Here is a 57,671-nt window from a genome sequence, read left to right as displayed (position 1 = left end):
GCGATGAACAAATCAATATTGCTATTGAAAAAGCGTATGTCAGCGATTTTATTGATGAGTTACCCGACGGCTTAAATACGATTATTGGTGATAGTGCTGCTCGCCTTTCCGTTGGCCAAGCTCAGCGTATTGCTGTTGCTCGTGCTTTGTTGTCACCTTGTCAATTTTTGTTATTAGATGAACCAGCAGCAAGCCTTGATTCTCATAGTGAACAACGCGTGATGTATGCGCTTAATAACGCCTCATTAAATCAAACAACTTTGCTTATTACTCATCTACTCGAAGAGACTTTGGATTACGACCAAATTTGGGTGATGGAAAAAGGTCAAATTATTGAAACGGGCACTTATGCATCATTAAGCCAACAGAATGGCACTTTTGCTCGTCTTCTTGCTCATCGTAAAGAGGAACTTTAATTTATGAAAGTATTGCTTCCTTTTCTCGCACTCTATCGTCGCCACTGGTTTATGTTATTGCTTGGTATTGTTCTTGCTATCTTAACTTTACTGGCGAGCATTGGTCTCTTAACACTGTCAGGTTGGTTTTTAGCAGGAACATCTCTTGCAGGCTTTGCAGGGATTTATAGTTTTAACTATATGCTACCCGCCGCAGGTGTGCGAGGTGCTGCAATTTTTCGTACTGCGGGCCGTTATTTTGAAAGACTTGTTAGCCATGATGCAACGTTTCGCGTATTGTCACACCTGCGTGTATTCACCTTTAAAAAGATCCTCCCTCTTTCACCAGGTGGAATTGCACGTTTTCGTCAAGGTGAGTTACTGAACCGCTTAGTTGCTGATGTTGAAACGCTAGATCACCTTTATATTCGCGTTATTTCCCCTATTATTGCCGCTTTTGTCGTCATTATGACAATTATGTTTGGCCTTGGGTTAATCGATGCACGCCTAGCCAATACGCTAGGTGGTATTATGCTTACCTTGCTGATTGTTTTGCCTTTCATATTCTATTATGCAGGTAAACCAATTGGACGTGATCTCACCGATTTACGGGGCCAATATCGCGCAGTATTAACCAGCATGTTGCAAGGACAAGCTGAATTAACTGTTTTTGGTGCATTACCTCGTTTTAGACAAAATTTGGCACAACTTGAATCTAAATGGCTACGTAGACAAGCACAACAGGCAAACTTAACTGGCTTATCACAAGCACTAATGATCCTTGCATCAGGCCTAACAGCAACATTAATTCTATGGTTGGCGGCAGGGGGTATCGACAATAATTTTATGCCAGAAGCGTTAATTGCCTTATTTACATTCTGTGCATTAGCAGCATTTGAATCTTTAGCCCCTGTTACTGTCGCTTTCCAGCATTTAGGACAAGTAATGACGTCAGCAACACGTATTTCTCATTTAATTGAGCAAAAACCTGATGTCACTTTTCCTGAAAAAGGAGGAGAAACAGACGATCGCGCTACACTGAAAATGCGCAATATTTGCTTTACTTATCCCACCCAACCAATGCAAGTTATCAATCACGTTGATTTAACGATTGAAGCAGGACAACACATTGCATTGTTAGGAAAAACAGGTTGTGGTAAATCAACACTATTGCAATTAATCAACCGCGCTTTTGATCCGACTCACGGTACTATCAGCTTAAATAACTTACCTATTGCTGAGTATGACGAAGCGACATTACGTTCAATGATGTCAGTTGTCCCTCAACGCGTTCATGTCTTTAGTCACACATTAAGAGAAAATCTATTGATGGCAAAAGAACAGGCAACAGATGAAGAGCTTAAAGATGTTCTTCAGCAAGTTGGTCTTGGGCAACTACTTGAAAATGATGAAGGCTTAAACGCATGGATGGGTGATGGCGGTAGACAGCTCTCTGGCGGCGAACAGCGGCGTTTAGGACTTGCAAGAGCGCTACTCCACAATGCACCTCTTGTATTGCTTGATGAGCCAACAGAAGGCCTTGATGCCGATACAGAACAGCAGATCCTCACACTCTTGCATCAGCATTGCCAAGGTAAAGCCGTATTAATGATCACTCACAGACTTCACGGTTTAGATAAAATGGATAAAATCTGCGTTATGGATGGCGGAAAAATCGTTGAAACAGGCACCCATGCTTCGTTGTTACAGCAACAGGGGCATTATGCTAAATTTCATCAAAGACAAGCACTATTAACTCCGACTCACGAGGCATAATATGCCGTTGTTTCAATTAGATGATAGTGATTTGGATTTTCCAGAGCCTCATTTAGCATTAAAAGAGCCTAATGGATTATTAGCGATAGGGGGAGAAATCTCCCCTTCTCGATTACGTGTTGCATATCAATCAGGGATCTTCCCTTGGTATTTTCCCTACGAAGAGCCATTATGGTGGTCACCTGATCCCAGGGCTGTTTTACCAGCAGGTGATTTGCATATTGGGCGCAGTTTACGTAAATTTATTCGTCATCATCCGTATAGAATAACGCTAAATCATGCCTTTGCTTCAGTGATAGAGGCCTGTTCTATTCGTGATGAAGGTACATGGATAGGCCCTGATATTAAAGAAGGTTATGAAGCGTTGTATCATCAAGGTGAAGCACATTCTGTTGAAGTATGGGAAGGTGATAAACTCGTAGGTGGATTATACGGCGTCAATATCGGTGCGGTTTTTTGTGGTGAATCGATGTTTAGTCGCAGAGATAATGCTTCTAAATGTGCCTTTATTGCTTTTTATAACCATTTTCTTCGTTATGGGGGTCAACTATTTGATTGTCAGGTGCTAAACTCTCATACTGCCTCGTTAGGCGCCAGTGAGATCTCGCGTGACCATTATTTAGATGCATTATCGCGCTGGAAAAAAGTGATTATTGATAAAAAGTGTTGGTATCAGCAATCGTTGGAATTATAATCACTGCTTGTTTTTGTAAAGCCCTTCTTAATTTAAGACAGAATCGAGAAGATCATTCTGTTATTTATGCAAAAAGGTTTATACAAAAATTTTATCTTGCACACCCATTATGTGGTTAGGGTGTTGCTATTTTATTGCTACAAATACCACAAAACAAAGAATTACGACTTCTGTTATTACTTTTTATTTCACAAAGTAAAACGCAAGTTGCGGTAAGGATGTTAAGTGCAATAGCAAGGTGAACACCATTGCTATCCAATAACATTCCTTTACATAGGACAATATTTTCGGCATTATCTTGCCGTTTAAAAAATATGGTTATTAAAACTTAGAGGATTAGATGGCCAAAGAAGACAACATTGAAATGCAAGGCACTGTACTGGATACTCTGCCAAACACGATGTTCCGCGTAGAATTAGAAAACGGACACGTCGTTACCGCTCATATCTCAGGAAAAATGCGTAAAAACTATATTCGTATCCTGACAGGCGACAAGGTTACCGTTGAGCTGACCCCATATGACCTGAGCAAAGGCCGTATCATCTTCCGTAGCCGTTGATCCCAATCTGTTCTCTCCCGCTATTGTCATATAACGGGTGAAAAAAACACCACAGGCAAGGCATTTATTGATGCTCACCTGTGGTGTATGTTTTTATAGCTTAGTAAGATTAACCGCTATCGTTAGATAACGGTGTCTTCATTCTTGGCCAGTTTCTCTTGGCTAACAAACTCATAATTCAATTTGCCTGCCAACTTATCTAATGTCACAGAAACTGAACCACCATTGACAAGAGAGCCAAATAAAATCTCATTAGCTAATGGTTTTTTCAAGTTGTCTTGAATAACACGCGCCATTGGCCTTGCGCCCATCGCTTTATCATAGCCTTTATCGCACAACCATTGACGTGCTTCTTGACTAACTTCTAGCGATACCCCCTTATCATCTAGCTGCACTTGTAGCTCGACAATAAATTTATCCACTACCATAGAGATAATTTCTGGTGATAATGCATTAAACCAAATAATACTATCTAAACGGTTACGAAACTCTGGTGAGAACGCTTTTTTGATTTCGACCATCGCATCAGTGCTGTTATCTTGCTCTGTAAACCCAATCGATTTACGTTGCGTTTCACGCACACCAGCATTGGTTGTCATCACTAAAATGACATTACGAAAATCGGCTTTACGACCATTGTTATCCGTTAATGTACCGTTATCCATGACTTGTAACAGGATATTGAATACATCAGGATGTGCTTTTTCAATTTCATCAAGTAACACAACGGAATATGGATTTTTAATAACGGCGTCCGTTAATAATCCACCTTGATCAAAACCAACATAACCAGGAGGCGCACCAATTAAACGACTTACCGTATGTCTTTCCATATATTCTGACATATCAAAGCGTAGTAGTTTAACATTCAACGCTTTCGCTAATTGTACAGTAACTTCTGTTTTACCTACCCCAGTTGGGCCAGCAAATAAGAATGAACCTACTGGTTTGTTATCTTGACCTAAGCCCGCTCGACTCATTTTAATGGCTTCAGATAATGCATGAATTGCAGGATCTTGACCGAATACCAACATTTTTAATTGGTTATCAAGATTTTTCAGTATTGATTTATCACTACTAGAAACTGTTTTTTCAGGAATACGTGCAATTTTAGCAACGACTGATTCAATATCAGAAACATTGATCGTTTTTTTGCGTTTACTTGGTGCAATTAAACGTGTTTTTGCACCCGCTTCATCAATAACATCAATGGCTTTATCTGGTAGATGCCTATCAGTGATATATTTAACCGATAAGTCCACTGCGGCCTGAATCGCTTTATTAGTATAACGGACTTCATGGTGCGCTTCGTATTTCTGGCGCAATCCTTTGATGATCAAAACCGTCTCATCTGGAGATGGCTCAGTGACATCAATTTTTTGGAAACGACGCGCAAGCGCTCTGTCTTTTTCAAAAATATTACTAAATTCTTGATAAGTCGTAGAACCTATAACGCGAATCCGACCACCAGATAACAATGGCTTAATTAAGTTTGCCGCATCAACTTGTCCCCCCGATGCTGCTCCTGCACCAATAATAGTGTGGATCTCATCAATAAATAAGATGCTTTTTTCATCTTTTTCGAGGGTTTTCAGTAACGCTTTAAAGCGTTTTTCGAAATCACCACGATATTTGGTTCCCGCTAATAGCGAACCAATATCTAGTGAGTAAATAGTGTAGCCCTTCATAACGTCAGGAACATCATCTTGCTCAATACGCCATGCAAGCCCTTCTGCAATTGCCGTTTTACCGACGCCTGATTCGCCCACTAATAGCGGGTTATTTTTTCGACGACGACATAATACTTGAATAGTTCGTTCTAATTCAGCTTGACGCCCAATCAGAGGATCTATTTTACCTTGGCGCGCTAACTGATTAAGGTTAGTGGTAAAATTATCCATATGATCGTCACCTTGAGGCATCTCTTGCTGAGATTGTGCGTTCATATCATTCATGTCAGAAAGATCTTCGTTTTGTTGATCTTCTTTTGAAATACCATGAGAAATAAAATTCACGACATCAAGGCGACTAACGTCATGTTTACGTAATAAGTAAGCTGCGTGAGATTCTTGTTCACTAAAAATAGCCACCAGCACATTAGCGCCAGAAACTTCATTTTTACCTGATGATTGAACATGAAAAACAGCACGCTGTAATACACGCTGAAAACTCAGCGTTGGCTGTGTTTCTCTGTCTACATTTTCAGGCAAAATAGGGGTTGTTTTACGAATAAAGACTTCAAGTTCTTCGCGTAAGACTGCTAGATCGACTTTACAAGCTTCCAATGCTTCGCGTGCCGATTTATTACTTAATAGCGCCAACAACAGGTGCTCTACAGTCATAAATTCGTGTCTGTTATCACGGGCTTTCGCGAATGCAACATTAAGACTCAGCTCTAATTCGTGATTAAGCATAAGCACCTCCTCCTTAAAAAACTAACCGGATCATGCCTGTTCAAGAGTGCACAAAAGTGGGTATTCGTTTTCTCTCGCATACAGATTAACTTGAGCCACTTTTGTTTCGGCAATATCCGCACTATAAACCCCACAAACTCCTTTCCCTTTATGATGAACGTCCAACATAATTTGCGTTGCTTTTTCCTCGCTAAGGAAAAAATACATCGTAAGCACTTCTACAACAAAATCCATGGGGGTGTAATCATCATTATTCAAGATCACCTTATACATGGCTGGTGGCTCATTTTTCTGATGAACATCTTCCCCTAACGTGGTTTCTGTTAAAAAATCAAACTGACCCATTGTTTTGCATTACTCATAGTTTTGTTAAACGTCATTTTCAATTATGACATTTAGTTTACCATCTCACAGGAAAGTCTGCCTATCAACGCTTTTTTATTCCTTCTTTTTGCATTCAAAAAATTACAAAGCGTTAGCTACATCAAAATTTCGCCTTATCGAAACACTTTCTATCCCCTTCACCTCTTGACGACTGAAACAATAAAATAGAGTATGTTTTATGAACAGCTCAGTAAATATACTGAAAGTGATGTTAAACAAATAAATACAAGTATATGAGAGAAGCTAAGTATGGAGACAGGTACAGTAAAGTGGTTCAATAACGCTAAGGGCTTTGGTTTCATTACCCCTGAAAAAGGTGGCGAGGATATTTTTGCCCACTATTCAACAATTAGAATGGAAGGCTACCGCACACTTAAAGCGGGGCAGAAAGTTAATTATAGCACGATAAAAGGGCCTAAAGGTGACCATGCTGACCTTATCATTCCTATTGTCGAATAGAAGATAATTTACAGTATAGATAAACCCAATAAAAAATACCTTTTACTCATAATAGTTGGGTATTTTTAGTTAAACAGAATACCTAATTCATTCAAATAAAAGCCCTTTATATTTTAAGGGCTTTTATCTTATGGTTTGAATTATTCTCTCGCGAGGGCATCTATTGGATTCATTTTTGCTGCATTTCTTGCAGGTAAAAATCCAAAAATAATTCCAATAGCAGTCGAACAAATAAAAGCACTCACTAATGCAATGGGCTGAAAGACGAAATGCCAATCAGGCAACATAGCACTTGCAATCATGGCAATACCAAATGACAGGCCTATTCCCAGTAATCCGCCTACTAGACAAACCAATACAGATTCTATAAGGAATTGTTGCATCACATCACTAGCTCTGGCACCAACCGCCATTCTAATACCAATTTCTCGCGTTCTTTCAGTCACTGAAACCAGCATAATATTCATTACACCAATCCCCCCCACGACCAATGAAATAACGGCCACTAAAGTGAGAAACAGTTGCATTGTTTGAGTGGTACTTTCAGCAGCCTTAATAAAGCTATCAAGGTTATAAGTGAAAATATCTTTTTTACCATGCCTAATTGTTAATAAACGGAGAATTTGTTGTTCTGCAACGCTGGCATCATAACCTTCAATTGCCCTTACTGTAATACTATCAAGATAACTTCGATTCAAAATGCGACTATTTAGAGTACTGTAAGGTACCCAAACACGTAATGACTGCCCATTGCCAAAAGCCGATTTTTTCTCAGCAATGACACCAACAATCGTAGAGGGAATATTACGAATAATAATTTGCTCACCAATAACCTCTTTTTTATTAGGAAAGAATCGCTGACGGGTATTTTCATCAATAACAACAACTTGGGCTTGTCGCTGGATCATATCAGGTGTAAATGAGCGACCTTGTGAAAACGTCATCGCATACACAGTGAAATAATCATCACTAACTCCCGCAACAGATGCTGGCGAATCTTGGTTTCCACGACGTAATCGCGTACTAAATTGCACTTGTGGTGTAACCGCTTGCACATAAGATTGCTGTTTTAAAGCAAAAACATCTTGTAGCGTTAATGATTGCCTATCTTCTGGTGAGTCGCTCCCGAAATCTTTCCCGGGATAGATATCAATCGTATTAGAACCAATCGCTTTTATATCAGCCAGCACCATGCTTTTAGCTGCATCACCAATGACAATAATCGTGACGACAGAGGCTATGCCAATAATAATGCCGAGCATCGTTAGCAAAGTGCGTACTTTATTCACAACCATGGCACGCCAGGCCATATCTAATGCTTGTGTAAAACGCCCGAATATTTGCCCGAAATAAGGAGATGGTAAAACAGCTGTTGTCTCTTTTTTAACTTTATTTACTGTTATTTGATGGCAGTTATCATTAATGATTTCACCATCTTTTATTTCTATAATTCTTTCAGCTTGTGCCGCAATTAAAGGATCATGCGTTACGATAATAACTGTATGCCCTTGTTCATTTAATTGCTTCAAAATAGCCATTACTTCTTTACCAGAATGACTGTCTAATGCACCAGTAGGCTCATCAGCAAGAATGACCTCGCCACCATTCATCAACGCTCTCGCAATACTTACACGTTGTTGCTGGCCACCAGAAAGTTGATTAGGTCGATAATCAATACGTTCGCCTAATCCTAAACGAGTTAATAATTCACGTGCTCTTTCTTTACGTTGAGTGGCATTTTTATCTGCATAGATGGCTGGAATTTCAACATTCTGTTCTGCACTTAAATGAGACATTAAATGATAGCGCTGGAAGATAAAACCAAAATGCTCACGACGTAATGCAGCAAGTTGATCGCCATCCATTTTCGCAACACTTTGGCCAGCAACTTTATATTCACCGCTGTTGGGTTTATCTAAACAGCCTAAAATATTCATTAAAGTTGATTTACCAGAACCAGAAGCGCCAATAATCGCCACCATTTCGCCAGCATTAATCGTTAATGAGATTTTATTGAGAACAACGGTTTCTTCTTCACCATTGTTATATATGCGACTAACCTCATTGAGTTCTAATAATGCCGGCATTATGCTTCTCCTGAAGTTTCACCCAGAATAACCTCATCGTTTTCTTTTAATCCGCTGAGAACTTCGGCATAAACATCAGTACGCATACCTATTTTTACTGTGCGTTTTTCTGGCTGACCATTAACCAATACATCAACATAATATTCATTAATGCCTACATTATCACCTAACACAGAAAGCGGAACGAGAAGCACATTTTTCTTATTTTCGATAAGAATTTTAACTTGAGCAGTCATTTGCAACCGTAATAAATGCTGTTCATTAGGTACTTCAAAACGAGCATAGTAGAAAATAGCATCATTAATTTTTTCAGGGGTCGGCAAAATATCTTTCAACTTACCACTGAAGGCTTTATCTGGTGCGCCTAGAACTGTAAAAGAGGCACTAAGGTCGGGTTTTAAATAGATAACATCCGCTTCAGAGACTTCCGCTTTTACCAGCATCGTATCTAAATCGGCTAAAGTTAAAATCGTTGGAGCCTCTTGTGCAGCAATGACGGTTTGGCCTTCAAGCGTTTTAATAAACGTCACTATGCCATCCATAGGCGCAGTGATACGTGTATATTGCAGATTCGTTTTTGCTGTATCTAACGTAGCTTGGTTCTTTTTAATTTGTGCTTGATAAGTGATGATACGTGCTTTTTTTACTTCAACATCGGTTTTAGTGCGATCAAGTTCATCTTGCGCAATAGCATGAGTACCAATCAGCTTTAATTGACGTTGATATGTAAGTTGCGCTAAACGTAATTCGGCCTGTGCCTGCTGAAGGTTTGCTCTAAGCTCATTGTTGGTTTCCTGCGATTCAGTGACGTCATTTTGCGCTTTCTTAGGATCAATAATCGCTAACAAGTCCCCCTTTTTAACCGCATCGCCTTCTTTCACAAACAAAGTTTGTAATTGACCACTGACTTGCGCACCCACATCAACTTTACGCACAGCATCAAGCTTCCCTGTTGCGGTCACTTCTTTTGACAAATCACCTCGTGTGATCTGTTGCGTTTGATATATCGGTGCCTTCTCTTTTGGCCAAAAAAAGTATGTCGCAATTGCTGCAAAAATTAAAATAAGGGTGAGTGTTCTCCCTCGCTTTTTTAAAGATAAAAAAGCCATGTTTTTTCCTTTTTAAACATAAAAATCTAATAAATAAAACAACGCGTTAGCTATGAACTTTTATTCTCATAGCTAAATAAAATAAGTGTAGATCTCGTGAATTTATCTTACTGACACAAGTGTAATGAATTCGAACTAATTCGCCTTACCTCTTGCAAGCCATGCAACACGAGAAAACATACTTTTCAATATGGAAGGGATGGAATCTATTCCACGTTGAGCTGCATTGTTAGCTACCGTTAGTGCAAGATCTGGCTTTGATGAACGTTGAATAGCTTTAATAATCACTCGACGAGTCGGCCATTTTTCATTATCTGGCACACCGGCTACATTATGATATACATTACGAAAGCCTTCTTTGTATAAAAAGTGTTCCATATCTAATGCCGGGAGCTTCGTTAATCTATCACGCTCTGCGTCATTGCTTTTTAACGCAAAATCCTTAACGGTAGCGGCATATTTCTTACCCGCTTCATCACCATCCACTAAGGTATGCCATTCTATACCCATATAGGTTGCGTACTTTAATAATGGCTTAAGTCCACATTGAGCAAATTCAATGACTTTTATTCCTTCCGCTTCAAAGAAATAATTACATTGCCTTGCTAATTCGTTCATTAACCAAATCTCTGTTTCGCCTTCAACCAATAACCAACAACGCGCAAATAACGCAGAGGGTCGGTTATAACGAATATGAAAGGAGATACGTCGCTCTTCATCAGAATGTAGTTGCTGCTCCCCAACACGATAAGCAGCAACTTTATCGGTATCACGCACTAAACGACACACGCTCTCTAATGGTGCAAGTGACAATAATTCACCTGAATTTGTGGTCGTGATCCGTTGTAATGAGAAAAGATTGAGTAATCCCCAAGCCACCGAAAGCATAATAGGATGTAAACGCGTTTCTGGATTTTCAACAATCACAATAGGCCTTGCATAAGGATCTAACGCAGCACTACCACGAGATTGTAAGATAGAAGAGAACATCCCCAAGATAATTAATCGAATACTTCTTTGATTGGGTTTTGCCAGCACTTTATTAATATTTTCTAAAGCGTGCCAACCACGTACATGAGGCTCGTTAACCTTGCGATGGCGAGGGCGAGATTTAAACAACAACGAACCGTGATCTGCAAAATAGTGCCCTAACAGTTGTTGCATTGCATCGAGTCCTTCACGTAAATCATCATCTGACAACTCATCAGGATTTTTGACTAACGCTTTGGTTAACTCACTCATTTTATTATTAAACGCTTCTCGGTGAGGATTATTATGAGGATCGATAACGTCAGAGGCAAGATCACGAACAAAACGCGCATCTTGTAAGCGAAGAACAGGATAAAGCCTAACTATCTCTGCAATGATTTCTTGAGTTTGTCCATTAGGTAAGCGAATTTGCTTTCCTTCTTTATCCAGAAAATAGCGGAATGTTTTTACATTCTTTTGTTCATCTAATTCAGCGCTGATACGGTAATAGATATGTTTTAGTTCATCATCATTTGCAACCCATACAGGCGCTATTTTATGGAAACGATAAGAACGATGTCGTCCAGGGCGTGATTCAGTAAATGTCAGAATAATTTGTAGACTTTTTTTACTATTTTCTTCCGACTCATTCGGCAAACGATGGAAATCCTCGGGTGTAAATGCATATTGATAGGTTTCAATACCCAAGCTGAGTGTTAACGCATCAAGTAATGAGCTTTTACCCCACGCATTTTCACCCACTAAGACTGTATTCATATCAAGAGGTAATGAAAGACGATTAAGTCCACGGAATCCAACAATTTCCACTCTTTCTAAATACATAAATGCCCTCGTTAGTTACGACTAAGCTATGTTTTTTTATTCTTTCTATCTTAATTTTATGCTTAATCTGCCAATAATTTCACTTAATGAATATTTTCATTAAATCACAGTTAAAGAGTGTCGTAATAAAATTTACTCAACTATTCGATATATACCCAAATCGTTCGCTTTTCAAACAATTAAAGCCACTTATCGGTAAACATGTTAGGCTCATGGCTTCAATAAAAATTTTAGATTTATCTCAGCTTCTGTATCCACAACAACATAAGTAAATGTTATAATACAGACAGCGTTATTAATTTATTTTATAATTTGAGTGCACTCAGTAAGGAATAGAAATGTTATCAGGGTTATTGATTATCCTACTGCCACTTTTTGTAGGGTATTTGATTAAGTTAAACAATCGCCCATTACTTCATCTGGCAAATCGCCTACTCAGTGCGATGGTTTACGTTATCCTATTTCTAATGGGCGTCAGTTTAGCCATGTTAGATAATATTGGTGAAAATTTAGTCTCTATTCTTGCTTATGCCAGCGTTTTCTTTTTATGTACCTTTGGTGCAAATTTACTATTTTTATGGCTATTGGATAAAAAAGATCCTTGGCATGTCCCTGCACATAAGCAATCTAAGCCCCCATCACGCATAAAAATGGTACTTGAATCACTACAATTATGCGGTGTCGTTGTTGTCGGTTTTTTTGTTGGCTTAACAGGCTGGTCAATCTTTCATTATGCATCTCATGCTAGCCAAGGTGCGCTTATCTTCTTGCTGTGGTTAGTCGGATTACAATTACGTAATAGCGGAATGAGCCCAAAACAAATTTTAATTAACCGCCGAGGAACAACCGTTGCTGTTGTCATGGGGGTAAGTGCGCTTGCAGGTGGTGCTTTAGCTGCTTATTTACTAGGGTTGCCGATGAAAATGGGATTAGCCATTGCATCTGGATATGGTTGGTACTCTTTATCTGGGATTGTACTTACCGATGCATTTGGTCCTGTTATTGGTAGTACTGCGTTTTTCAATGATTTAATGCGTGAATTAGCGGCAATTATGCTTATTCCTATCATTGTTAATCGTTATAGAAACACGGCATTAGGGATTTGTGGTTCAACTTCCATGGACTTTACTTTACCTGTTTTACAAAGAAGCGGCGGTGTTGCCATCGTTCCTGCGGCTATTGTGCATGGATTTGTTTTAAGTTTAATCACACCAATCTTAATGGCGTTCTTTACTTCATAGAAAAATCAGTAACAATAGAACGATAACGTTCTCTTTTTACAATGGATTAACCATGAATCAACAGCGTGTATTAGTACTTGGTGCAAGTGGGCATATTGGTCAAAATCTTATTCCAGCTTTGATAGAGCAAGGTCATCAGGTCACTGCAGGTGCCCGTCGAGTAGACTGGATGATGTCTCAAGGTTGGGAAAATACACGCTGTATCTTTGTCGATTTATATGATCCTGAAACCTTAAACAAAGTCATGCATGATACTGATATTGTTTATTACCTTGTTCATAGCATGAGCGATGCACATAATTTAATTGAGCAAGAGCGTAAAGCGGCAATCAATGTTGTGGAAGCATTAGAAGGCAGTAATGTTAAACAAATTATCTTCTTAAGTGCGTTACAACATAAAGATCAACAATATTCACCTCATCTTATTGCCCGAAAACTAACGGGGGAAGTGTTAAGAACCAGCGCTATTCCCGTGACTGAAATTCGCACCTCAATGATTGTCGGACCAGGCTCTGCTGCCTTTGAGATTATGCGTGATATGGTTTACAACCTCCCTATTCTTACACCGCCACGTTGGGTTCGTTCTAAATCTTCCCCTATTGCGCTCAAAAATTTAATTCACTATTTAACTGAAATTATTCATCACCCCACTCATCAACACCGTATTTTTGATGCCGGAGGTCCTGAATATATTAGCTATCAAACCCTTTTTGAGCGCTTTATTAAAATCTCAGGTAAAAAACGCGTATTAATCCCACTACCGATGCCCGGTAGTCTTATTTCTGCCGGCTTTATCAGTATGATCACTTCTGTGCCAACCTCTATTGCCAAAGAGCTGATCCAAGGGCTTAAATACGATCTCCCAGCCAATGATGAACCATTACGTAAACTTATTCCTCAAACCCTAATTAAATTTGATGATGCAGTAAAAGAGACACTCGCTGATGAAGCAGCAGCTTTAGATAACAAAGATTGGGGTTACTCTCCTGCTGTTCGTAGTCGTTGGAAACCTGGCTATGGCTATTACCCTAAAAATGCAGGTTATACAGTATCCACACCAGCAAGCGCAGCATCGCTTTGGCATACAGTGCAACAAATCGGCGGAGAACAAGGCTATTTTTATGGTAATGCGTTATGGAAAATACGCGCCATTATGGATGATATCGCTGGAAATAAAGTCACTTACGGACGCCCTTCTAGAGAAACATTAGTGCTTGGCGATATGATTGATGGTTGGCGAGTGATCAAACTTGAGCCTGAAAAACAGCTCACACTATTATTTGGAATGAAAGCGCCCGGTTTAGGTAGACTTTCTTTCACAATCCACGACAGTGGTAATCTTCGTTCAATAGATGTTCGTGCTTGGTGGCACCCAGCAGGATTTAGTGGATTACTTTATTGGTTCGCGATGATGCCCGCGCACTTATTTATTTTCAAAGGTATGGCTAAAACAATAAGTATTAACGCTTATAAACTGGATAAAAATTCATCTAACGGTGAGAAAAAATAGCTAAACTACCCATTTTTATATAAAGAAACCACTTTATTATGCAGTTTTAGTTGCATAATTATTCTTACCGTTTTATTATTTGAAACAGTTGATGACTATTCAAAAAAAACGCATGAGTATTCAATTAAAAAACATAAATTGTTTCTACGGTTCGCACCAAGCGCTCTATGACATTAATCTAGAATGCTCTGCCGGTGAAACAATGGTTCTATTAGGACCAAGTGGTGCGGGTAAGAGCTCACTAATGAGAGTTCTCAATTTATTAGAAATGCCACGTTCAGGCGAATTAGAGATTGCTGGTCTGCATTTTGACTTTAGCCAACAGCCTAATGCAAAGGCAATTCGCTTATTACGCCAAAATGTGGGTATGGTATTTCAACAATACAATTTATGGCCACATTTAACGGTTCTTGATAATTTAATTGAAGCACCTTGTCGTGTATTAGGTTTATCAAAACCACAAGCCAAAGAAAAAGCAATGAAATTACTTGAGCGTTTGCGTTTAAGTGATTATGCAGGGCGTTTTCCTCTACATTTATCTGGAGGACAACAACAACGTGTTGCTATTGCAAGAGCATTAATGATGGAGCCTCAAGTTCTCTTATTTGATGAACCAACGGCAGCATTAGATCCTGAAATTACAGCTCAAGTTGTTGATATCATTAAAGAGCTTTCTGAAACGGGTATTACACAAGTTATTGTGACCCACGAAGTTGAAATTGCACGCAAAGCCGCGAGCAAAGTTGTATATATGGAAAACGGCCGTATTATAGAGCAAGGTGATAACTATCGTTTCACTGCTCCACAAACGGAAGCTTTTGCTAATTACTTGTCACACTAAATCAGGATCAGACAATGAAAAAAATATTATTTGCAGCACTTCTGACCAGTATTACACTTTCTGCAACTGCGGCTGAGAAAGAGACAATTCGTTTTGCAACTGAAGCAACGTATCCTCCATTTGAAATGATTGATGCGAATAATCAAATTGTGGGATTTGATGTTGATTTAGCCAATGCGATGTGTGCAAAAATTAATGCTGACTGTACCTTTACCAATCAGTCATTTGATAGTTTAATTCCGAGTCTGAAATTCCGTCGTTTTGAAGCGTTAATGGCGGGTATTGATATTACGCCAGAGCGTCAAAAACAAGTTGATTTCACTGATTCTTACTATGATAACTCGGCAGTATTTATCACAGTAACAGGTAAAATTTCTGATGTTGCGAGCTTAAAAGGCAAACAAATTGGTGTCCAGAATGGGACAACCCATCAGAAATTCATCAATGAACAACACAAAGAGATGAAAACTGTTCCTTATGACAGTTATCAAAATGCAGTATTAGATCTTAAAAATGGTCGTATCGAGGCTATCTTTGGTGATACTGCTGTTGTTAATGAATGGCTGAAAAAGAATCCTGAATTAGGTATTGTAGGCGACAAAGTTGCAGATCCTAACTACTTTGGTACAGGCCTTGCGATCGCAGTAAGAAAAGGTAATGCTGATTTACAAGATAAATTAAACAAAGCATTAGCTGAAGTAAAAGCTGATGGCACCTATGATGTCATTTATAAAAAATGGTTTGAATAACAATAATAGCTTAATAAATGAATGAAATAACAACTCTAGCAGGTGCGGCCGTCACAACGGTCACACTTGCTATTTCTGCTCTTATCATCGGGTTAGTTCTAGCCATGCTGTTTACAGCTTGGGAATCCGCGAGATGGAAAGCCTTTGCTTTCTTAGGAACATGTTGGGTAACACTAATTAGAGGACTACCAGAAATGCTGGTGGTTCTTTTTGTCTATTATGGCACCTTGCAAGGTGTCATGATGTTAATGGATGGAATTGATCTTGGTGCTTTCACCTTACAAATTGATTTTGGTGATACTGAATCATTGCCTTTCTATTGCGGTGTTATCGCCCTTTCACTTCTTTATGCGTCTTATGCCTCCCAAACTTTACGTGGTGCATTAAAAGCAGTACCTACAGGACAGTGGGAAGCTGGCCAAGCCTTAGGCATGGGCCGTATTACTATTTTCTTCCGATTTATCATGCCTCAAATGTGGCGTCACGCTTTACCGGGTTTGGGTAATCAGTGGTTAGTTCTATTAAAAGATACGGCTTTAGTCTCATTAATCAGCGTTAATGATTTAATGTTACAAACACAAAGTATCGCTAACCGAACTCAAGAGCCTTTTACTTGGTATAGCATTGTTGCATTAATTTATTTGGCAATTACGTTGGTCAGTCAATATATCCTGAAATGGTTAGAAATGAGAACGACCCGATTTGAACGGAGTGCCTCATAATGTGGGATTATATTGTTGATATTTTACCGGGATTACCAACTAGCCTTTCTTTAACATTTGTGGCTCTATTGGTTGCATTTACTCTCTCGGTTTTAATGACTTTTGTTTTGGCATTAAAAACACCGGTTATTAGCCAAATAGTAAAAGCCTATATTACCTTATTTACTGGTACGCCTTTATTAGTACAGTTCTTCTTAATCTATTATGGCCCTGGGCAATTTCCTGTGTTGAAAAACTTCCCAACAATGTGGGAGTTATTATCAACACCTTGGTTTTGTGCCATGGTCACATTAGCATTAAACAGTGCGGCTTATTCAACTTTACTTTTCTATGGTGCGGTAAGAGCAATTCCATCAGGACAGTGGCAATCCTGTCAAGCGTTAGGAATGTCACCCGTACAAACAGCAAGAGTGATATTACCTTACGCATTTAAGCGTGCGCTTTCATCCTATTCAAACGAAGTGGTCTTAATATTCAAAAGTACCTCACTTGCCAGTACTATCACCCTACTTGAATTAACTGGTTATAGCCGACAAGTTTTTGGTCAAAGTTATGATGTGATGGTTTTTGTTGCAGCAGGCATTATTTATCTGTGTATCAACGGAATACTGACACTCTTAATGAGATTGATTGAGAAGAAAGCCTTAGAGTTTGAGCATCGTAATTAAAAGCGCGTAAGCCGACTTGTCAATATAAAAACACCCCAGCAGTTTGAACTAACCCCAAAAGTTGGACACCAACTTTGGGGTGTTTTTTTTATGTCTGAATAAATAATGTATTAACACTGATCTGTTATTTTTTAATAACTATCTTAGCTATCTTTTAATACCAATAATGTAAGGACTTCATAGTGAGAAGTATGAGGAAACATATCAAACAATTGCACTCTATCTATCTGATAGTGTGTAAGTTGCTGAATATCTTTAGCCATGGTTTGAGCATTGCAGCTAGAGTACAAAATAAAGCGAGGTTTCATTGTATTTAAATAGCCACACAGTGCCTCTCCGATCCCTCGTCTTGGCGGATTAACAAGCACTAATTCAGGTACTGACTCTTTAGCTAATGCATATCCTGTTGAATCTAATGCTTGAAACTCAACATGCTCTAATCCTAATTCTTGAGCCGATAAACGTGCACATTCAATCGCTTCTGGACTAATTTCAATCCCTGTTAATTGAGTTGATTTATCTGCACAATGCAACCCAAACCCCCCTGTTCCACAAAACATATCCCACAAATGTGTGATATTTAATTCTCTCACCCAACGACCTGCCGTAGCATAAAGTGATGAAGCAACCTCTGGATTAGTTTGAAAAAAACCTCTAGGGCGAATATGTAATGGAATTTGATTAAAAGATTCATCCAAAAACGTTTTTTCAGTCAGAATAATTTCTTTTTCACCTTCAAGAATAGCCATATGAATAGGTTGAATATTCACAGAGATAACAGCTAATTGAGGCAATTGTGCTTGTAACCAAGGAAGTGCTTTGCGAAGCTGTTCTAGTTTTTTTTCTGAGCGCAAAACAAAGCGTAACATCATCGTGCCATTGCTTCTGCTTTCGGTTAATAAGATAAACTTAAGTTCGCCACGACGACGCTCAATATCGTAAGGTACTAATCCTGCTCTCGCTATAAATGTTTTTAAAATCGGAAAGATCGGTGCAAAAGAGTCAGGATAAAGAGGACATTCGCATAAATCGACAGCCACTCCCTCTCGTGTTTTTAGACCTAATACTGGTTTTTCAACACTGCCACTGACTACCATTTTTGCTTTATTACGAAACTGTGCTTGCTGGCTTTCAACAGGCGTTAATTTATCAAAAGCATAATCTTCAGGTAGCAATGATAATAAACTGTGCTGTTTTTTCTTGATTTGTTCAGAATAAGCAAGAGAAAGCCATTCACAAGAATGACAATCACCCGCACTAAATCGTGCGCATTGCATAAGATTTTGTGACCGTTATGGAGATTAATATTAATGTACAGTATAGGAGGAGTCAGTTGATGCGCTAGTTATCTCAACATCTTCTTCATCTTCGTTTTCACTTTCTTGCTTTTCACCATACAAGAAGCCGTTATTAAAAATTTCGCTGATAACTTCAGCAGATTGCTCTTCTGCTTTTTGTAAGAACAGGTCAAATTGATTAAGTGAGATACCTGCGGCAACCGGAAATGATTGGCAAAAAACTAATTTTGGTAAGTTCTCGTCACTAATTTCTAGAAATGTTTTAATAAATAAAGAACTTGCATTAATTTGGCTTAAATTTGCCATTAATGGCACTATTGCTGACGGTTTTAGCTCAGCGATAGCGGTAAATACAAGCACATCTTCAAGAATATCAATTTTGGCATCAAAAATACCACTGATATATTGAAGATGCGGTAAATGTAACGCCTGACAAGAGTCACATTCATAATAAGCAATCTGTAATTCATCAAGCCAAGACTTTAGCTGATCCAGATCGGTAGTCACAACAGCGTTCATTCAAATAACCTTTACGCGCAAAAAAAAGAGTGCCTTTTGGCATTGGCGCTATTTTGCCACTTTTTCTATCTTGAAGGCACTAATAAATAAAAAAACTAAGAAAATTAAGCCAATTTACACATTGTATTTTCTTAGTTTCAAATACATTTTGAGGAAAAACAGATAGCTACTTATTGTTATTCTCTTTTTTCTGTTTACTCTTTGTGGATTGATGGTCAATCCCTAAAAAAGTTAATCGATAAATAGCACGCCATACTATATGAATAGCTGGCGGGATCATGCAGATAACCCCTAAAACAACTAGCGTTAATTGTCCTGTATATGTTCCTAGCCACTGCGGAGAGGTCATATATTGATTGATATAAAGATAAGCAACCACCAATAAAATGATCCCTATTATTTCAATGATAATAATGGGTTTTGGCATATCTGACAGTGATTTCATATCTCGATTTGAAGGCTTTTCCATCATTTCTCCGCTAAATGCAGTGTTGCAGTCCTATCTCATTATTCAGCAAATTGGTATAATTTATCACACTAAAAGGCAATAACTGTTTTTGTTTAGCCTAATAAAAAGGCATAGTAACAACCAAGAGAAACTATTATGCCTGAATTTTATTTCCTCAATAAGGAGTGTCGTATGTTTGTTGTCATTTTTGGTCGCCCTGGTTGCCCATATTGTGTTCGTGCAAAACAACTGGCTGAAACTTTATCTGAAAAACGTGATGATTTCGATTTCCGTTATGTTGATATTCAAGCAGAAGGAATTACAAAAGCTGATTTATCTAAAACTGTCGGTAAACCAGTTGAAACTGTGCCACAAATTTTTATTGATGAGAAACACATTGGTGGTTGCACAGATTTTGAAGCTTATGCTAAAGAAAATTTAGGCATCTATAATTAATTCAAAAGCGCTAAAACAGATTATTTATCAATATGTTTTAGCGCTTTCTTTTTTTGCATCACCCCATTTTTTCATTATCTTCCCACTCTTTCTAAAAAAAAATTCTATTTTTTTTCATTAGCCAGCGAACTTTCTTTCTAACTCGTAGTCTGAATTAGTGCCACTGCTTTTCTTTGATGTCCCCAAATATTGAGGAGCCCGATAGTTTCAACCCTTTTGGTGAAATAACTGTCGGGTTTTTTATTGCTTGATATTTAGTGACGCTCGCCTTGCAATGTCACAATAATGCGACGATCCCCTCCGTGATTACGATGTTCACCAAGATAAACCCCCTGCCAAGTTCCTAAATTCAACTCACCTTGACTAATAGGGATCGTGACACTTTGCCCAAGTAAGCTACTTTTTATATGAGCTGGCATATCATCACTACCTTCATAAGTGTGAAGATAGTAATCTTCATTCTCTTTCACACTTTGATTAAAGAAGCTTTCAAAGTCACTTCGTACTGTCGGGTCGGCATTTTCATTAATCGTTAATGAAGCCGATGTATGTTGAATAAAAAAATGAGCTATTCCAATTTTATATTGTCTTAGTTCGGGTAATTCTTGAATCAATACCTGTGTAATTAAGTGGAACCCTCTCGGCCTTGCCTTGAGTATGATGTTTTTTTGGAGCCACATTTTATACCTCGTTGATAATAAGAAAAAAGAATAATGTGAGAGCAATACCATAAGTGAAATACTCTTTTTAAGAGTGCTTTAGTTCAGTTAAATCTAAAACTGACAATTCTTTTAAAAAAAGCACAATTAAATAAGAAAAAAACACTTTACCCTTATTACTCCCTCATTTACCCTTAAAAACTTGCGTATTATGTATCATAAACATCGCTTATCAGCACGACATGTATGGAGCCTACTTTGCTGGAACAATTTAATTTAGCCGTATTTTCAATAATGAATGCAACACCTGCGGCATCTCCTTTAGAAATCGGTACGGCGATAGTTATTGCTAAGTACCTTGTCTATCTTTTTCCATTATCCTTAGTGTTCTATTGGTTATGGGGTAATGAAAAACATCTTAACCAGCAAAGAGCATTAGTATGTAAAGCTGCTGTCTCTTTGGGTATCGCACTTTCTATCTCTTGGATGATTGGTGCTATTGCTCCTCATGACCGTCCTTTTGCCGCCAACATTGGCTACAACTTTCTTGATCACGATGCCACACCATCATTCCCAAGTAACCATGGTACGTTTGTTTTCACCATTGCTTTAGCTTACCTGTTTTGGCATAACAGTAAACGTATTGGTTATATCATGCTAGGTTTAGGACTAGCGATTGCTTGGGCACGTATCTACCTTGGTGTGCATTGGCCAATCGATATGATTGGTGCTTTTATTGTTGCTCTACTTTCTTGTGGCCTTTGTCAGATCTTCTGGTCTAAAGGCGGTAAAATACTCCAAAAATGGGTACAACAGCTCTATCAACTCTGTTTTGCTTATCCTATTCGTAAAGGTTGGACAAAGGCCTAACCTTTCTAATTTCGAAAAGGCCACATTTATGTGGTCTTTTTTATATTTAACTTAAGCCTCCTTCAATATATTAATATATAAATAAAAATATTCTCTACTATTATATTAATCGTCCAAAACTAAATGTGTTGTTATTTTAATCAAATTTAAACTTTTATATTCGTTATATAACAACCTACCCAACTCATTTATTAACGAATTTATTGTTTTTTTTATAAACAATATTCTACTTATAAATGAAATATCGCTATCTTCATTTCATAAAATAAAAGGAATTCATTAATAAATAATCATATTTCATCGTTTCTATATTCTTTCGTCTACTTTTAAACATTATTTAAATAAAATAATTTATTCTTAATTTTCAATAAGATAAATAGTTAATATAATGTTTAAATTGTAAATAAAAATAACCTAATTGATTTTAATCATTTAATCTTTAGTTAATAAAAACACGTCAAAATAATCATTAATATGTGAATATTTAAGTATTTAGCTTTATTTTATACTTGCTTTAAAATTGGAAAATCATTTCAAAATATTTTAAAACTCCCCTCAAAAAACATAAAATATAAAAAATGTTACATTTTTAGGTTTTTCAGTTATATTTAGCATTTGAGATGGTGATCACGGTAGTTTATCCTGAAAAACACTATATTCTGCACCTCTTAAGTCTGGATATAAACTTATTGAATATTTTTTCAAATTTTAAAAGAGCTTAATTCTTTTGAAGGTTAAAGATTTTTATATTTATATGTAGTAATTGAAGATATTGAGATAACACCAGGTACTCAATACACTCATTTATTCATAATTAAATTTATACCGTAGTTGTTTCTAGAAAATACAATTGCGCTCTTATTTTTATTCATTATTTTTTTACCGCGTTATTTCGGAGAGTATTATGGATACAACCAAAGCTGGTTCTATCGCGTCGGGTAACACCCAAGGTGATTACAAAACATGGCGTAAGTCAGATACTGTATGGATGTTAGGTTTATACGGTACGGCTATCGGTGCTGGCGTTCTATTTTTACCTATCAACGCAGGGATTGGTGGTTTAATTCCTCTGTTGATCATGTTAGTACTTGCATTCCCAATGACCTTCTTTGCACACCGTGGTATGTGTCGCTTTGTGTTATCAGGTAAAAATCCTGGTGAAGATATTACTGAAGTTGTTGAAGAACACTTTGGTAAAACTGCAGGTAAACTGATCACACTGCTTTATTTCTTTGCAATTTATCCTATTTTATTAGTTTATAGTGTTGCTATCACTAATACTGTAGAAAGCTTTATTGTAAACCAAATGCATATGGCAGCTCCGCCTCGTGCAATTTTATCACTGATCCTGATTGTCGGTATCATGTGTATTATTCGCTTTGGTGAACAAGCTATTGTTAAAGCAATGAGCGTGCTGGTATTCCCATTTGTTGCAATATTGATGGTACTTGCACTGTATCTGATCCCAGAATGGAATGGTGCAATCCTTGAGACTCTCTCTTTTGATCACGCAACCACGTCTGGCATGGGGCAAGGCCTATTAGTAACCCTATGGTTAGCTATCCCTGTAATGGTGTTCTCTTTCAATCACTCTCCAATCATCTCTGCGTTTGCTGTTGCAAAACGTGAAGAATACGGCGAAAACGCAGAGAAAAAATGTTCACGCATTTTAGCTTATGCACACATCATGATGGTTATCACTGTTATGTTCTTCGTGTTTAGTTGTGTATTTAGCTTAACACCAGAAAACTTAGCAGAAGCAAAAGCACAAAACATCAGTATCCTGTCTTACCTTGCTAACCATTTTGAAGCACCTGTTATCGCTTATATTGCACCTTTCATTGCATTCGTTGCGATTACTAAATCTTTCTTAGGCCACTATTTAGGTGCCCGTGAAGGTTTCAATGGTTTAATCATCAAATCACTGCGTGAAAAAGGCAAAACAATCGAAAAAGATCGTTTAAATAAAATCACTGCACTGTTTATGCTGGTTACAACGTGGATCGTTGCAACGTTAAACCCAAGCATTTTAGGTATGATTGAAACATTAGGTGGTCCAATTATCGCAATGTTACTGTTCCTGATGCCTATGTATGCAATCCATAAAGTACCAGCGATGAAGAAATATGCCGGCCACATTAGCAACGCATTTGTTGTAGTTATGGGTCTTATCGCAATCTCAGCAGTTTTCTATAGCTTAATTAACTCTTTCATGAGCTAATAAAGCATCAAATGGCTACTTTCTTAAAAGGGAGTAGCCTTTGCTTTAGACTTCAAAACTGACACTTAACATTCTAATAATCACACAGTTGCGCCTTTAAATGAATTAGGGAGGCGAATATTATGGTTAGCGTCTTTGATATTTTTAAAATTGGTATTGGCCCTTCAAGCTCACACACTGTAGGCCCAATGAAAGCAGGTAAAGAATTTGTTGATTTGCTTGCTGAAAAAAAACTTCTCTCTTCTGTTTCCCGTGTTATCGTTGATGTTTATGGCTCTTTATCTTTAACAGGTAAAGGTCACGCAACGGATATTGCTATTATTATGGGATTAGCAGGAAATTTACCAGATACCGTCGACATAGATTCTATTACCCCATTTATTAAACAAGTAGAAACAACAGGCCGCTTAATGCTAGCAAATGGCATTAAAGAAGTGGATTTTCCGGTTGAAGGCGGTATGAATTTCCATAAAAGCAATTTACCCCTCCATGAGAACGGCATGACCATCACCGCTTATAATGGTGAACAGGTTCTATTGAAAAAAACTTATTATTCTATTGGTGGCGGTTTTATTGTTGATGAAGAGCATTTTGGCCAACCTGAAGAAAATACAGTTCAAGTCCCTTATCCTTATCAATATGCGGCTGATTTACGTCGCCATTGTAAAGAAACAGGGCTCTCTTTATCTGCATTAGTGATGCAAAACGAATTAGCATTACGTAGCAAAGAAGAAATTTCGGCTCATTTAGCTGCTGTTTGGGAAGTGATGAAATCAGGTATTGAGCGCGGTGTAAATACCGAAGGCTTATTACCAGGGCCATTACGCGTACCGCGCCGTGCTTCTGCATTACGTCGTATGTTAGTCACAGAAGATAAAACGACAACAGACCCAATGACAGTTGTTGACTGGATTAATATGTTTGCCCTTGCTGTGAATGAAGAAAATGCGGCTGGTGGACGTGTTGTTACTGCACCAACAAACGGTGCCTGTGGTATTATCCCAGCGGTATTGTCTTACTATGATAAATTTATTCGTCCTGTAAATGAAAACTCTTACACTCGCTTTTTCTTAGTTGCTGGCGTTATTGGTTCACTTTACAAAATGAATGCATCTATCTCAGGTGCTGAAGTGGGTTGCCAAGGCGAAGTGGGTGTTGCTTGTTCAATGGCAGCAGGTGCATTAACTGAACTTTTAGGCGGTAGCCCAGAACAAGTTTGCATTGCAGCTGAAATTGCGATGGAGCATAACTTAGGGCTTACTTGCGACCCAGTTGCAGGACAAGTACAAGTTCCTTGTATTGAACGTAATGCTATCGCCGCTGTACAAGCAGTAAACTCATCGCGTATGGCGTTACGTCGTGTCAGCGACCCTCGTATTTGTTTAGATAAAGTCATTGAAACAATGTACGAAACCGGTAAAGACATTAATGCTAAATATCGTGAAACCTCTCAAGGTGGATTAGCTATTAAAATATCCTGTGACTAAACCCATGGATCTTAAATCCAGATAGCTACAATAGATAAGGCGCTGATATCAGCGCCTTTTTTGTTTGTGTAGTATCTATCTCGTTACTCTTCTTTTTTAATATCATCTTTTTGTATGAGATTAAATTATTATCCTTAGTTAAAATATGTTTTTTCAAACGAGCAAAGCATCACTCAATACAGATAATTTAAAGAAAAAATAGGAGATAACTACATAAATTATTTAAATGGTGTGACGATAAACGCGTTATCTAAAGTAAATAACTACAAATTAATCAATCTATTGGTGATATTTAGATTATTGTCTAAAGTTGATAAGTAAAGATCACTAGAGACATCATCAGCGGGATAAAAAGAGAACTAAAATGAAATCAGATATTCAAATCTCCCAAGAAGCACACCTCTTACCTATTCAAGAAATTGCGAAAAATTTAAATATTGATCAAGATGATATCGAGTTTTATGGCAAATACAAAGCTAAATTTAGCCACAGTATTTGGTCAAAAGTTACGGCCAAAAAGCCCGGAAAATTAGTTTTAGTTACAGCAATTAATCCAACACCCGCTGGTGAAGGTAAAACAACCGTCACCGTTGGATTAGGGCAAGCCCTTAACTATATTGGAAAAAGTGCCATTATCGCATTACGCGAACCCTCATTAGGCCCTTGTTTTGGCATAAAAGGGGGAGCAGCTGGGGGGGGTTATTCTCAAGTTGTACCAATGGAAGATCTTAATCTTCATTTTACTGGCGATTTTCATGCTATTACATCAGCAAACAACTTACTGGCCGCCATGCTTGATAACTCCATTTATCAAGGTAATCCTTTAAATATCGATCCTAAAAAAATCGTGTTTAAACGTTGTATGGATATGAACGATCGCGCTTTACGAAATATTGTTGTGGGATTGGGTGGCGAAAAAGACGGTATTACAAGAGAAGATAACTTTGTTATTACTGTTGCTTCTGAAATTATGTCAATCCTATGTTTAGCTGAGGATATTCAAGATTTAAAACAAAGACTTTCTCAGATCATTGTTGCTTATTCTTACAATGGCGATCCTATCACTGCTAATGATTTACAAGCCGTTGGCGCAATGGCCAGTTTGTTAAAAGATGCTATTAATCCTAATCTAGTACAAACACTCGAAAATACGCCAGCCATTATTCATGGTGGCCCATTCGCTAATATTGCTCATGGTTGCAATAGCGTAAGAGCGACAAAATTGGCTCTTCAACTTGCTGATATCACTATTACGGAAGCGGGCTTTGGTGCTGATTTAGGTGCTGAAAAATTCTTTGATATAAAATGCAGAATGAGTGGATTACGCCCTGATTGTGCCGTTATTGTTGTCACCACTAAAGCGCTAAAATATAACGGTGGCTTAGGTAAAGCCGAGTGGAATAATGAAGATTTAAGTGCACTTAAAAAAGGTATTGTCAATCTAGAAAAACATATTGAAAACCTTAAAAAATACGGCTTACCTGTGATTGTTTCACTTAATGCCTATGTTACCGATAGCGTTGCAGAGCATCAGTTTATCAAACAATTCTGCCAAGATAGAAATTGTCGATTTGCAATTACAAAAGTGTGGGAAAAAGGAGGGGAAGGTGGTATTGAATTAGCGAATCAAGTCATTGATACACTTGAAAATGAGCATAGCCAATTCCAATTAATTTATCCTGATAATGCCTCGCTTAGTGAAAAAATTAATACTGTCGCAAAAGAGATCTATGGCGCAAATGGTGTGACTTATAGTCAATCTGCTCGTAACATGTTGGAAAAAATAGAAAAAATGGGGTTTTCTCATTTCCCTGTTTGCATGGCTAAAACTCAATATTCACTCTCAGATGACCCCAAGTTATTAGGTCGCCCGACTGATTTTACAATAAATGTTCGTGAAGTGTATGTTTCTGCTGGCGCTGGCTTTGTTGTCGCCTTAACAGGCTCTATCACAACCATGCCCGGACTACCGAAAACACCTGCTGCTATCACTGTTAATGTTGATAATCAAGGTAAGATCGATGGTCTTATTTAAGCTCTAAAGTAGATATTTCCCCAGTTTTATTGAATATAAAAAAATCCGTAATCATTAAACAATTACGGATTTTTCATATCAAAATAACAACTAGTCTTTCTTTTTGGGTGAAAAACTCAGTAACGCTTTGATAGATCCATTCTTGATAAATTAACCAAAAATAGCATTAAACCAACCGGATACTGTTTTAACAACAAAATCCCAAATACGGCTGAAGAAACCGCCTTCCTCAACCGCTTCTTTTACGACGAGTGGGCGTTGTTCAATCACTTCATCATTTAATAAAAAGTTAACTGTACCTACAACCTGGTTTTGAGTTAACGGCGCTTCTAATACAGGATTAGTTAACGTAAAAGAGGCTTTCAGATTTTTCAATTCACCTTTAGGAATAGTAATTGAAGCATCATTAGCAACCCCTAATGCCACTTCACCTTTATCGCCGTACCACACTTTTTGACTTGTCAATGGTGTAGCTGCTTTTACTGGCGTTACCGTTTCAAAAAAGCGAAAACCCCAGCCTAATAACTTTTCACTTTCAGCAAAACGTACTTTATCTGATGGTGCTCCTAAAACAACAGCAATCAAACGCATATCACCTTCGGTTGCCGAAGAAACAAGATTGTACCCTGCTCCATTAGTGTGACCTGTTTTCACACCATCGACATTCATATTTTTATTCCACAATAAACGGTTACGGTTTGGCTGACGAATATTGTTGAATGTAAATTCTTTTTCTTTATGTATTTCATACTCTGAAGGAACATCGCGGATCATGGCTGCTGTGAGTAATGCCATATCTTGTGCTGTTGTATATTGCCCTTCAGAATCTAACCCATGAACCGTTTTAAAGTATGTATTTTTTAAACCCAGATTCTTAGCATAGGAATTCATTAAATCAACAAAGGTTTCCTGACTACCCGCAATATGTTCTGCTAATGCGATACTGGCATCATTACCAGATTGAATAACCATACCGCGATTTAAATCAATCACTTTGACCTGATCACCCGGTTTCAAGAACATCAATGATGATCCCTTCAATACCGGATTTCCTGTTGCCCATGCATTACGCCCAACAATAACCATATCGTCAGGTGACATACGACCTTCTTTAATAGCTTGCCCAACAACATAGCTACTCATGATTTTTGTAAGACTAGCAGGATCTAAACGCTCATCAGGTTTTTCTGATGCCAGAATTTTTCCGCTGTTATAATCCATTAATACATAAGATTTTGCCTCAATTTGAGGAGCCACTGGATTATTTACTGCAAATGAAGGACTAGAAATAATTAGCAGTAAACCCATTCCCGCGGTAACCTTACTCAGAACAGATGGAATATTTTTTGTCATTACCGATCACCCTTTTATATCAATTTGTTAAAGCTTTCCTACTATATGGCTTTCTGGAATAAGACGCCAACATTGATATGTAGAGATTTATCTTATATTCATATTTAGGCGCCCTATAGAGGGAAATTTTATTACTTATCGTGGTTTAGGAGACCTTTATGTTAAAAGTCTGGGGTAGAAAAAACTCATCTAACGTTAAAAAAGTTCTTTGGTGTTTAAAGGAATTAAATGTTCCTTATGAGCAAATCGATGTTGGTGGCCCTTTTGGTGGACTCAATGAAGTAAATTATTTAGCGATCAACCCCAACGCATCTATTCCAACCTTACAAGATGATGACTTTGCTTTATGGGAGTCTAATACCATTATTCGTTATTTATGTACAAAATATGAAAATAACACACTCTATCCCATTGTTCTAAAACAACGAGCAAATATAGAAAAATGGATGGACTGGTCAAATGGCAGCCTATTTGCTCCCATCCAACAAATGATGATCATGATTGTTCGTACGCCTAAAGAGCAACAAAATCCTGAGATTGTTAACGAGTTGAAAGAGAAGCTTAATAAGCTCCTTAAAATTGCTGACGACCAACTGGCAAAAACAACTTATTTTGCAGGAGATACACTTTCTCTTGCTGATATAGCGATAGCACCATTGGTCTATCCATGGCTAGAAGTTTGCAAAGATAGACCACATTTCCCTCACATTGAGCGTTGGTTTGCACGATTAAGTGAAAGACCTATTTTCCGTGATATCGTGTTACTGCCTGTAAATTAAGTTAATTCATTGGCATTTTGTCGGGATCTGGGTAATGGTAATGGAATCCAAGATCTCGACAGATCTGCTGACCATCAATCTCTCGTATTAAAGGCTTCTCTTCCTCAACAAATTCTGGTGGAATAAGATCAAGTTGATTAGACACTCTTGAGTAAAAATCTTTCTTTTTAGGGTGAATAGGAGCACATAGGTTATATAAATGGCCACCTTCATTCTGCGCAAGAAGTTGTTCGACTGCAAAAATTACATCATCTAAGTGAACTAAGTTAACGCATTGATGAGCGCCTTTTACCTGTTTTTTACCTGATAAAAAACGTCCTGCATGACGACCCGGCCCGACTAATCCAGCTAACCGAAGAATATCAACCGTAGTCAACGGTAAACGATGTAGCCAGTTTTCAACTTCTGCTAACATTTTTGCTGATTGTGTTTCTGGCCGAATATCCATTTCTTCCGTGATATTACCCGTTTGATTGCCATATACAGAAGTAGAGCTAATGTAAATGACTCTCGTAACATGACGAGACATTGCGCTATCCACCAGCGTCTGAATAGCTTCAACATAATCATAACCACCACCAGCAGCACTAGGTGGTAACGTGATAATGAGAACGTCTGTTTCCATTAAGTAATCAAAATCATCTCTATCACATTCAATTGCGGGTGTTAAATTCACTAAACAGCAGTCAACGCCACTCATTCTTGCTGCTTCTACGCCATCTTCGGTGGTTTTAGTCCCTTTAACTTGATAGCCTGCATCACGCAACGCAGCGGCAAGTGGTAAACCTAACCAACCTAATCCTACGATGGTTATTCGTTTCATTTTGCTCCCCTACTTAAATGGCTTAGTCAAAGTATGCTATAAAATTTCAGTTTCGCCATTACTTATAAACAATACTTATATTTCGTAAACGTTTTGCATCTCCCTTATATACTCGCCTACTTATCCCATTAAGTAAATAAGAGAAATATTAAAATTACATTAAAAACAAAAGGTTATAAAATAATTAAATTATTATTAAAAAATAGGTTGCTTTCTGCTTTGTAAATCATGTAGGTTGAAAGGCAGACAAATTCTAAATGCAGGTTACTAAATAGAGATTAACAGTAACAGGCATGATTAAATAACAAATAGTGTTATTAGCTAGGAAAATAATTATGTATAGCATTCAACTAAACCACCATCATCACCATCACCCTGACTAGTCTTTCAGGCGATGAGTGCTGGAAGACGTTTAAGAAACGCTTCCGGTGGTCTGAATGCAGATAACAACTAAAACCCCGGAAGGCAACTTCCGGGGTTTTTTTATAGCTAATTTTCAAACAAAAAATTAAGACAAGGACAGGGTAATATTATGTTAGACAAAACAAGATTAAGAATTGCAATGCAAAAATCGGGTCGCTTAAGTGATGAATCTCGCGCCCTTTTAGCACGTTGTGGCATCAAAATTAATTTAAACCAACAACGTCTGATTGCTTATGCAGAAAATATGCCTATCGATATTTTACGTGTTAGAGATGACGATATTCCTGGATTAGTTATGGATGGTGTTGTTGATTTAGGGATCATCGGTGAAAACGTTTTAGAAGAAGAGTTATTAAAGCGTCGTTCACAAGGTGAAAACCCCAGTTATCTAACATTGCGTCGTCTTGATTTTGGTGGCTGTCGTTTATCTCTTGCGACCCCTGTCGATTTTGATTACCAAGGTGCGGAATGCTTAAATAATACTCGTATCGCAACCTCTTATCCAAACCTACTCAAACGTTATTTAGACCAAAAAGGTATCAAATTTAAATCGTGTTTATTAAACGGTTCTGTTGAAGTCGCTCCTCGTGCGGGCCTTGCTGACTCTATCTGTGACTTAGTTTCTACTGGCGCAACATTAGAAGCCAACGGTTTAAAAGAAGTTGAAGTGATTTATCGCTCAAAAGCGTGTTTGATCCAACGCGATGGTGAGATTGAAGCCGATAAACAAGCTCTTATCGACCGCTTACTAACGCGTATTCAAGGTGTTATTCAAGCTCGAGAATCAAAATATATTATGTTACACGCACCAAGTGATTGTCTTGAAGATGTCATCGCATTACTTCCGGGAGCTGAAAGACCCACTATTTTACCTCTGGCGGGAGACCAAAATCGCGTTGCAATGCACATGGTGAGTAGCGAAACCCTATTCTGGGAAACAATGGAAAAGCTTAAAGCATTAGGTGCAAGTTCAATTCTTGTTTTACCAATTGAAAAAATGATGGAATAAGGTGAAATGATGAAAACAGGTTTTAGTACATTAATTTACTGGAATAAATACACGAGAGAACAGCAACAACAGCTATTAACTCGCCCTGCTATTTCTGCATCAGGTTCTATTACAGAACAAGTTGCTAGCATCATTTCACAGGTACGCAATGAGGGAGATAAAGCGCTTAAAACGCTTAGCCAAAAATTCGATAAGGCAGCGCCGGAAAGTGTTTTGGTGTCAAAATCGCAAATCGATGAAGCCTCATCACGACTTGATAGCAAAATAAAACAGGCAATAGCACAGGCGATGAATAATATTCGTCGCTTTCATGAGGCGCAAATTCCTAACACTATCAACGTAGAAACTCAGCCTGGTGTATTTTGTCAGCAAGTAAGCAGAGCAATTGATGCAGTAGGACTTTATATTCCTGGAGGTTCAGCGCCATTGCTTTCAACCGTCATGATGTTAGGTATCCCAGCGCGTATTGCAGGTTGTCGCAAAGTTATTCTTTGCTCTCCCCCTCCTATTGCTGATGAAATTTTATATATTGCTCAACAAATTGGTATTGATGAAATTTTCCAAGTAGGAGGCGCGCAGGCGATTGCAGCCATGGCGTTTGGTACAGAATCTATCCCTAAAGTAGATAAAATTTTTGGCCCCGGTAATGCGTATGTAACAGAGGCCAAACGTCAAGTCAGCCAATCGCTACAAGGTGCAGCAATCGATATGCCAGCAGGCCCTTCTGAAGTTTTAGTGATTGCTGACGCGGATGCAAATCCTGCATTTATTGCTGCTGATTTACTGTCGCAAGCAGAGCATGGCCCAGATTCACAAGTCGTGTTATTAACACCCGATGAAACCTTAGCAAAAGCGGTTATCGCTGAAACGGAAACACAACTTACTCAATTAAGCCGAGCTGAAATTGCCAAACAAGCGTTAGCTGAAAGTCGAGTCATTATTACTCGCGATCTCGATCAGTGTATTGAAATCAGTAATAGCTATGGTCCTGAGCACTTAATTATTCAAACCAATGATGCTGATACTCGTGTTGATAGCATTACCAGCGCCGGATCTGTTTTTCTTGGTGCTTGGTCGCCTGAATCTGCAGGAGACTATGCTTCTGGCACGAATCACGTTCTACCAACTTATGGTTATACATCAACCTACTCCAGTTTAGGTTTAGCTGACTTTATGAAGCGAATGACGGTACAAAAACTGACAGCAAAAGGTTTATCCGATTTAGCAGAAACGATTGAAATATTAGCACAAGCAGAACAATTAACCGCTCACAAAAATGCGGTCACACTTCGTGTTAATGCTTTAGCTCGGGAGAAAAATAACGATGAAAACTGAATTTGATATCACCACACTTGCCAGAAAAAATGTACGCGAACTGACGCCTTATCAATCTGCTCGACGTTTAGGCGGAAATGGTTCTGTTTGGTTAAATGCAAATGAATACCCTATCGCTCCTGATTTTACTTTTAATGAAAAAAACTTAAACCGTTATCCTGAATGTCAACCTGTTAACGTTATTAGCCGTTATGCAAAATATGCCGGTGTAAATACTAATCAAGTTTTAGTTAGCCGTGGCGCAGATGAAGCTATTGAGCTCCTTATTCGTGCTTTTTGTGAGCCGAGTAAAGACGCAATGCTCTATTGCCCACCGACATATGGCATGTATAGCGTTAGTGCTGAAACTTTCGGTGTAGAACAGCGTGTTGTCCCTGCTCTTGCTGATTGGAGCCCTGATGTCAAAGCCATCGCATCACAACTTGATAATGTCAAACTTATCTATCTATGTAGCCCAAATAATCCAACAGGAAACATTATTGATCCTTCGCTTATTCGTGATGTATTGGCATTGGCTAAAGACAAAGCCATTGTTGCGATAGATGAAGCTTATATTGAATTTTGCCCACAAGCCTCAGTTGTTTCATGGCTTGAAGATTATCCGAATTTAGTTATTTTGCGAACCTTATCGAAAGCTTTTGCTTTAGCAGGGCTTCGTTGTGGCTTTACGCTTGCCAATCCACCTGTCATTGAATTATTACTAAAGGTGATCGCGCCATACCCGCTTTCAACACCTGTTGCAGATATCGCTGCGCAGGCATTAACAGAAGCAAGTATTGAGATAATGAAAAAACGAGTGGCAGAAATTTCGCGTAACAGAGCCATTTTATCTGAAACGTTAAAAAAATTGCCTAATGTTGAACAGGTTTATAACAGCGAAACCAACTACATTTTAGTGAAATTCACTGATGCTACCCTAGTTTTCCGAACTTTATGGGAACAAGGGATTATTTTACGCGATCAACAACGTCAATATGGGCTTAATGGCTGTTTGCGTATTTCTATCGGTACAGCAGAAGAATGTGATAGCGTGATTAATGCCATAAAAAATATTCAAACTGCAAACGTATAAAACATTAAAAACGATAACAACAAAAAATCGCAACTGAAGGATCTCAACCATGAGCCAAAAAATTCTTTTTATCGACCGTGATGGTACTTTAATCACAGAACCACCAACTGATTACCAAGTAGATAGACTTGATAAGCTTGCCTTTGAAAATGGCGTGATCCCCGCACTGACTGCGCTACAAAAAGCGGGTTATAAACTCATTATGATCACAAATCAAGATGGATTAGGCACAGAAAGCTTTCCTCAAGCAGATTTTGATCCTCCTCATAATTTAATGATGCAAGTTTTTTCTTCTCAAGGGATCTCATTTGATGACGTTTTAATTTGCCCTCATAAACCTGAAGATAACTGCCCTTGTCGCAAACCAGAAACAGGACTTGTCACCCAGTATTTAGTTGATGGCGCACTCGATAAAGATAACAGCTATGTCATTGGTGATAGACAAACTGATATTCAGCTAGCTGAAAATATGGGCATCAAAGGCCTGCTTTATAATACAGATAAACTCAATTGGGCTGTTATTACAGAGCAACTAACTAAAAAAGATCGCTATGCCCACGTTGAACGAAAAACAAAAGAAACACAAATCGTGATCGATATTTGGCTTGATCGTGAAGGCAATAGTCAGATCAGCACAGGTGTTGGTTTCTTTGATCACATGCTTGATCAAATTGCCACACACGGTGGCTTTCGTATGAATATTAATGTGAAAGGTGATTTAGTGATCGATGATCACCACACTGTGGAAGATACCGGTCTTGCTTTAGGTGAAGCCTTACGCGAAGCATTAGGTGATAAACGAGGTATTGCTCGCTTTGGCTTTACATTACCAATGGATGAGTGCCTTGCAAGCTGTGCATTAGATATTTCAGGTCGTCCACACCTTGAATACAAAGCCGAATTTAAATATCAACGTGTCGGTGATTTAAGTACAGAGATGATCGAACACTTTTTCCGTTCACTCTCTTACACCATGGGTTGTACATTACACCTGAAATCAAAAGGCAAAAACGATCACCACAAAGCTGAAAGCTTATTTAAAGTCTTTGGTCGTACATTGCGCCAAGCCATTCGTGTTGAAGGCAATACTTTACCAAGCTCAAAAGGTGTTCTGTGATGAAAGTGGTTATTCTTGATACAGGTTGTGCCAATTTAGCCTCTGTTGCTTACGCCGTTAAGCGACTCGGTTATGAGCCAATAGTGTCTTATGAAAAAAACATTGTGTTATCTGCGGATAAGCTCTTTTTACCCGGAGTCGGAACGGCTAAAGCAGCAATGGAACAACTCAAAGCACGTGAGCTAATTCCTTTAATTAAAGCATTAACACAACCTGTTTTAGGTATTTGTTTAGGCATGCAAATATTGGCCTCACTAAGCGAGGAAGGTAAGGATATCCCCTTATTAGGTTTAGTTGATGGCACTATAGATAAGCTTAATACAGCCGGATTACCATTACCTCATATGGGTTGGAACCAGGTATTAGCAAAACCTGGACATCCTCTGTTTCGTGAGCTTGGTGACGATGCTTGGTTCTATTTTGTTCATAGCTACGCTTTAGCACTCAATGAATCGACGATTGCAGAAACTGAATATGGCACTCGTTTTAGTAGCGCAATTCAAAAAGATAATTTTTATGGCGTGCAATTTCACCCAGAGCGTTCAGGGAAAGCAGGTGCTCAACTTATCAAGAACTTTTTGGAGATGTAACCCGTTATGATTATTCCAGCATTAGATTTAATTGAAGGGAAAGTCGTTCGTCTTCATCAGGGTGATTATGCCAAACAGCGCGATTATGATGATAATCCGCTGATACGCTACCAACAATATGAAAAAGATGGTGCAAAATTACTTCACTTAGTGGATTTAACGGGAGCAAAAAATCCCTCTGCCCGCCAAATTCCACTGTTAAAAGAACTTGTTACTTGTGTCAATGTGCCTGTACAAGTGGGTGGTGGTATTCGCACTGAAGATGATGTGAAATCACTACTTGATGCAGGGGCAAGCCGTGTTGTTATTGGCTCTACCGCAGTCAGTCAGCCCGAAATGGTAAAAACATGGTTCGAGCGCTATGGTGCGGAAGCCATTGTATTAGCCCTCGATGTTCGCATTGATAAACAAGGCAAAAAGTGGGTGGCAGTCAGTGGTTGGCAAGAAAACTCACCCTATACGCTTGAAGAGATCATCGAGCTTTATCAAAGTGTGGGTTTAAAGCATGTGTTATGTACCGACATTTCTCGAGATGGCACATTGGCAGGCTCTAACGTCGAACTGTATAAAGAAATTAGCCAGCGTTTCCCTGATATTTTATTCCAAGCTTCGGGCGGTATTGGTGATTTACAAGATATCGCAGATCTTCCAGCATCCGGTGTTGCCGGTATTATTGTTGGTAGAGCATTATTAGAAGGCAAGTTTACATTAAAAGAGGCAATATCATGTTGGCAAAACGCATAATTCCTTGTCTTGATGTCCGAGATGGGCAAGTTGTTAAAGGTGTTCAATTTCGTAATCATGAAATTATTGGTGATATTGTCCCTCTTGCTGAACGCTATGCCAAAGAAGGCGCTGATGAACTGGTATTTTATGATATTACCGCCTCTTCTGATGGTCGGGTTGTTGATAAAAGCTGGGTGTCACGCGTAGCTGAAGTCATTGATATACCATTTTGTGTTGCTGGTGGCATTCGTTCCGTTGAAGATGCAGGAAAAATTCTCTCTTTTGGGGCTGATAAAATTTCGATTAACTCGCCTGCGCTTTCTGATCCAACATTGATTTCACGTTTGGCAGAACGCTACGGTGTGCAATGTGTTGTCGTAGGTATTGATACTTGGTTTGATGAAAAAACAGGTGAATACCTAGTTTATCAATTCACAGGTGATGAAAAACGCACTCAACAAACACACTGGAAAACACTTGATTGGGTACGTGAAGTTCAAAAGCTAGGCGCAGGTGAAATTGTTTTAAATATGATGAATCAAGATGGCGTAAGACAAGGCTATGACTTGAAACAATTAGCTCAAGTGCGCCAAGTTGCAGATGTACCTCTTATTGCCTCTGGTGGTGCTGGCGAAATGTCACACTTTCTTGATGCCTTTAAATTAGCCAATGTTGATGGCGCACTTGCAGCGTCTGTTTTTCACAAACAAATTATTAACATTAACGAACTAAAACAATATCTTGCAGAAAATGACGTTAAGGTAAGAATATAATGAATAGTGAAACATTAGCGCAATTAGATTGGGAAAAAGTGGATAATCTCATGCCAGTTATTATCCAAAATGCCATTTCAGGTGATGTATTAATGCTAGGCTATATGAATAAAGAAGCGCTAGATGTGTCACTAAAAAGTGGAAATGTCACTTTCTATTCTCGCACTAAGCAACGCTTATGGACAAAAGGAGAAACATCAGGCAACTTTCTCAAGTTAGTCAATATTTATCCTGATTGTGATAATGATACTTTACTTATTTTAGCTAACCCGATTGGACCAACTTGCCATAATGGCACTGAGAGTTGCTTTGCTCCTGCACAAAGCCAGTGGGGATTTCTCTATGAGCTGGAAAATATATTACGTGAGCGTAAAAAAGCCTCACCAGATAGCTCGTACACTGCCCGCCTTTACGCCAGCGGTACAAAACGAATAGCTCAAAAAGTTGGAGAAGAAGGTGTAGAAACTGCATTAGCCGCTACAGTTAATGACAAAGAAGAGTTAAGAAACGAAGCCTCTGATTTGCTCTATCACTTAATGGTACTATTACAAGATCAATCATTATCACTCTCTGATGTAATAAGTTGTCTACAAGAGCGCCATAAAAAATCAGAGTAAATGAATTAACATTAATATGAAAAAGCCGATACTCCTAAAGTATCGGCTTCATTTTTGAAAAAAGCAAAAAAATGACTTAATTACCTTTTTATTTCCTGCGTATTACATTGCTTGGCGGAATAACTCGATAACATCACTTTCAGTACCCTGAACAGGGTTAGTAATTGCACAAGCATCTTTCAGCGCATTTTCAGCTAATGTTTTAAAGTCTTCTTCTTTTACACCTAATTCTTTCAGACCTGCAGGAATACCAACATCTTTAGCCATTTTACGAATTTCTTCAATACATGCCTTCGCACCTTGCTCATCGCTCATTGCAGAAACATCAACACCCATCGCTTGTGCGATATCTTTTAAACGACCTGCTGCTGCTTGAATGTTATAAGCTTGAACATGTGGTAATAGAACCGCATTACACACACCATGAGGTAAGTTATAGAAACCACCTAATTGGTGAGCCATAGCATGTACATAACCTAAAGAAGCATTATTAAATGCCATACCAGCTAAGAACTGAGCGTAAGCCATGCTTTCACGCGCTGCCGCATCACCACCATTATCAACCACTTTACGTAAAGATTCGCTGATCATAGTGACAGCTTTTAATGCACACGCATCAGTGATTGGATTAGCAGCAATTGAAACATACGCTTCTACAGCATGAGTTAACGCATCCATACCTGTTGCAGCGGTTAAACCTTTTGGCATACCTATCATTAATTCTGAATCATTTACAGATAAAAGTGGTGTAACGTTTTTATCAACAATGGCCATTTTAATATGACGTACCGTATCTGTGATGATACAAAAACGTGTCATTTCTGACGCCGTACCTGCTGTAGTATTAATTGAAATTAGTGGTAATTGCGGTTTTTCAGAACGGTCAACACCTTCATAATCTGCTATTTTTCCACCATTAGAAGCCACTAACGCGATACCTTTAGCGCAGTCATGTGGAGAACCACCACCTAAAGAAATCACACAGTCACATTGATGTTCTTTCAGCAGCGCTAAACCTGCTTCTACGTTTTCAACAGTAGGATTTGGTGCTGTGCCATCATAAGTCACACTTGAAATGCCTGATTCAGTCAATAATTTACTGACCTTATCGACAACACCCAATTGATTTAAAATACTATCAGTAACGATTAAGGCTTTATGAAAACCAAAATCTTTCATTGAACTTACAGCTTCAGCAAGACAACCAGCACCAATTTTATTTACAGAAGGGATATAGAATGTTGAAACTGCCATTATTGACTTCCTTTTTAGTAATTAAATCTATGTTTTAATATGTTCTATTCTTTTTATTCTTAAATTGATCATCATCAAAATAATGAATAAATATCAATTTATTTATAATAATAGTATACAAATATAATATTGGTATTCTAATTACCCTATTAATTCAATAGGATAATACTATTAACATATTATTATTTGTAATAAAATAATTTGAAAAGCTTATCAAAATAATCAAAACCAACTATAAACATCACAGCAGAATATTTTTTTTAAAGTCGTATAATGACTCTAATAAATAATCAATTAGATTCAGGAGTCATTGATGTCTTTGACTATTTTTGAGCAACTTACTGCTTTATTAGATAAAAACCACGCAACTTACCGTATTATGGAACACCTCACCGCAGGTCGTTCTGAAGAAGTTGCAAAAATCAGAGGAACACAATTAGGACAGGGAGCAAAAGGACTTGTTTGCCATATAAAAGGTAATGGCATTAAACAGCATGTTCTTGCAATATTACCCGCCGACAAACAAGCTGATCTAACAAAACTCGCTCACCAAATTGGTGGAACAAGAGCATCACTGGCAAGCCCTAAAGAAGTGGATGATCTTACTCAATGCGTATTTGGCGCAATACCGCCTTTTAGTTTTCATCCTGCATTAAAGCTTGTGGCCGACCCTCTACTTTTTGAACGTTTTGATGAACTCGCTTTTAATGCAGGTACATTAGAGCGTTCGATTATTCTTAATACACAAGATTATAAGCGTATTGCACAGCCTGAATTAATCTCTTTTATTCGAGATGAAGAAAACCAACAATAAAAACATTTAACCTATTTTTAACAATTACCCTAATCGAAGGGTAATTGTTATTATAATAACTATTCTTTCTGAAGGCTTATTTGTTTGTTAGTTAACGTTTTATTTAAATTAATGGATTTATCGTTAGTTAGTTTCCATTTAAAATAAATTTAATAAAAACAAATAATTGAATGCATTTTCTTTCCTTAACCCCTCTTTTTCATAATTATTTACATTTAAATCATTTTATTCACCAAAAAATAAAATCAAACACACAATCCATTAAATAAATATGATAAATCAAAACAAAACATAGATTCATTAACCTATTGATATAAGAAAAATAAATTTCAAAAATAGCGATAAATTGAAATTAAATCTAATTTTTTAGATGAAGAGCACAATATTTGATAAAATCAACTTTATTTTATTGACCTGATTTACTCATACCTTTAAGTTACCTGTTACAACAAAATAAATGTAAATAATAATTTACATCATAATTTCTTTTTTATTTAGTCAATATCTTTCAGTTACAGGGAATTTTTATGCAGACTTCATCCCGCAAGCTCCCCCTTTATCGTGTGTTATATATTCAAGTTATTATTGCTATCATTTTCGGTATTCTATTAGGGCATTTTTACCCTGATGTTGGTGAATCCTTTAAACCACTAGGTGATGGATTTATCAAAATTGTAAAAATGATCATTGCACCGGTTATCTTCTTAACTGTAGTAACGGGTATTGCAGGTATGAATAACATGAAAGCAGTCGGGAAAGTGGCTGGTAAATCAATGGTTTACTTCCTGACATTTTCTACGATTGCACTTGTGATTGGATTAATCACAGCCAACATTATTCGTCCTGGTGATGGCTTAAACATCTCTCCTGAATCATTAGATAGTAGCCGAGTAGAAATGTATGTCGTTCAAGCACATAGTTCTTCTCTTGTTGATTTTTTAATGAATATCATCCCTGACACTATCGTTAGCCCTTTAGTTAACGGCAATATCTTACAAGTATTGTTTGTTTCTGTGATTTTTGGTCTAGCATTAGCATCAATCGGCTCACAAGGTGAACCTGTATTAAAATTCTTACAGCATCTTTGTGCTCCTATCTTTAAGATGGTTAGTATGCTAATGAAGTTAGCACCTATTGGTGCCTTTGGTGCCATGGCTTTTACAATAGGCAAATATGGTATTTCTTCTATTGGCAATTTAATGTTGTTAGTCATTACTTTTTATCTTACAGCATTACTTTTTGTTCTCGTTGTATTAGGTGCTGTAGCTAAATATAACGGCTTCTCCATTCTCTCTTTAATCAAATACATTAAAGATGAGTTATGGTTAGTATTAGGTACCTCTTCATCTGAAGCCGCGCTACCCACGTTAATGAATAAAATGGAGAGTCTAGGCTGTAAAAAATCAGTTGTCGGCTTAGTTATTCCAACGGGTTACTCCTTTAATTTAGATGGCACTAATATCTATATGACCATGGCGGCCTTATTTATTGCACAAGCAACGGGCGTAGATTTGTCATTAACAGAACAGATTACATTACTCTTTGTTGCCATGATCAGTTCAAAAGGTGCTGCAGGTGTCACGGGGGCTGGTTTTATTACTTTAGCAGCAACATTATCGGTTGTTCCTAGTGTTCCCGTTGCTGGTATGGCGCTTATCTTAGGCATCGACCGCTTTATGTCAGAGTGTCGCGCTTTAACCAATATTGTGGGTAATGCCTGTGCTTGCATTGTTGTCGCACGATGGGAAAATGCCTTAGATAAAGAAAGAATGAATGATGTTTTTAGTGGAAGAATATCCAGAGAAGACTTTGCTGATGATAATTTAGTTTCTGAGAATAAAAGTATAAAAAACTATTATTAAAAATAATAATCAGTTATTTCTATCTAATTAATTATTTAAAATATAGGGGAAGTTACTCAAACTGCTGAGTATAAATTCTTCCCCTAAAATAGATAATTATTTAAACCTAGTAATCTTGAATGGGTAATAAGTGAAATTGGCGCCTCTCTTTTTGATGTTTCAGGCGTATTTTATATGCTTAAAGGAATGGATTCTTGTGATAAGAAAAGTATTATCGAGTCCACTCGCAGAATACTAAATAGTATGGTTAAAGATAATTTACTTGAAAGAGCGTCTAGTTACGAAAGATGACAAACCTTTCACAGACATCTTAAAAAATCAACATTAAATAAAAAGCCATCAATCAATATTAACTCATTGAAGTAACATCTAATAACTGAATTATAAACCGTGCTCCAATATATTAATTGATGGCTACAAATAAATTAAAATTGTGCTTTATTCAACCAGAATAGAAACATCTATACTCCCTTTATAATTATTGGCAGGGACATTACCTTGAGCACAAAGATTAAATGATAATGATTTCATTAAAGAACTATCTTTATAAGAACCCAACTGTTTTCCATTATAAAATTCAAAAGCATTCGAATCATTTTTATTACAAATGGCATCAGTTACCGATTTCTCACCATCAGAAACGGAAATGTAAGGCGCTACTTCGTTAGCATTTAATGGATTATCTGGCTTCATCTTCATGCCTGTCTTGCTTGAATCAACTAATTCGCCAAAAGGTTTTAATGAAACATAGAGACTTCCATTGTTAGGGCAAGACACCATAATACCAGCTAGATATTTATCAAGTAATTTAGGTGAGCTATATTGCTTAGCTAATTGAGGTGCAAACTGTATATTAGTTGAACTCATCGGTGTCACATTACACTTTTTTAAAACATGAATAGGGCCATCATCAAATGAAAAAGGAACAGTATCCACGATATACCCACCACCACCTGTCTTAGGTTGTGCTGCCGACCAATATAACGGGCGAACAAAATCATAAATACCTGGTTTAACATTACCAACGGCATAAATAGAATAAGAATTTATATTTAATTGTGAACTCTCGAACCGCGTACTAAACCCATACCAACATAATGGACCATTGGTAAGAATAGTGTTGCTATTTTCACCTCTTATGTCGCTCGCTTTTCCTCGATTTAAATCAATAAAAGCTCTAAGACGCATACCTTGGTTACTAGGTGAATGTTGAATTACTATTTTTCCATTAATCGCAGCAACTAGATAATTTGTTTTATTTTCCTCAGGACTTGCATTTTTATTATACAATTTCAGACCATATTCGCCGTCCTGTCCTCCAGGTAACGGAAATAGAAAATCCCCTACCCCATTATTACTTTTGTTACAATAACTTTTGGTATTGTTAATTCCTATCGTCCCTTGAGCTCGATTAGCGTTACTAACTCTCACATTTAGGTAAGACTGAGTAGGATAAAATTCTCCGATATATCCATTGCTACCATCAGGAACATTAAGTGCATGAGTCATCTGAGAAAATGATATTAATAGTAAAAAAAAGCTTATTTTAGTAAATTTCATTTTACAGTTTCCGCTTTACATTTTAAAATTTATTACCATATTAATGATAATTTAATTGAATATTTAAGGGTTGAGTTATCCTTAATAGAGTTATATTTATAATATAATTAGCAATATTACTCTTATTTTTATATTATCTGCTCTTCTTTCATTTCATACATTATTCACCCTTAATTACTTTAGTATCTATACTTAAGATTAAATCAACCAGTCAATCGAAAACTCACCACATTAGAATAGTCAATTTCATTAAGTATATTAAAGCGTTATTGTCTTCTGATACAATAAGATAGCTATTATTAATAAAATAGCCATCTTATTGTGTTATAAATTTATTCACAAATGACATTAACATTTCTAATTGGGCTATCATTTATAGTCATTTTATCTAATCCAGAGTAAACAAATTTACAAGTATTTTTATTCTTACCCCACTCAATATCTATCTGACCTGAATTAGGTAGACCACTCATATAAAGATTTTGAGAATTATCAACTAGTCCATTATTAGGTAATTCATTTAATTCATCTTTAGTATTAAGCGTCGCCACAGCCCCAAATGGAATTTTTTTAGTAGAATTACTCAAATTAAAAATAACTTGGTAGCCTACCTTTGTATTAAATGATTTGGCAAGCACAGCACCTGCTGTTGGATATACATTCATTGATGTATTAGTAAAAGTAACATCATCAGGTAATGTATTTACATCTATGGCTATAACATTTCGGTTGTATTCAGAAAGTTGAGTAACAACGGCGTTATCGAAATAATCAAAGCTTTGTCCAGTAGTTAACTCGCCTCCTTTTGCGTTTTCAGCACTCACTACAGCAATATTTGAACCTAATAATGGTGATAATGTTACTCCTTTAGAGTGTGCAACCACCCCACCACTTAAATTAGCATTAATATTTTGATTATTTCGGGAGTAACTATAACCTAGTCCCGCATTAATAATATTACCAGAATAATTAGTGTTGAGACTGCCACCATAATCTGAGTTAACATTATTATATTGTTGATAAACACCATAAGATAATTTATTGTTTAGCGCCCCACCTGTGATACCCACTTGTTGATAAGTATTATGGTTATTATCAGTGGTTAACATATAATTTGCTGACATAGAGCTAAACCTTTCAGCATTGGATAATACACTAAATGGCATACTCATGGTAAAGTTTAGTCGATGATTTTCTGGCCAATTATTATTGGCTGTTTTTAGCCGATCGATACTGTAATCTACGTTAAAATTGATATTTTTTATATTGGTATTATAACCAACACTTAATGTTGTATTTTTATTATCATTTCCCCAATAATTCGTTCTTGCTCCCCTCAAATAAATAGAGCCATAGTAGCCTAAAGACTGAGAAATAGTTGTTTGAAAACTTGAACGCTGTCTATAACCTAACCAAGGGGCTATATTATCTTTTAAATCATAACCATAACCGTTAAAGTCTGAAAAAGAGTAATAATCTGATGTTGAATATCGTAATGTTGTTAAATCAAAAGATGTTCCTGTTGATAACATACTTTTCGAATAGCGTAGGCGGTAAGATTTACCTGTATAAGTGTTATCTAGTTTCGCTCGAGATAAAGTCACATCAGTAGAAAGAGCACCAAATGAGCCTAAAGAGAAGCCAGTACCAACGACCAGAGAAGAATAATCTTTGGCGAGTAACGCACCACCATATAATGTAATATTTTTTGGTAAACCATAAACTAAAGTTCCTAATACGAAATTACTTTTCTTAGAATTTTCTCGTATTGAACCATTATATTTACCAGCAGCAAATTCATACTCAAACTGCCCTTCGCGAGTCATCAATGGTAAAGATGAATAAGGTTGTGTCGTAACCCGTTTAGAACCATCTTCTTCTTCGATAGTAATTTCTAAGTCCCCAGAGTTACCACTAGCTGGAATATCTTCAATTTTAAAATTACCAGGAGCTACAAATGCTTGATAGATAATATTACCATTTTGGCGAATAGTAACTGTCGCATTAGAATTAGCAACCCCCGAAACAACAGGCGCAAATCCACGCATGCTACTAGGTCTCATTAACACATTAGTTGCTAAAGAGATCCCTTTCATTGGAATACTATCAAATAAATTACCACTCGTACTAACTTCACCCATTTTTAAAGTTGATGCGAGATGATTGATTGCCCGCATAATATAGGTATTAGAGAATTTGGAGTAAGTATTTTTAAAATTTACATTATTTTCCGATTTTACAGAGTCTTTAGAATAACTATAAGTTGTACGTAAACGCCATGGACCAATATTTGCACCACCATTTAAATTAACATATACATTAGAACTATTTGATGTACCTGAAGACGTTTGTTTATTCCTAGAAAAGTTAGCCATATAGTTAAATAATAAGGCAGTAACCCCATCATCTAATAGCTCAGGAGGAATTTCCCCACCAAAAGAACTTTTCATATAAACTTGAGGGATTGAAATATTTAGCGTTAACTGACTAATATCTTCAGTTAATTTAGCATTAGGTATATACTGTTCTATATTATAAATAACAGTATCATCAGCTAACCCTTTTAAATCTTTTATTTTATCTACATCAACACCAAATAGTCGTAATAATTTAGGTGTTAATGTTGGTATAACTTTACCCTGATCATTCTTTTCAAACTTTATATCATAATCTCCCATAGGAGATAAATTAACATTAACGTTTAAATTATAAGTTCCTACTGAAAGTGTATTTTCCTGATAAAACTGACTTAAATCAATATCTTCTGAACCTTGCATTAATAAGTTAGGATCAAAGTAATTATCAGCTTTAGCTAGAGATGGCATAGTAAGGCATAAAATACAAATAAAATTTGTATATCCCTTTATATTATTCAATTTAAAACACTTCATAATCTTATGCCATTCCTTAAATTGTTATTAAATGTTACTCTCTAAACGATGAAGTTTTAGATCAAGCATATTTTCATCACTTAGTTGCCAATCAATATCACCAGAAACATTAGGTGGAATAACTAAATTTTTCTGACTAAATGGAGGTAAAGAAATAGGTCTTCCTTTTTCAAAATATAAAGGTGTTTCACCTACTAAAACCTTAGAAAAAGTGATATATAAAGGAGAGTTATTAGTTAATAAAATAGATGAACCCTCTCTTTTTATAACTATTTTTTTATCGGACTCTACTTTTTCTACAGAGAGTTCTTCAATACTTTTAGGCCTATAAATTAATTTAAAAAAAAATGTTGGTGTTACTACTAAAGATGCTTCTTTTTTGTCATCACCATTTTTTCTTTCTTTCTCTTCTGGAATTGCTCTTAATGCAATCCAAAATAAAGTTTCTCTGTCTTCTGGTAATTTTTGATTTTTATATTCATTACTAGAACGTTTTATTCTCCAACTAAAAGCTGAATTAGGTGCTAACTTGTATAAAGGAGGTAAGATAATAAAAGGAACTTCATTACCTAAATTATTAGGATTATTTTTTTGATCATCATTTTCAAAAACAGAAGTCTCTATTAAATAATTGATATCATTATTATTAGATAATTCTATGCTTACACCATTACTAGATTCATTATAAATATAATTTTTTAAAGAAAAACTAATCCCTGTATCGATATTGCTATTTTGCATTAAATGAATATCACTAGCTAATGTACTTTTATAAAAGAACATTAACATTAAAGTTAAAATCAACACCTTTATATTAAATATATTTTTTGGAATATTAGTTTTTTTCATAATAATGTTATCTATTGTTTTTTTCAATTAAAGATTGTGAATAAACAGATGAATACCCACCAAAATCATCAATAACCTGCCAACTAACATCTTTCACTTTTTCATTATTATCTAAAGCTATTTCCGATAGTGGTGGAACCATTACAGGGATAGGTGATGAATATAAAACTCCATTTAATTTTAATTGAGATAGTGACATAAAATATGGACTAGGATTTTTTATCACCAGTTTGTTATTAACTACTGAAAAGGATAGTTTATCAGCAAAATCACTACTACTCTTTTCAATCAATAACTCAGGGCGATAAAATAACTTTATTACAAATCTTGTAACAACAGTGATTTCTGTATTTATTTCGCTCTTGTCTTGACTATTTATTTTTTTACTTTCTGGTATTAACTGTATTGCTATAAAAAAAACAGACTCTTTATCCTTAGGTAAATGTGATAATGACTGAGGTAAAATTTTCACTGTACTTGATAGGTTAGGCTCAACTCTAACAAGTGGTGGAATAATAATAAAACTATCATCAACTTTTTGATTATTCAGTGTCAAGTTTATTTGACTTTGTGCTAAGTAAAGATTAGGCGAATTATTATAAATAACAACACTTTTACTTTTATCTGTTGCTTTAAAAATAACACGGGTCTGTTTTAAAGAAACGCCCGCAATAGTGTATAAAGAAAAACTAGAAATAAATAAATAGATTATACACTTTACTAATAATATTTTTTTCATATCTTCTACTTTATTTATCTTTTAGTTAACATAGTAACTTAATGTCACCGAAGCTGTAAATGAACCAATATCTGGTTCGCAATTTTCAGTTTTACAGCGAAGAGATGCTGTTAATTGTTTCTTTTCAGCTTCTGATTTTATATTATCCCACACAATAGAATTAGGATCAGGTGCCGCAGAATTAGAAGTATTGACTGAGAATACTCTATTATTAGCATCGTCCCTTATCTGAACCCCAATATTACCATCTGCTTTATTATTAAAAAAATTAGTTGTATCTGCTAATGTGTTTCCTTGAGAAATATATATGCTAACATTACTTAAATCTTTTGATGTACATTTTTGTAAACCTATAAAAAAAGGAATATTAATTGAATCATTTTTGATATCTATTGAAGACACAATCCCTGTATCAGGTGTTTTTGATAAAATAATATTCTCAGGTGTTTCAACATCACATGTATTTTTAAAAAATTGCACAGAGAAATTATATTTAATAGAATCTTGTGATGATGCTATTAAAGGGAATAGAAATAGAGTGAGAAATAAACTAATTACTTTCTTTTTAAATTTAATTAATTTCATATTCACTCCTGAATATATTCTAATATTACAGCAGCATTGGATATACCTGATGTAACATTTTCAGCTCTTTTCACAAAACTGACTTTATAATTTATCCCAATTAAACTATCAGAATTAGTTGTAAATATTGTTTTATTTTCTACATCTACTTTCTCGCAGTTTAAATTTTCACCATCACATACAGTTAATTTAAATCCAGTATTAGTTTTATCATTGGAGCCAAAAAAAACACCATTATCAAAATTTGTACCAGAAGCAGGTTTAGCTGTTAACGTTATATTTTTTTCACTACCTTCGGGAAAGTCTTTACATCTTATTAGATATGAAAAACTTTTAGAATCAATAGATTCCATAATGGATTTTTTTTCAACGTCACTGACAATATAATATTTGTTAAAGTCAATTGACTTATTTAAATCATTAGAACTATCAAACTCACAAGTTCCGGCTATAACAGTTGTTTTAAAATTTATTGTTCCGTTAGCAATCGTAAAATTAAAATAAAAGATAGCTATCAAAATTGTACAAGTTCTAATTAATTTTCTGAGAAAACTCATCCAGGCCTCCCAAATCATTAAATACACTCCATTTCACCATACCTTTTTGCTTAATTGTTGAAAATGTCGATGTTGAAAAAGGATAAAGAATGTTATTCTCTTTATTAAGTTTTATAGCTACTTTATTTATAGTTAGTGATGCGAGATTAATATGGTATGGTGTATTATTCTCAACGACTAACTGAGAACCATTAAATGTAAACTTTGGTTTTGAAAAAGCCATACTTGGTGACATTGATAAACCTTTTGGACGATAAAAAAGTTTAATTACATTTTCTAAACCAATATTCATACCATCTTCATTATTTTTTGATTCAGGAATATTGCGCGAATGAAAGTAATAGAGAGACTCTCTGTCTTTCTGAAAATTATTATTAGAAACAACCTGAATCTTTACTGCATTATAACTATTTGGTTGTGCTTTAAATAAATTAGGCGTAATTAAAAACAAACCTTCCATTGGTCTATTTTCGTCATATTTCTTAGTAATATAATTTGCAACTAGATATGGTTTACTACTTCTATTTTGGATATTTATAGCTGTGCTTTTACCCTCTTCCATAACAATCCTTGTTTGGCTTAAGCCAACCCCGCCTTCCTGAGCCAACACAGGCTGAACAAAAAAGAGAGTTAAAAATAAGCTAAAGAAGATGGATGAAAACTTGAACATAGTCATACCTTAATTTTTAATATAGGGAATAACTAATGAGTTAGTTTATCCCCTAATTATTTTATATAGTTAGTGCCTACTCTAAAGAGCAAAGTTTTTCTTATTAGTCGTATGCAACACTAAATGTAACAGGTACATTGATATCTTGTGCTTCCAGTGTGTCACCTTTTACTGTGGTCATTAACCCAGCAGTTACAGGTACAACGAACTCAGTTTCACCTTCTTTTGCATTCAGTACAGCCACTGATTCGTTTGGTTTTAATACAGTACCAAGCATACCTTCATAGTTTGATGTTAATTTAACACCAACCTGTGTAGCTGTAGAGCTTGAGAATAAATCATTGTGACCAGCCAGAGTATTACCTGAAGCCATTATTGTTACTGGCGTTTCTACAGCTTGACCTTCCTCACCAGCGGTTCCTGGGAATACTTTAGTACAGTTGTTAAGCACTAAGTTAAATCCTTTTTCTGCAATAGGAACAGAAATATCACCAGTAGTAATTGAACCAATAGCATGAGTACCTAAATCTACTTTCGCTGTATTTGCACTAATGTCACAAGTTGCAGTCACTAAACGCGCAGTAAAGTCTACTTTCGCATTTTCTGCCGCCATTGATTGGCTAGATACACCAGTCAAAACTAGAGCCATAGTAATTAAGCCTAATTTAGATTTTAATGCATTCATATTTATATACCTTAATTTTAAGAAGTAATGCTAGTAATAAATTAATACTAGTTAATCATCATTATATAAAACGCATTGATAAGTTTTTTATTAACAAATCAATATCTAACTACTATAATAAATAACAATAAAACTTCAATTACTCAAAAAAAGAATGCTTTGATATATTCATTAAATAATCAATCATTTATGTTATTCTTAATAATTAATTATTAAGAATTATCCTAAGAAATAATATTAATTTTATTATCATTAAATGATTTTTTTATTTATATCTAAGGTTAGATTTTAATTTGATTATCATTAAATGATTTTAATATTTATATAAATAAATATTAACAGTTAAGTTTATTATATGTTTATTTTAAGTAATAAGTCGTTAAAATTTGTTTATTTCTTTTTTAGACTAGTCCCTTAAATATTCTGGACTTCATAAATATAAAAAATAGATAAAAATGACAATCATAATTCGATATATTAACTTGAAGGAGACGATCTAGTTAACCAGCAAAATTAAGTAATAATTTTGGAGAATGTACGCAAAATGAAATTAGTTCTCTATCCACCAAAAAAAAATAAAATACAGTGCATTTCTAGGCCTTGTAATATTCAATATATTACACTGACTATTAACACCTTTAATTTATTAAAATTTATAATATACTCCCGATTATATCTCTTTTTATTTTATGATTAAAAAATTAAGAGATTCAAAATCCTGTTTTCCCAGAGCTACCAGTATTGCAAAAATATCATTGATAATAATTTATTTATAGATAATGAAACACCAACTAGAAATAAACATAACTTTGTTTTTCCATAACACTATCTAAAATAATGATGATATATCGTGTTACTTCTTGCTATGCTTCTATAAATTTACGGTAACCCAAATATTCACGTGTTTGGTGAAGAAGTTAATCCGTGCAAAAAGAAAGGCTAATGCAGATGATGACTAACACCGACATATCGGTTAAATAATAGTCAAAAATCACCTAGGATGATCCATCTAAATGATTTAGCATTTTATATAGACCAGCAAAGAGACGAGGCTATAATTGAATTTAATCGCTCAAAATAAAAAAGGTGCTGTATTATCAGCACCCCTAGATACTATAAACTCATTGTTTTAATGTTTTATTCCATCCACTCAGTGTGGAATACACCATCTTTATCAGTACGTTTATAAGTATGCGCACCAAAGTAGTCACGCTGAGCTTGGATTAAGTTTGCTGGTAACACTTCTGCACGATAGCTATCATAGTAAGAAATAGCCGCCGAGAATGTTGGTGTAGGAATACCAGCTTGTACTCCATAACAAACAACATCACGCAGAGCTTGTTGATAATCGTCTGCGATTTGTTTGAAGTATGGCGCTAATAGCAGATTTGCAATGCTTGCATTTTCGTTATAAGCATCTGTAATCTTTTGCAGGAATTGAGCACGAATAATACAACCCGCACGGAAAATCTTGGCGATTTCACCGTAATTTAAATCCCAGTTATATTCATCTGATGCTGCTTTTAGTTGTTGGAAACCTTGAGCATAAGAGACAATTTTACCTAAATACAGGGCGCGACGAACATTCTCGATAAAGGCTTTTTTATCACCTGAGAATGCTTTAGGTGCTGGGCCTGATAGTACTTTAGATGCAGCAACGCGTTGCTCTTTTAGTGAAGAGATATAGCGAGCAAACACAGACTCAGTGATAAGAGTCACTGGTACACCTAAATCTAAAGAGCTTTGGCTAGTCCATTTACCAGTACCTTTATTTGCCGCTTCATCAAGAATAACATCTACAAGGTATTTACCTTCATCATCTTTTTTACGGAAAATATCAGCTGTAATTTCAATTAGATAGCTACTTAATTCACCTTTATTCCACTCGGTAAAAGTTTCTGCTAATTCTTCGTTAGTCAGATCTAAAGAGTGTTTTAATACAGAATAGGCTTCTGCGATCAGCTGCATATCACCGTATTCGATACCGTTGTGAACCATTTTTACATAGTGACCTGCACCATCAGCACCGATATAAGTGACACAAGGTTCACCTTCAGCAACAGCCGCAATCTTTTCAAGGATTGGAGCAACTAATTCGTAAGCTTCTTTTTGTCCACCTGGCATGATTGAAGGACCTTTTAATGCACCTTCTTCACCACCAGAAACACCTGTGCCGATGAAATTGAAGCCTTGCGCTGATAACTCTCTGTTACGACGAATAGTATCTTTAAAGAAAGTATTTCCGCCATCGATAAGGATATCACCTTTATCTAAATGCGGTGTCAATGCAGCAATTGTTTTATCCGTTGCTTCACCCGCTTTTACCATTAATAAAATACGGCGCGGTTTTTCTAACGAATCAACAAACTCTTCAATAGAATAATTCGGAACCAGTTTTTTACCTGGATTTTCAGCGATAACGTCGTTGGTTTTATCGCTTGAGCGGTTGTAAATGGATACAGAATAACCACGGCTTTCAATATTTAGCGCAAGGTTACGTCCCATAACTGCCATACCAACCACGCCGATTTGCTGTTTTGACATGAAAATAACTCCCGTCTGAAAATAAACCTGCCAGTATCAATGTACTGACAATTTGTTAACCTGATCACATAGTAACTCACTCTCTCACTTGGTGGTAGTTATTGATGTAATTGGTATCACAATCTTTTAGACAAAATGAAATTATTCCCCTACTACTAATAATAATTTATTGAAAAATTCCTTCAAATTGCTCATTATTCTCAAGTCGGCATATGCCGTCTTTATAGAAGGTAAAACAAACTGTATGGAATGGATCTTGGATCCGACAATCTGGGTAGGACTGTCCACCCTAATTGTTCTCGAAATCGTACTTGGTATTGATAACCTTGTTTTCATTGCTATTCTGGCAGATAAACTCCCAGCAAAACTAAGAGATAGAGCTCGTATAACAGGGCTATTATGTGCCTTAGTAATGCGTGTCGTGTTGTTATTTAGCCTTTCTTGGCTTATCACTCTGACAAAACCTCTTATTACACTGTTTGATCATCCTTTCAGTGCAAGAGACTTAATTATGCTGCTCGGAGGGTTATTCTTGCTGTTCAAAGCCACTATGGAGCTTAATGAACGGTTAGAAGGTAAAGATCACGACGAAGGAAAACAACGCAAAACGACCCGTTTTTGGTCCGTCGTTGCACAAATTATCGTGCTGGATGCGGTATTCTCGCTTGACTCAGTGATAACCGCTGTGGGTATGGTTGATCATTTAGGTGTAATGATTGCGGCTGTTACTATTGCAATGTTTTTGATGATCCTTGCAAGTAAGCCTCTAACAAGTTTCGTCAATAATCACCCAACCATTGTTATCTTGTGTTTAAGCTTCTTGCTGATGATTGGTTTTGCATTAGTTGCCGAAGGCTTTGGCTACGCCATTCCAAAAGGTTATCTATATGCAGCGATCGGCTTCTCTATCATGATAGAAGTCTTTAATCAGCTTGCACAATTTAACCGCCGCCGTTTCTTATCTGCTTCTCGCTCTTTACGTGAACGTACAGCAGAAGCGGTTCTACGTATTATTAATGGTAAGCCCGAATCTTCTGAATTAGATCCTCACACATCTGATTTAGTCTCCAGCTCAGAAGAAGTGTTTGATCCTCAAGAACGCCAAATGATTGTGCGTGTGCTTGGTTTAAGCCAACGTAACGTCAACAGCATTATGACGTCTCGTCATGATGTTGAATACGTAGACTTAAATGCAACACAAGATGATATCCGCCAATTATTAGAGAAGGATCCCCACTCTCGTCTTGTGATCACTGATGAACAACATAGTGATGAACCTATCGGCGTGGTTAATGTTATTCAACTACTGAATCAACAGTTACGTAATGAGCCTCTAAATTTACGTTTATTAGTCACTCAACCTTTGATTTTCCCTGAAGGTTTATCCTTGCTGCAAGCGTTAGAACAGTTCCGTAGTGCTCACACTCACTTCGCTTTTGTTGTAGATGAATTTGGCTCAGTGGAAGGTATTGTCACATTAACTGACGTTATGGAAACTATCGCGGGTAACTTACCGGTCAGTTCTGAAGAAAACGATTCACGCCACGACTTGGTTCAAAATGAAGACGGTTCATGGACTGTTAATGGCTTTACACCACTTGAAGACTTAGTGCTTTATATTCCAATCAAATTGGATGAAAAACGTGAGTATGAAACCTTAGCAGGTTTATTAATGGAGCATTTACAACGTGTTCCAACTGTTGGTGAGAAGATCCTTATTGATGGCATTGAATTTGAGCCGTTAGAAGTGAACCACCATCGAATTAATAAAGTCCGAATTGTTGAACCCACACCAGAAAACGAAGAGAACGTTGACGAAGCGTAATCCCCGTCAAATAGCAAAATATCCGCTTTAAAGGCGGATATTTTTTATCTAAAGATAATGCGCTGGAAAATAATATGCATACCAATGTCAGCGTTAAAATAGTCTGGTTAACCTCTGTTGAAGGAGGAAGGCTATCGCCACCTCCTTTAGCTGGTTTTTATTATCCAACTACTCAACTACCTTATGAGCCAAATAGCTGGAGTCTTGCCATTGAAATTACTCACACAAAACAAGAGTCCGAACATTGGATAAGTGAGGGTAATATGCAATTTTTAGTTGAACATGCCCCTCATCATTTATTAGAAAAATTAGAAAAATTAGAAAAATTTGAAATTTATGAAGGCGCTAAAAAAGTCGCAGATGCTTTTATTCAATTTAAGTGATCAAGTGCTTCACAGCTTTCTTAAAAACAAAAATCGGACTTTGATACGAGTTTAAGTTATTAAAAATGAATAATTATCGAATTAATAAAATGCTTTCCAGAAATCTTTAGGGTTAGTTTTTTCATTTAAGATATAAGGATCATTAGGATCTATTTTACACTGTTCTTCTATTTACTCTGACCAAATAGGTCGGCAACTGGTTAAAATTGCAATATAACGCGGGATACTGATAATAAAGATAAGTGGTAACATTAATAACATCATGACCTTAAATAGTCCTTTAAATAAAGTACCTATATAAAAAAGGTAAAACCATAACTCTCTTTTTTATTGGCTATCGGCTTTGATCGAGTCTACCTACTATTTCTTCATTATTTAATGAGCGATTAAGCTTCAACTCAAAGATAAAAAAATCATTAATCCCAGAAAAGAAGCAATAACAATGTGCTTATTTATATTCAATTTAGGTGGAATAGGAAGAGTTTCTGGTAAAATAGAATCCGGTCGTATCATCGCTTATTTCCAAAAACAAGTTTTTTAAATTTATCGTTTCCAACGACGCCCAGTCACAGCAATACCGTATTTATAACGCCAAAAAAGCAAATAACGCCAACGCCATTTCATATCCACACTGTGACAATCAAAATTATAAGGGTCATACTCACTAATATGGCAAAGGGCTTCAACTTCGGGTGTCCATTGGGGAATTTTACTGGTTTGAAAAGTCAACCAACGAGCCGCTGCATGTGCGATATTTACAGGAAGCATAATGATTGAGCCAATAAACCCACAGCGCATAGTTAACATCCAAAGCCCTATTCCAAACGGCTCTTTACGTTCATTAATGGGTAAAAACCAACAAGAGATATCCGCCACTTCTTTAACACCGTTTTTATCTTCCATATAACGGCGTATCAACTCCCAGAAGCGTAGCACATATATTTTTTTCGGCGCATACATACTCACCGTAAAGGTATCAATCACCGTAATACCATCTTCAGCTAAAAGATGTCCACACAGATACCACATATTAGGTGTCAATCCATCTGGCTTTTCCCTTCGCATAGCAAAATAGATATCTTTCCAAGGTACCGTTTGTACTTCTCCATTAATTCTAAATAGATGAACAAGTTGTTTTTTACGATTAAAACGAATGGGATAGTGGGTATAAATAAAACATTCAAATTTAAGAAAAAAAGGTGTCATTATTAGTAAAGAAAGTGATAGTGTAACTCCAAACCATTCATAGATTGAAGATAGAAAAAGCATATCAACTAAAAAATAGAATTCTAATACAAAGAAAAATAATACCACTAATGAAACAAAACCACGATCTTTATAATGCGCATCCGTCACTTCTAAAAAAGTAGAATTTAATTTGATTATGGATAAATCGTTCATTAAATCTTTTTGCTTAATTTCATCACGTCGATAACCTTGAACAAGACGGTTATATAAATCATCATTATCTAAATAACGATTTACTCTAAAATCGAACATGATTTCTTTCACTTTATTTTTCTTTTTCATCTAGTTCTCCTCATTACCATGATTCCAAAGATTAGCAAAAGCTTTTAATTCCTCTTTTTCGTAAATAAAATAGCCTTCATTATTTTTACCAAAGTAATTTATTTTGTTTATCCATAACATTAATTCATTAGGTTTATAATTTTCGATATAAAAAGCAACACCGATATAAACTAGTGATATAAAAATACCAATAATAGGAATTTTATTAAAAAAATGATGATTCAATCTCTTTTAGATATTGAATATCAACAGTAAGTTATTTAGTATAAAATAGAGGACAATGTTTTATTTTTATCACTACGAGGTGCACAACCTTGAATAATAATGATAGAAAGTAAGAGAAAATATTTATAAACGCTCCATCTCTTCTTTTGCTTTATATTTAAAGTAAATAGGTTCAAATAACCTCCTGAATTGTGATTGGATTTATATTTAATTAATGCTCTTTAATTTATTATAATTTGGTCTTGAAGCGTTGATTTTTTCTATAGTACCATCTGAGTAATAAATAATATTAGCACTTCCTAGCTCTTTAGGCATGTCAATCTTCGTGATATTATCTTTATGATAGATAGGGGTAAATAATATATTTTTTTCATCATTGGTTGATATATATTGAGACCTATCCCAACTATTAAACAGGATTATTTTTTTTCTATTTTCTATTTTATTATTAATAAAGACTGGATAGTAATTAAGTTCTATTTCTTCATTTTTTATTAAATTCCTTATCAGTTCTGGCGGGCGAAATTTATGATCATTAAAGATTAAAATAAGTCTATGTGATGGTATTGTTTCAAAATCACTATCAATATTCAGTGTTTTTTTGTAAATGATTGACATCCAAACTTCACTCAATTGCCATCGGCATGAGCCTCCTCCATTAAGGGCAA

Annotated in this window: 52 protein-coding genes and 1 other annotated feature (1 of these 53 running past the window's edge); of the genes, 29 read left to right on the top strand and 23 right to left on the bottom strand. The window is 36.3% G+C overall.

Annotated features, from left to right (window positions below; all coding sequences use genetic code 11):
- From cydD to infA, 4 genes are all read left to right on the top strand, one after another.
- Positions 1-416, top strand: partial view of a cysteine/glutathione ABC transporter permease/ATP-binding protein CydD gene (gene cydD, locus DK861_RS16745; RefSeq protein ID WP_109400823.1) — the final stretch only. 1,354 nt of this gene lie to the left of the window's left edge; only the last 416 of its 1,770 coding nucleotides appear in the window; its start codon lies beyond the left edge, outside the window; it ends in the stop codon at positions 414-416.
- 3 nt (positions 417-419) lie between these two features.
- A complete protein-coding gene (gene cydC / locus DK861_RS16740) occupies positions 420-2,171 on the top strand; it encodes a cysteine/glutathione ABC transporter ATP-binding protein/permease CydC (RefSeq protein WP_109400822.1) in 1,752 nt (583 codons plus the stop codon).
- A 1-nt stretch (position 2,172) separates the two neighbouring features.
- Positions 2,173-2,865, top strand: a complete 693-nt coding sequence (gene aat, locus DK861_RS16735; protein WP_072062817.1) for a leucyl/phenylalanyl-tRNA--protein transferase — start codon at positions 2,173-2,175, stop codon at positions 2,863-2,865.
- A gap of 340 nt (positions 2,866-3,205) precedes the next feature.
- Positions 3,206-3,424, top strand: a complete 219-nt coding sequence (infA, locus tag DK861_RS16730; protein WP_004244560.1) for a translation initiation factor IF-1 — start codon at positions 3,206-3,208, stop codon at positions 3,422-3,424.
- A 122-nt stretch (positions 3,425-3,546) separates the two neighbouring features.
- Here the strand turns inward: infA and clpA are convergent, their stop codons facing one another.
- Together clpA and clpS are read right to left on the bottom strand one after the other, a co-directional pair.
- Entirely contained in the window at positions 3,547-5,838 is a 2,292-nt protein-coding gene (gene clpA, locus DK861_RS16725; RefSeq protein ID WP_109400821.1) for an ATP-dependent Clp protease ATP-binding subunit ClpA, read from the bottom strand.
- A gap of 30 nt (positions 5,839-5,868) precedes the next feature.
- Positions 5,869-6,183 (bottom strand): ATP-dependent Clp protease adapter ClpS, encoded by a 315-nt coding sequence (gene clpS / locus DK861_RS16720; protein WP_109400820.1) that lies wholly within the window; start codon positions 6,181-6,183, stop codon positions 5,869-5,871.
- Positions 6,184-6,471: 288 nt separating this feature from the next.
- Between clpS and cspD the strand changes: the two genes are divergently transcribed.
- Entirely contained in the window at positions 6,472-6,681 is a 210-nt protein-coding gene (cspD, locus tag DK861_RS16715; RefSeq protein ID WP_006537462.1) for a cold shock domain-containing protein CspD, read from the top strand.
- Positions 6,682-6,821: 140 nt separating this feature from the next.
- Here the strand turns inward: cspD and macB are convergent, their stop codons facing one another.
- From macB to DK861_RS16700, 3 genes are all read right to left on the bottom strand, one after another.
- Positions 6,822-8,768, bottom strand: coding sequence for a macrolide ABC transporter ATP-binding protein/permease MacB (gene macB, locus DK861_RS16710; protein WP_109400819.1), 1,947 nt, complete (start codon positions 8,766-8,768; stop codon positions 6,822-6,824).
- Positions 8,768-9,877 carry a macrolide transporter subunit MacA gene (gene macA, locus DK861_RS16705; protein WP_109400818.1) on the bottom strand — a complete coding sequence of 370 codons (1,110 nt, stop codon included), beginning with the start codon at positions 9,875-9,877 and terminating at the stop codon, positions 8,768-8,770. Before macA ends, macB begins: the two co-directional genes overlap by 1 nt.
- A 135-nt stretch (positions 9,878-10,012) precedes the next feature.
- Entirely contained in the window at positions 10,013-11,689 is a 1,677-nt protein-coding gene (locus DK861_RS16700; protein WP_109400817.1) for an ATP-dependent endonuclease, read from the bottom strand.
- Positions 11,690-12,027: 338 nt separating this feature from the next.
- On the opposite strand from DK861_RS16700, the gene DK861_RS16695 reads away from it, so the two are divergent.
- From DK861_RS16695 to artM, 6 genes are all read left to right on the top strand, one after another.
- A complete protein-coding gene (locus DK861_RS16695) occupies positions 12,028-12,930 on the top strand; it encodes a lysine exporter LysO family protein (protein WP_072062825.1) in 903 nt (300 codons plus the stop codon).
- Between the two features lie 52 nt (positions 12,931-12,982).
- Complete coding sequence (locus tag DK861_RS16690; protein WP_109400816.1) at positions 12,983-14,440, top strand: DUF2867 domain-containing protein; 1,458 nt, start codon at positions 12,983-12,985, stop codon at positions 14,438-14,440.
- Between the two features lie 112 nt (positions 14,441-14,552).
- On the top strand, positions 14,553-15,281 hold the full coding sequence (gene artP / locus DK861_RS16685; RefSeq protein WP_006537475.1) for an arginine ABC transporter ATP-binding protein ArtP: 729 nt from the start codon (positions 14,553-14,555) through the stop codon (positions 15,279-15,281).
- Between the two features lie 14 nt (positions 15,282-15,295).
- Positions 15,296-16,030 (top strand): arginine ABC transporter substrate-binding protein, encoded by a 735-nt coding sequence (artJ, locus tag DK861_RS16680; RefSeq protein ID WP_023581291.1) that lies wholly within the window; start codon positions 15,296-15,298, stop codon positions 16,028-16,030.
- Between the two features lie 17 nt (positions 16,031-16,047).
- Complete coding sequence (gene artQ, locus DK861_RS16675; protein ID WP_006537477.1) at positions 16,048-16,752, top strand: arginine ABC transporter permease ArtQ; 705 nt, start codon at positions 16,048-16,050, stop codon at positions 16,750-16,752.
- Positions 16,752-17,420 carry an arginine ABC transporter permease ArtM gene (artM, locus tag DK861_RS16670; RefSeq protein ID WP_006537478.1) on the top strand — a complete coding sequence of 223 codons (669 nt, stop codon included), beginning with the start codon at positions 16,752-16,754 and terminating at the stop codon, positions 17,418-17,420. The genes artQ and artM overlap by 1 nt, the downstream gene beginning before the upstream one ends.
- Before the next feature lie 143 nt (positions 17,421-17,563).
- On the opposite strand, the gene rlmC is transcribed toward artM, so the two are convergent.
- From rlmC to DK861_RS16655, 3 genes are all read right to left on the bottom strand, one after another.
- Positions 17,564-18,697 (bottom strand): 23S rRNA (uracil(747)-C(5))-methyltransferase RlmC, encoded by a 1,134-nt coding sequence (gene rlmC, locus DK861_RS16665; protein WP_109400815.1) that lies wholly within the window; start codon positions 18,695-18,697, stop codon positions 17,564-17,566.
- A 30-nt stretch (positions 18,698-18,727) separates the two neighbouring features.
- On the bottom strand, positions 18,728-19,237 hold the full coding sequence (locus tag DK861_RS16660) for a YbjN domain-containing protein (RefSeq protein WP_109400814.1): 510 nt from the start codon (positions 19,235-19,237) through the stop codon (positions 18,728-18,730).
- Positions 19,238-19,403: 166 nt separating this feature from the next.
- Positions 19,404-19,706 carry a YbjC family protein gene (locus DK861_RS16655; RefSeq protein WP_072062830.1) on the bottom strand — a complete coding sequence of 101 codons (303 nt, stop codon included), beginning with the start codon at positions 19,704-19,706 and terminating at the stop codon, positions 19,404-19,406.
- 171 nt (positions 19,707-19,877) lie between these two features.
- Between DK861_RS16655 and DK861_RS16650 the strand changes: the two genes are divergently transcribed.
- Positions 19,878-20,141, top strand: a complete 264-nt coding sequence (locus tag DK861_RS16650) for a GrxA family glutaredoxin (protein ID WP_036912158.1) — start codon at positions 19,878-19,880, stop codon at positions 20,139-20,141.
- A 254-nt stretch (positions 20,142-20,395) separates the two neighbouring features.
- On the opposite strand, the gene DK861_RS16645 is transcribed toward DK861_RS16650, so the two are convergent.
- Positions 20,396-20,821, bottom strand: a complete 426-nt coding sequence (locus tag DK861_RS16645; protein WP_109400813.1) for a secondary thiamine-phosphate synthase enzyme YjbQ — start codon at positions 20,819-20,821, stop codon at positions 20,396-20,398.
- Positions 20,822-21,058: 237 nt separating this feature from the next.
- Here DK861_RS16645 and ybjG point away from each other — a divergent pair, with 237 nt between their 5' ends.
- From ybjG to DK861_RS16625, 4 genes are all read left to right on the top strand, one after another.
- A complete protein-coding gene (gene ybjG / locus DK861_RS16640) occupies positions 21,059-21,670 on the top strand; it encodes an undecaprenyl-diphosphate phosphatase (protein ID WP_072062832.1) in 612 nt (203 codons plus the stop codon).
- 904 nt (positions 21,671-22,574) lie between these two features.
- Positions 22,575-23,891 carry an HAAAP family serine/threonine permease gene (locus DK861_RS16635; protein ID WP_109400812.1) on the top strand — a complete coding sequence of 439 codons (1,317 nt, stop codon included), beginning with the start codon at positions 22,575-22,577 and terminating at the stop codon, positions 23,889-23,891.
- Positions 23,892-24,013: 122 nt separating this feature from the next.
- Positions 24,014-25,378, top strand: a complete 1,365-nt coding sequence (locus DK861_RS16630) for an L-serine ammonia-lyase (protein WP_072062833.1) — start codon at positions 24,014-24,016, stop codon at positions 25,376-25,378.
- Between the two features lie 364 nt (positions 25,379-25,742).
- Positions 25,743-27,413, top strand: a complete 1,671-nt coding sequence (locus tag DK861_RS16625; RefSeq protein WP_109400811.1) for a formate--tetrahydrofolate ligase — start codon at positions 25,743-25,745, stop codon at positions 27,411-27,413.
- Between the two features lie 150 nt (positions 27,414-27,563).
- Here the strand turns inward: DK861_RS16625 and DK861_RS16620 are convergent, their stop codons facing one another.
- Complete coding sequence (locus tag DK861_RS16620; RefSeq protein WP_072062835.1) at positions 27,564-28,766, bottom strand: serine hydrolase; 1,203 nt, start codon at positions 28,764-28,766, stop codon at positions 27,564-27,566.
- A gap of 158 nt (positions 28,767-28,924) precedes the next feature.
- Here DK861_RS16620 and DK861_RS16615 point away from each other — a divergent pair, with 158 nt between their 5' ends.
- Positions 28,925-29,545, top strand: a complete 621-nt coding sequence (locus DK861_RS16615) for a glutathione S-transferase family protein (RefSeq protein WP_109400810.1) — start codon at positions 28,925-28,927, stop codon at positions 29,543-29,545.
- A 1-nt stretch (position 29,546) separates the two neighbouring features.
- On the opposite strand, the gene DK861_RS16610 is transcribed toward DK861_RS16615, so the two are convergent.
- Positions 29,547-30,368, bottom strand: a complete 822-nt coding sequence (locus DK861_RS16610) for an SDR family oxidoreductase (RefSeq protein WP_006537498.1) — start codon at positions 30,366-30,368, stop codon at positions 29,547-29,549.
- 358 nt (positions 30,369-30,726) lie between these two features.
- Positions 30,727-30,856 (top strand) — a sequence feature (His leader region).
- A gap of 44 nt (positions 30,857-30,900) precedes the next feature.
- Here DK861_RS16610 and hisG point away from each other — a divergent pair.
- The 8 genes from hisG to hisIE are packed head-to-tail and all read left to right on the top strand — an operon-like array spanning position 30,901 to position 38,030.
- Entirely contained in the window at positions 30,901-31,800 is a 900-nt protein-coding gene (gene hisG, locus DK861_RS16605) for an ATP phosphoribosyltransferase (RefSeq protein ID WP_109400809.1), read from the top strand.
- Positions 31,801-31,806: 6 nt separating this feature from the next.
- A complete protein-coding gene (gene hisD, locus DK861_RS16600) occupies positions 31,807-33,135 on the top strand; it encodes a histidinol dehydrogenase (RefSeq protein WP_109400808.1) in 1,329 nt (442 codons plus the stop codon).
- A complete protein-coding gene (gene hisC / locus DK861_RS16595; RefSeq protein ID WP_006537501.1) occupies positions 33,125-34,207 on the top strand; it encodes a histidinol-phosphate transaminase in 1,083 nt (360 codons plus the stop codon). The genes hisD and hisC overlap by 11 nt, the downstream gene beginning before the upstream one ends.
- A 49-nt stretch (positions 34,208-34,256) precedes the next feature.
- Positions 34,257-35,324 carry a bifunctional histidinol-phosphatase/imidazoleglycerol-phosphate dehydratase HisB gene (hisB, locus tag DK861_RS16590; protein WP_072062838.1) on the top strand — a complete coding sequence of 356 codons (1,068 nt, stop codon included), beginning with the start codon at positions 34,257-34,259 and terminating at the stop codon, positions 35,322-35,324.
- A complete protein-coding gene (gene hisH, locus DK861_RS16585; protein ID WP_109400807.1) occupies positions 35,324-35,914 on the top strand; it encodes an imidazole glycerol phosphate synthase subunit HisH in 591 nt (196 codons plus the stop codon). The genes hisB and hisH overlap by 1 nt, the downstream gene beginning before the upstream one ends.
- 6 nt (positions 35,915-35,920) lie before the next feature.
- Complete coding sequence (gene hisA, locus DK861_RS16580) at positions 35,921-36,658, top strand: 1-(5-phosphoribosyl)-5-[(5-phosphoribosylamino)methylideneamino]imidazole-4-carboxamide isomerase (protein ID WP_109400806.1); 738 nt, start codon at positions 35,921-35,923, stop codon at positions 36,656-36,658.
- Positions 36,640-37,413: an imidazole glycerol phosphate synthase subunit HisF gene (gene hisF, locus DK861_RS16575; RefSeq protein ID WP_109400805.1), complete on the top strand. Its 774-nt coding sequence runs from the start codon at positions 36,640-36,642 to the stop codon at positions 37,411-37,413. The genes hisA and hisF overlap by 19 nt, the downstream gene beginning before the upstream one ends.
- On the top strand, positions 37,410-38,030 hold the full coding sequence (gene hisIE, locus DK861_RS16570) for a bifunctional phosphoribosyl-AMP cyclohydrolase/phosphoribosyl-ATP diphosphatase HisIE (RefSeq protein WP_109400804.1): 621 nt from the start codon (positions 37,410-37,412) through the stop codon (positions 38,028-38,030). The genes hisF and hisIE overlap by 4 nt, the downstream gene beginning before the upstream one ends.
- 102 nt (positions 38,031-38,132) lie before the next feature.
- Here hisIE and yiaY read toward each other — a convergent pair whose 3' ends face one another.
- Positions 38,133-39,284, bottom strand: coding sequence for an L-threonine dehydrogenase (gene yiaY / locus DK861_RS16565; protein WP_072062843.1), 1,152 nt, complete (start codon positions 39,282-39,284; stop codon positions 38,133-38,135).
- A 313-nt stretch (positions 39,285-39,597) separates the two neighbouring features.
- Here yiaY and DK861_RS16560 point away from each other — a divergent pair, with 313 nt between their 5' ends.
- Positions 39,598-40,098, top strand: a complete 501-nt coding sequence (locus DK861_RS16560; protein WP_109400803.1) for a YbaK/prolyl-tRNA synthetase associated domain-containing protein — start codon at positions 39,598-39,600, stop codon at positions 40,096-40,098.
- Between the two features lie 527 nt (positions 40,099-40,625).
- Positions 40,626-41,960: a dicarboxylate/amino acid:cation symporter gene (locus tag DK861_RS16555; RefSeq protein ID WP_109400802.1), complete on the top strand. Its 1,335-nt coding sequence runs from the start codon at positions 40,626-40,628 to the stop codon at positions 41,958-41,960.
- Between the two features lie 438 nt (positions 41,961-42,398).
- On the opposite strand, the gene DK861_RS16550 is transcribed toward DK861_RS16555, so the two are convergent.
- The 9 genes from DK861_RS16550 to gndA all read right to left on the bottom strand — a co-directional run bounded on the left by DK861_RS16550 (position 42,399) and on the right by gndA (position 53,040).
- Complete coding sequence (locus tag DK861_RS16550; protein ID WP_109400801.1) at positions 42,399-43,520, bottom strand: hypothetical protein; 1,122 nt, start codon at positions 43,518-43,520, stop codon at positions 42,399-42,401.
- Positions 43,521-43,852: 332 nt separating this feature from the next.
- Entirely contained in the window at positions 43,853-46,396 is a 2,544-nt protein-coding gene (locus DK861_RS16545) for a fimbria/pilus outer membrane usher protein (RefSeq protein WP_239452200.1), read from the bottom strand.
- A gap of 42 nt (positions 46,397-46,438) precedes the next feature.
- On the bottom strand, positions 46,439-47,260 hold the full coding sequence (locus DK861_RS16540; protein WP_162556792.1) for a molecular chaperone: 822 nt from the start codon (positions 47,258-47,260) through the stop codon (positions 46,439-46,441).
- A gap of 7 nt (positions 47,261-47,267) precedes the next feature.
- Positions 47,268-47,999, bottom strand: a complete 732-nt coding sequence (locus DK861_RS16535; protein WP_109400798.1) for a molecular chaperone — start codon at positions 47,997-47,999, stop codon at positions 47,268-47,270.
- 21 nt (positions 48,000-48,020) lie between these two features.
- Positions 48,021-48,584 carry a fimbrial protein gene (locus tag DK861_RS16530; RefSeq protein ID WP_109400797.1) on the bottom strand — a complete coding sequence of 188 codons (564 nt, stop codon included), beginning with the start codon at positions 48,582-48,584 and terminating at the stop codon, positions 48,021-48,023.
- A 2-nt stretch (positions 48,585-48,586) separates the two neighbouring features.
- On the bottom strand, positions 48,587-49,141 hold the full coding sequence (locus DK861_RS16525; RefSeq protein ID WP_109400796.1) for a hypothetical protein: 555 nt from the start codon (positions 49,139-49,141) through the stop codon (positions 48,587-48,589).
- Positions 49,116-49,811 carry a molecular chaperone gene (locus tag DK861_RS16520; protein WP_161669158.1) on the bottom strand — a complete coding sequence of 232 codons (696 nt, stop codon included), beginning with the start codon at positions 49,809-49,811 and terminating at the stop codon, positions 49,116-49,118. Before DK861_RS16520 ends, DK861_RS16525 begins: the two co-directional genes overlap by 26 nt.
- Positions 49,812-49,914: 103 nt before the next feature.
- Positions 49,915-50,496 carry a type 1 fimbrial protein gene (locus DK861_RS16515; RefSeq protein ID WP_109400794.1) on the bottom strand — a complete coding sequence of 194 codons (582 nt, stop codon included), beginning with the start codon at positions 50,494-50,496 and terminating at the stop codon, positions 49,915-49,917.
- Between the two features lie 1,137 nt (positions 50,497-51,633).
- The gene (gndA, locus tag DK861_RS16505) at positions 51,634-53,040 is read right to left on the bottom strand and encodes an NADP-dependent phosphogluconate dehydrogenase (protein WP_109400793.1); all 1,407 of its coding nucleotides are present in this window, start codon (positions 53,038-53,040) and stop codon (positions 51,634-51,636) included.
- A gap of 244 nt (positions 53,041-53,284) precedes the next feature.
- Between gndA and DK861_RS16500 the strand changes: the two genes are divergently transcribed.
- Together DK861_RS16500 and DK861_RS16495 are read left to right on the top strand one after the other, a co-directional pair.
- Positions 53,285-54,865 (top strand): TerC family protein, encoded by a 1,581-nt coding sequence (locus tag DK861_RS16500; RefSeq protein WP_006537526.1) that lies wholly within the window; start codon positions 53,285-53,287, stop codon positions 54,863-54,865.
- Positions 54,866-54,939: 74 nt separating this feature from the next.
- A complete protein-coding gene (locus tag DK861_RS16495; protein WP_109400792.1) occupies positions 54,940-55,248 on the top strand; it encodes a hypothetical protein in 309 nt (102 codons plus the stop codon).
- Positions 55,249-55,791: 543 nt separating this feature from the next.
- Here the strand turns inward: DK861_RS16495 and DK861_RS16490 are convergent.
- Positions 55,792-56,778 (bottom strand): DUF6708 domain-containing protein, encoded by a 987-nt coding sequence (locus DK861_RS16490; protein ID WP_109400791.1) that lies wholly within the window; start codon positions 56,776-56,778, stop codon positions 55,792-55,794.
- A 432-nt stretch (positions 56,779-57,210) separates the two neighbouring features.
- A partial coding sequence (locus DK861_RS16480) for a hypothetical protein (protein WP_162556791.1) occupies positions 57,211-57,671 on the bottom strand: 461 nt, incomplete at its 5' end.

The organism is Proteus sp. TJ1640 (genome assembly GCF_003144445.1).
GTDB classification, from domain to species: domain Bacteria; phylum Pseudomonadota; class Gammaproteobacteria; order Enterobacterales; family Enterobacteriaceae; genus Proteus; species Proteus penneri.
This window is presented reverse-complemented; position numbering and strand designations above follow the sequence as displayed.

Coding starts and splice junctions, on each gene's coding strand:
- cydC (WP_109400822.1), top strand. CDS start 420: ATGAAAGTATTGCTTCCTTTTCTCGCACTCTATCGTCGCCACTGGTTT.
- aat (WP_072062817.1), top strand. CDS start 2,173: ATGCCGTTGTTTCAATTAGATGATAGTGATTTGGATTTTCCAGAGCCT.
- infA (WP_004244560.1), top strand. CDS start 3,206: ATGGCCAAAGAAGACAACATTGAAATGCAAGGCACTGTACTGGATACT.
- clpA (WP_109400821.1), bottom strand. CDS start 5,838: ATGCTTAATCACGAATTAGAGCTGAGTCTTAATGTTGCATTCGCGAAA.
- clpS (WP_109400820.1), bottom strand. CDS start 6,183: ATGGGTCAGTTTGATTTTTTAACAGAAACCACGTTAGGGGAAGATGTT.
- cspD (WP_006537462.1), top strand. CDS start 6,472: ATGGAGACAGGTACAGTAAAGTGGTTCAATAACGCTAAGGGCTTTGGT.
- macB (WP_109400819.1), bottom strand. CDS start 8,768: ATGCCGGCATTATTAGAACTCAATGAGGTTAGTCGCATATATAACAAT.
- macA (WP_109400818.1), bottom strand. CDS start 9,877: ATGGCTTTTTTATCTTTAAAAAAGCGAGGGAGAACACTCACCCTTATT.
- DK861_RS16700 (WP_109400817.1), bottom strand. CDS start 11,689: ATGTATTTAGAAAGAGTGGAAATTGTTGGATTCCGTGGACTTAATCGT.
- DK861_RS16695 (WP_072062825.1), top strand. CDS start 12,028: ATGTTATCAGGGTTATTGATTATCCTACTGCCACTTTTTGTAGGGTAT.
- DK861_RS16690 (WP_109400816.1), top strand. CDS start 12,983: ATGAATCAACAGCGTGTATTAGTACTTGGTGCAAGTGGGCATATTGGT.
- artP (WP_006537475.1), top strand. CDS start 14,553: ATGAGTATTCAATTAAAAAACATAAATTGTTTCTACGGTTCGCACCAA.
- artJ (WP_023581291.1), top strand. CDS start 15,296: ATGAAAAAAATATTATTTGCAGCACTTCTGACCAGTATTACACTTTCT.
- artQ (WP_006537477.1), top strand. CDS start 16,048: ATGAATGAAATAACAACTCTAGCAGGTGCGGCCGTCACAACGGTCACA.
- artM (WP_006537478.1), top strand. CDS start 16,752: ATGTGGGATTATATTGTTGATATTTTACCGGGATTACCAACTAGCCTT.
- rlmC (WP_109400815.1), bottom strand. CDS start 18,697: ATGCAATGCGCACGATTTAGTGCGGGTGATTGTCATTCTTGTGAATGG.
- DK861_RS16660 (WP_109400814.1), bottom strand. CDS start 19,237: ATGAACGCTGTTGTGACTACCGATCTGGATCAGCTAAAGTCTTGGCTT.
- DK861_RS16655 (WP_072062830.1), bottom strand. CDS start 19,706: ATGGAAAAGCCTTCAAATCGAGATATGAAATCACTGTCAGATATGCCA.
- DK861_RS16650 (WP_036912158.1), top strand. CDS start 19,878: ATGTTTGTTGTCATTTTTGGTCGCCCTGGTTGCCCATATTGTGTTCGT.
- DK861_RS16645 (WP_109400813.1), bottom strand. CDS start 20,821: ATGTGGCTCCAAAAAAACATCATACTCAAGGCAAGGCCGAGAGGGTTC.
- DK861_RS16635 (WP_109400812.1), top strand. CDS start 22,575: ATGGATACAACCAAAGCTGGTTCTATCGCGTCGGGTAACACCCAAGGT.
- DK861_RS16630 (WP_072062833.1), top strand. CDS start 24,014: ATGGTTAGCGTCTTTGATATTTTTAAAATTGGTATTGGCCCTTCAAGC.
- DK861_RS16625 (WP_109400811.1), top strand. CDS start 25,743: ATGAAATCAGATATTCAAATCTCCCAAGAAGCACACCTCTTACCTATT.
- DK861_RS16620 (WP_072062835.1), bottom strand. CDS start 28,766: ATGACAAAAAATATTCCATCTGTTCTGAGTAAGGTTACCGCGGGAATG.
- DK861_RS16615 (WP_109400810.1), top strand. CDS start 28,925: ATGTTAAAAGTCTGGGGTAGAAAAAACTCATCTAACGTTAAAAAAGTT.
- DK861_RS16610 (WP_006537498.1), bottom strand. CDS start 30,368: ATGAAACGAATAACCATCGTAGGATTAGGTTGGTTAGGTTTACCACTT.
- hisG (WP_109400809.1), top strand. CDS start 30,901: ATGTTAGACAAAACAAGATTAAGAATTGCAATGCAAAAATCGGGTCGC.
- hisD (WP_109400808.1), top strand. CDS start 31,807: ATGATGAAAACAGGTTTTAGTACATTAATTTACTGGAATAAATACACG.
- hisC (WP_006537501.1), top strand. CDS start 33,125: ATGAAAACTGAATTTGATATCACCACACTTGCCAGAAAAAATGTACGC.
- hisB (WP_072062838.1), top strand. CDS start 34,257: ATGAGCCAAAAAATTCTTTTTATCGACCGTGATGGTACTTTAATCACA.
- hisH (WP_109400807.1), top strand. CDS start 35,324: ATGAAAGTGGTTATTCTTGATACAGGTTGTGCCAATTTAGCCTCTGTT.
- hisA (WP_109400806.1), top strand. CDS start 35,921: ATGATTATTCCAGCATTAGATTTAATTGAAGGGAAAGTCGTTCGTCTT.
- hisF (WP_109400805.1), top strand. CDS start 36,640: ATGTTGGCAAAACGCATAATTCCTTGTCTTGATGTCCGAGATGGGCAA.
- yiaY (WP_072062843.1), bottom strand. CDS start 39,284: ATGGCAGTTTCAACATTCTATATCCCTTCTGTAAATAAAATTGGTGCT.
- DK861_RS16560 (WP_109400803.1), top strand. CDS start 39,598: ATGTCTTTGACTATTTTTGAGCAACTTACTGCTTTATTAGATAAAAAC.
- DK861_RS16555 (WP_109400802.1), top strand. CDS start 40,626: ATGCAGACTTCATCCCGCAAGCTCCCCCTTTATCGTGTGTTATATATT.
- DK861_RS16550 (WP_109400801.1), bottom strand. CDS start 43,520: ATGAAATTTACTAAAATAAGCTTTTTTTTACTATTAATATCATTTTCT.
- DK861_RS16540 (WP_162556792.1), bottom strand. CDS start 47,260: ATGAAAAAAACTAATATTCCAAAAAATATATTTAATATAAAGGTGTTG.
- DK861_RS16535 (WP_109400798.1), bottom strand. CDS start 47,999: ATGAAAAAAATATTATTAGTAAAGTGTATAATCTATTTATTTATTTCT.
- DK861_RS16530 (WP_109400797.1), bottom strand. CDS start 48,584: ATGAAATTAATTAAATTTAAAAAGAAAGTAATTAGTTTATTTCTCACT.
- DK861_RS16525 (WP_109400796.1), bottom strand. CDS start 49,141: ATGAGTTTTCTCAGAAAATTAATTAGAACTTGTACAATTTTGATAGCT.
- DK861_RS16520 (WP_161669158.1), bottom strand. CDS start 49,811: ATGTTCAAGTTTTCATCCATCTTCTTTAGCTTATTTTTAACTCTCTTT.
- DK861_RS16515 (WP_109400794.1), bottom strand. CDS start 50,496: ATGAATGCATTAAAATCTAAATTAGGCTTAATTACTATGGCTCTAGTT.
- gndA (WP_109400793.1), bottom strand. CDS start 53,040: ATGTCAAAACAGCAAATCGGCGTGGTTGGTATGGCAGTTATGGGACGT.
- DK861_RS16500 (WP_006537526.1), top strand. CDS start 53,285: ATGGAATGGATCTTGGATCCGACAATCTGGGTAGGACTGTCCACCCTA.
- DK861_RS16495 (WP_109400792.1), top strand. CDS start 54,940: ATGCATACCAATGTCAGCGTTAAAATAGTCTGGTTAACCTCTGTTGAA.
- DK861_RS16490 (WP_109400791.1), bottom strand. CDS start 56,778: ATGAAAAAGAAAAATAAAGTGAAAGAAATCATGTTCGATTTTAGAGTA.